This window comes from Microbacterium sp. BH-3-3-3 (genome assembly GCF_007679045.1).
Taxonomy (GTDB): domain Bacteria; phylum Actinomycetota; class Actinomycetes; order Actinomycetales; family Microbacteriaceae; genus Microbacterium; species Microbacterium algihabitans.
Genome location: NZ_VEFS01000001.1, coordinates 895,364 through 953,034 on the forward strand (window position 1 = coordinate 895,364; position 57,671 = coordinate 953,034).

The following is a 57,671-nucleotide window of genomic DNA, read 5'->3' on the forward strand; positions in this document are numbered from 1 at the left end:
GACTCGGCCATCTTGTGGGTGTCTTCGCGGCGCTTGACCGCGGCACCGAGGCCGTTCGAGGCGTCGAGGATCTCGTTCTGCAGACGCTCGGTCATCGTCTTCTCACGACGACCCTTCGCGTAGCTCACGAGCCAGCGCAGCGCGAGGGTGTTCGCGCGGTGCGGCTTGACCTCGACCGGAACCTGGTAGGTCGAGCCACCGACGCGGCGGCTCTTGACCTCGAGGGTGGGACGGACGTTGTCGAGCGCCTTCTTCAGCGTGGCGACGGCGTCCTGGCTGTTCTTCGCCTCGACGCCCTTGAGGGCGTCGTAGACGATCGACTCGGCGATGGACTTCTTGCCGTCGACGAGGATCTTGTTGACCAGCTGGGTGACGATGGGAGCGCCGTACACCGGGTCGTTGACGACGGGACGCTTCGGGGCGGGACCCTTACGAGGCATTGTTCTCAGCCCTTCTTCGCGCCGTAGCGGCTACGAGCCTGCTTACGGTTCTTGACAGCCTGGGTGTCGAGCGCACCGCGGACGATCTTGTAACGGACACCGGGGAGGTCCTTCACACGACCACCACGGACGAGCACGAGCGAGTGCTCCTGCAGGTTGTGGCCCTCACCGGGGATGTACGCGGTGACCTCGGTGCCGTTGCGCAGCTTCACGCGGGCGACCTTGCGCATCGCCGAGTTCGGCTTCTTGGGGGTCGTCGTGTACACGCGGGTGCACACGCCGGCCTGCTGGGGGTTCGACTTCAGCGCGGGAGCCTTGGTCTTCGAGACCTTCGGCGAGCGGCCCTTGCGAACCAACTGCTGAATGGTTGGCACGTTCTCTCCTTGATTGGCTGGGCGATCCTCTCGGGCGCCCAGGGTGCTGCACGGTGACAGCGTCGTGTCTCCCCCGCCATGTCGGTCATCTTGCGATTCGTGACGTGTCGGGCTCACGTGTGATCCACCCCGCGACAGAATGATCTGACGCGATTCGTGGTGGATATGCCGTGGGGGCGACCTGTTCGCAGGCCGATCCCTGAGATGGTGCGAGCGTTGATCCGTACGACCCGCCCGAGGGCATGACGCACGGCGCGCGTGAACGCACACCCGGTCAATGATACGCGTTCTCCGGGGGCGCGGCAAACGATCGCGGGCCCTCCGGCTGGGAGTGTGCCGGATGCCGCTCCTCAGCCGAGCAGCAGCGCCCCACCCACGACCGCTGCCGCCACGATCACGACGACGACCAGGGCCAGCACCACGAGGCGGCCTGTTCCGCGGCGCTCGGAGCGCGGGCGGACGACGGACGCGTCGGACGCGGACGCACGGGGGACGGGGAGCGCGCGTTCGACGCGCACGGGTCCGTCGGTACGGGGCGCGTAGACGTCGCTCCGGAGGGCGGTCGGCACGTGCGCTTCGCGCGAGACGACGGGCGGCAGGGGCGCCTCGGAGGGGCCCGGACGCGACGCCGCCTCGCGCCGGCTCCGACGGGACCCCGCGGCGGTGTCGTCGTCGCCGCGCGCGGGCGCGGCGCGCGGGCGGGTGTCCTCGTCGACGCCCGCCGACTCGAGGCCGGGGCGGCGCCGGGTCGCCTCGTCGAGGTCCGTGGCCGCCGCGGGGGCGCGGCGACGGATGGTCTGGTCATCGAGGTCCGAGAGCGCCGGGGGCGCGGGGCGACGGATCGTCTCGTCGTCGACGCGGTCGACCCCGGCCGGGGCACGGCGCACCGTCGCGTCATCGAGGTCCGGGACCGCCGGGGACGCGGGGCGACGGATCGTCTCGTCGTCGAGGTCGGGCGCAGCAGCGGAGGGCCGCGCTGCACGCCGCGGTGCGGTCGTGCCGATCCCGTCGTCGTCCCTCGTCGAGACGACCGTGTCATCGGCGGCTCGAGCGCCGCCGGACAGCACCGTGTCGGCATCCGGTTCGGTATCCGGTTCGACTTCCGGTCCGGCGGCGTGCACACGCACGGTGTCGTCGTCGACCTCCACCGCCGCGGCGTCGTCGTGCGCCGGAGGAGTCGGCCACGCGCGCAGACGCCCGGCCCAGAGGGTGACCTCGTCAGGATCGTCGGGGCGGTCGTGCGGGCCGCTCACGCGCTGCTCCGCGCGAGCCGCACCTCCGCGTCGCCGAGGAAGAAGCGCTCCCCCGCCTCGATCTCTTCGCCGGGAGGGGCTTCGACCTCGGTGCCCATCAGCGTGGCGAACAGGACGCCGTTGGTGGAGTCGAGATCGGTGACGAACCACGTCTCGCCGCGCAGGTGCAGGCGCGCGTGGGTCTTCGAGACCGTTCGGGTCTCATCGACGATCGACACGAGCTGCGCGTCGGGGAAGGCGGTGTCGGCGGCGGGGCGGCGCCCCAGGATGACGACGGTCGACGTCAGATCGATGGGCGCCCCGCTCGGAGGCACGAGGGCCCACGGGATCCGCTTGCGCTTGGTCACCACCGTGCGGTCGAGGGCGTCGAAATCGTCGTCGTCGGATGCCACGGCCGGCACCTCGGGTCGCGTGTACAGCGACGACACCGACGTGCGTGCGGAGCGCGGGGAGCCGGCATCCGGAGCATCGGGAACCGCGGAGACCGCCTCGGAGAGCTCGGGGAACTCGTCCGCCGGCGCAGGTGCCGAGGCGCGCGGCGCGGGCACGGGCTCGGGGGCGGGCCGGGTCAACGGCACCTCGGCGATCGGGGCCGCCGCGTCGGAGTGGGTCGTGCGGCGCGCGGGCGTCACCCACGGGGCGATCGGGTCGGACTGTTCGTCGACCGTCGGGGGCGCCGGGGCGGGCTCGGCCGGCGCGGGGGTCCACGCCGAGGGCTCGCCGGGGATCACCAGCGCACGGGTCGACGCGTCGTCGTCGGCCGCGGACGGCACGGCACGGGCGGCGCTGCGGGACGAGTCGTTGTCGTCGGCACCGTCGCGGAGGGCGTCGAGCACCTCGAAGACCGAGGATCCGGATGCCGCGGCGGCGGCCGGGCGCTCGGCGGGCGCGATCTGCTCGTCGGAGACGGCGGGCGTGGGGCGACGGCGGTCATCGAACTCCGCGGGACGCAGACCGGGCGGAGGACCCCATCCACCGGACGCGGGCACGGCATCGGCGAGCGAACCGGTCGGAGCGGCGAACGGCACGATCACGGGCTCGGACACCGGAGCGGGCTCGGCGGGCGCGTCAGCGGCATCCGGAACGTGGTCTTCGGCGTCGCGGCTGCCGTCGCCGGGACGGGACTCGGGCGCGGGGGTCCATCCGCCGACCAGCGGAACGTACGGCCCCTGGAAGTCCTGGCCGCGGCGAACGGGTGCCGACTGCTCGTCGGGACCGCGGGGCGCATCGCCCTCCCACCGCGCGGAGCCGAAACCGAGGATGCTCGCCCACACGACGGGGAAGATCGCGCCGACCACGGTCATGCCCGCACCGGCGCCGAAGCCCACCGTGATGCGGTGCACGGCGATGATGAAGAGGGTCACGAAGGTGAGCGTTCCGAACAGCGGAACCAGGTTGATGAGCACCAACCACGGCGAGAACCCGCCGAGCTTCAGCACGGTGGCCACGTTCACGATCGGGACCCACGCCTTCCAGACCGGCTCGCCGGTCTTGCGGAACACCGCGGCGAGGGCGAGGGCGAACCACACGTACACGACGACGACGAGAGCGAGAGAGCTCGCGCCGAGAACCACCATGGTCGAATCGGTCATGTCGTGTCGCGTCCTCCCGGGGCGGTGGGACGCTTCCCCCTCTCGTCGCGATGCGGGGATCTCGTGCGCGGGGAGCGCGGAGCGAGGAACCGCAGGAACGATCTCAACGATACGGCCGCGCGCACGCGCCGCCAGAAGCCTCGCTGACGCACCAGCACACGCCGCTCGGCGTCGACGATGCTCCAGAACTCCGCCACCTCGTCGGCCGTGACCGCGCCGCCCGCGAACACGGCGCGGTCGGCGTCGTCGGCGAGCCGTGCCCCCGACGGGGTCGCGAACGCGTCGGCGACCTCGCGTCGGGTGGGGGCGCGCGGCACGGTGCGACCGGCATCCACCCCGGCGTCGACGTATTCGTCCCATCCGCCCGCGATCGCGGAGCGGGGGTCGGGGTCGCGGCGCCGACCGCGGCGGCGCACGGCCTTGGCGATCACGACGGCGAGGAAGGGACCGAACACGATGAGAAGGGCGAGCAGCGCGAGACCCGTCACCCGCAGGATCGGCCAGAGCCACGCGAGATCGACGCCGTCGTCGGCGCGCTGATCGTCGTCGAGGGAGTTGTCCTCCTGCACGGGCTCGGGCGGAACGACCTCGTCCACCGTGTCGGGGCGCACCTCCGTCACGTTCTCGGGATCCTGCTGCTGGGTGACCTCGAGGCTCGGCGACTGCTCCCACTGCGGGGTCACGTCGATCGGCGTCCACCGGCCGTCGTCGCCCTCGACCTCGGTCCAGGCGACCAGATCGCGCGCACGGCACTCCCCCGCCTCGCACGTCGGAAGCGCGCTGTCCGGCGACGACAGACGCGTTCCCACCACGACGCGGGCCGGGAAGCCGAGTTCGTGCGCGATGAGCGCCGTCGCCACGGCGAACTGCTCGTCGTCGCCGACGGCGGCCACGTAATTTCCGGATGCCGCGGCCCGGGGGTCGTCCTCACGTTCGAGCAACCGCTCGAACATGCGGTCGATGCGCGCCAGCGAGTGACCGGAGGCGCTGGGCTGCAGCTGGTACCCGGGCAGGTCGGCGGTCCAGGCCGGGGGCGCGGCCCCCTCCGGCGCGAGACTGTGGCTGAGGTAGCCGCGCTCGCGGAGCAGCTGCACGAGCGCCTGCAGGGCCGCACCGTCGGATCCATCGGCGTGCTCATCGACCCAGCGGCGGAGGTTGTCGCCCCCGGCCGTCGCGCCGACGGCCCCGGGAGGCGTCAGGGAGGCGAGATCGTCGGGCGCGGCCTCGACCGCGTCGATCCGGTAGGAGTCGCCCGGTTCGAGTCCGCCGTCGGCCGTCTGCACGCCCGCCTCGGCGTCGGCGCTGTAGTAGAAGCGGTCGGCGAGCTGCCCGCGGCGCTCGCCCTCGAAGGTCGCCGCCACCAGGCTCCCCGCGGTGGGCATCCAGATGCCGCCCAGATCGGCGATGTCGACGTCGGCGGAGACGGAGCGGCCCGTGCCCGCGTCGCGGGTGGACGGCAGACGCACGAAGCCCGTCCCCTCGTCTCCCGAGGCGCGGAAGATCTCGCCGTCGTAGGCGTCGAGGGTGGCGATGCGGATGCGCTCGGGCAGGGCGCCGTCGTCGCTGCGGACGCGGAACAGCACGTCGTCGCTGCGGGCGTCGGAGAACATCGCCCGGTACTGCGCGAGCGGGCTGACCGCCTCGGCGATGAGACGCTGCGGACCGGCCGCCGATCGCAGCACCTGACGGTCGGCGTCGCGAGAGGCCCACGGCACCACCGCGATCGTCGCGACGATCGCGACGACGATCATCGCGACGCCGAGCGCTCCGCGCCGGGAGTCGGTGCGCGAGCGACCGCGCGACACCTGCACCGCTGTCACGTCGGCAGCCCTCCGCAGGGCGCGGGCGCGTTCGTCGCGCGCACGCCAGGCCAGCCAAAGCACGGCCGACAGCAGAGCGCCGAGTCCGACGGCGGTCTCGACCGGAGCCGGCAGCGACACCGCCCCGAGCGAGAGCGGAGCGCTGGTGGAAGTCCGGCCGAAGAACAGCCCGAACCCGGTCATCGCCAGGCCCGGCACCACTGCTGCGGGAGCGCGCCGGTCGGTGCGAGCCGCGAGGGCCAGTGTGAGGGCGGTACCCACCAGGAACACCACGAGCGCCGGGACGAGCAGATTGCGGTACGCGCCGACCGGCAGGTCGACGGTGACCAGGTCTTTCCACGCGACGACGACACCCGCGAAGGCCTCACCCAGCCCGCGCAGCACGTCGAGCGGCGAGGTCAGTCTCGAGGGGACGGCGAGCGGCACCGCGAGCAGGGCGAACGCGCCGACCAGCCCGGCGGCGAGCACCCACCCTCCGCCGCGCCGCCACGCGGCGAGCGCGACGACCGCCGTCGCCACCAACGAAGACACCAGCACGAGCAGCAGGAACGACCCCGAGGCGTAGACCGGCCACGCCGCGACGGCTGCGAGGGCGACCGACACCGCGGTGTACGCCGATGCGGCCACCCACCGGGGCACGGAGGACTCCCGCGTCCGCGTCGGGCGCTCGCGACGACCGGCGCTCACGAGGTGGCTCCGCGCACGAGCAGACCCGACAGGTCGTCGAGGGTTCCGATGGTGAGGACGGTGAGTCCCGCGATGCTCTGCATGCGCGGGTGTGCCCGCTCGTCGCAGATCACCGCGGCGACGGCGGTGTCGGCGGGGAACGCCAGGGCGGCCTGGCGCAGGCGGGCGAGGGGCACGGCGGACCCGACGACGACGAAGGCGATCGACAGACGCTCGTTGGCCTCGGCGGCGAATCGGCAGACGTCTTCGACCGGCATGGTGTTCTCGTGCCGCTGCACGGCGCTGAACCCGTCGAGCATCGCCCGAGGCGAGACGATCGGCACATGGCGGATGGCGCGCAGGCGCCCCTTGACCACACGCGGGATCTCGGAACCCGTGACGATGTCGATGTCACGGGCATCGCGCACGGCACGCAGGCCCAGCGAGGCCGCGGCCGACACGGCGAGCTCGTACTCGTCGGCATCCGCGTACTCCTGCGTCGCGGCGGCGAACACGACGGCCATGCGCGAGCGTCGCGACTCCTCGTACTGCCGCACCATCAGCCGGCCCGTCTTGGCCGTCGACTTCCAGTGCACCTGACGACGGGAGTCGCCCGGGACGTACTCGCGGATCGCGTGGAACGACATGTCGGCGTCGACGAGGCGGCGGGTCGCATTGCCCTCGAGGTCGCGGACGAGCCCCGCGCTGGTGGACGGCAGGCCCACCGTGCGGGGGTGGACGAACAGATCGTGCACGTCGTCGAAGGCGTGCTCGCGGCGGAGCAGCCCCACGGGGTCGCTGCGGACCGTCGTCACCGGTCCGACGCGGACCACGCCGCGGGGCAGGGGCGGGATCTCGAGCGGCTCGGTCGTGCTCTGATCCGGGCGCAGCAGGGGCACCCCGAACTCCACGAGCCCGCGACCGACGGGGATGTCGAGACGACCGGGCAGGGCGGGACGCGTGCTGACGTTGCGCACAACGATCTCGCCGGTCACCCCCGTGCCCGCCACGACCCGCTCGTGGGTGAGCGAGAGGTCGACCTCGTACGCGCGCGCACCGAAGAGGAAGGGCACGGCCATCGCCAGCAGCAGCAGCGCCGCGGTGCCCGCGACCATCCACTCCACCCATCCGAAGACGATCCCCAGCAGCAGACCGATCGTGGCGGCCGCGACGACCACGGCTCCGGCCGGGCGAACGGTGCGTCCCGCCCAGCGGACCGCGGCCCGCGCGGCATCCGTCGCCACCCGCCACCACTCGGCGATCCGCACCACCGTCCGCACGATGCGACGCTGACGGCGCGCGGCCGTGGAGGTGATCGAGGTGCGTGAGCCCGTGGCCATCGTGGACGCGGAGGCGCGCGTCAGACGGGACTCGGTGAGGTTCACATCGGGCACGGGTCACCTCCCCGGCTCGCGGATGCCACGGCGACGGTCACGTCAGGCGCTCTCGCGCTGCGAGGGCGGAACCGTGTCGAGCAGGACCTGGCCGATGACGGCCTCCTGCGTCACCCCGTCGAACTCCGCCTCGGGATGCAGGATGAGGCGGTGCGAGAGCACGGCCACCGCGAGCGCCTTGACGTCGTCGGGGGTGGCGAAGGTGCGCCCCTGGGCGGCCGCGCGGGCACGGGTGGCGCGGGTGAGCGCGAGGGCTCCGCGGATCGACACGCCCAGACGCACCTCGTCGGCCGTGCGCGTGGCGTCGACCAGGCGCGCGATGTAGTCGAGCACGAGGGCGTCGACGTACACGGATGCCGCGAGGTCGGCCATGCCGACGAGGGCCTGGGGCGTGATGATCGGGCGCAGATCGGCCGTGGCCGTGGCCGCGCCGTCGAGGATGCGGACCGTCGCCGCGTGATCGGGGTAGCCGAGCGAGGTGCGCAGCAGGAAGCGGTCGAGCTGCGCCTCGGGCAGGCGGTAGGTGCCGGCCTGCTCGACGGGGTTCTGCGTCGCGAGCACGAGGAAGGGCACGCCGACCTCGCGGGAGACGCCGTCGATGGTGACCTTGCCCTCCTCCATCACCTCGAGCAGGGCCGACTGCGTCTTGGGGCTCGCGCGGTTGATCTCGTCGGCGAGCACGATGTTGGCGAAGATCGGGCCGGAGTGGAACTCGAACGATCCGGTCTTCTGGTCGTACACGGTGATGCCGGTGATGTCACCGGGCAGCAGGTCGGGGGTGAACTGGATGCGGGTGTTGGTGCCCTGCACGGTCTGCCCGACGGCACGCGCGAGGGAGGTCTTGCCCGTGCCCGGCACGTCTTCGAGCAGCACGTGCCCGTCGCTGAGCATCGCCGTCAGCACGAGCTCCACGACGTGACGCTTGCCGAGGACGGCGCGCTCGACGTTGTCGGCGATCTGCGAGAAGGTCTGGGAGAACCAGGTGGCCTGCTCCTGGGTGATCGTCATGTCGGTGCGTTCTTCCTGTCGGGGGATGGACGGGGGCGGCGCTCAGCCGTTGCCCTTGGGCGGTTGGGAGGGCGAGGACTTGCCCGGGTCGCAGCCGCCGCCGGTGACGAGGGTGGCGGGGTCGAGGTCCCAGCCCTGGTCGCCCCAGTGCACGGCGATCTTGGCGTTCTCGACGCGGGTCGCCCCGTTGGGGACGATCGAGGGGTCGGTGGTCGCGATGGGTCGGTCGTTCTTGTCGAAGTAGCGGACCCCGCTGATGTCGACCGTGGTGCGGCCGGCGTCGTTGGTGGTGTCGCCGCGCACGGTCAGGGGGTTCCCCGCGACGCACGACCCGATGCGCGCCGATGCCCGCACCTGGTACGGGGCGCTGCCGGCCGCCGCCTCGACGACGCCGCGGTTTGACCTCGTCCCCCACAGGTTGTGCTGGAAGAAGACGCCGATGCCGGGGTCGCGTCCGAACACGTCGGTGCCGGGCCCCCACCCGTCGTAGACGACGCGGTTGTTGCGCGGGGGCTTGTCGCCCTCCTGGATGTCGCTGATCGTCCAGGTCGCCTTGTCGCCGTTCACGGCGGGGCGCGCGTCGACGCGGAACGTGTAGCCCTGGGGAGCCGCGGAGTCCTGGGTTGCGTCGATGCTCTTCTCGGTGGCATCCGACCCGAAGACCGTGCCGTCGTAGACGGAATCGACGCACATGCGCACGGTGTAGGTCTCGCCGTCGTCCTGGTTCGGGAACTCCGCGCGTGCCTGCGTTCCGCTCGTCTTGCACGATCCGTTGAGGGCGAAGCCGTAGCGCAGCTCGGAATCGTCGCCGTTCTTCGACGCCGACCCTTCGGCGACGATCGTGACCTTGCCGTTTCCGGTGGGCTTCGACGTCAGCGTCAGCGCGAGCTGCTGCGGCTTTCCGACGCCGTGGGCGGTGAAGGTGAGGGTCTGCCCGGTCTGCGAACCGCCGAGCCCGGGAGGCACGGTGAAGCGCGAGATCGGCGTCACCGAGATCTGCGTCGACGAGTTGTTGCCGACACCGAAGCCCTTCAGCGAGACGGTGTCCTGGTTGCGACCGATCGAGACGGTCTTGGTCTCGCCGGCCGCGCTCTTGACCTCGAGGGTGCCCGTCTCGTCCGAGTCGATGCCGCGGATCGTCAGATCGGCGACGCCGCCCTCTCCCCCGTTCGAGACGGGGACGAAGTCGCCGCCCGACGGGCGGCCGGGGGCGTCGTACGACCACGCCGTGGTGCGCACGGCGCCGCGCGATTCGCCCACGCTGTTGATCGCGGTGACGACGTACTCGCGCTGCTCGCCGTTGGGCGCCGAGATCGCCGGGCACGAGCCGTCGGGGGCGCACCGGGCGACGACGTCTCCCCCGTACCGCACCACGAAGCCGCTCAACGCGGGGTAGGCGCGACGCGCCTCGCCGGCGTCGGCGCGCAGCGTGAGGGAGCCGTCGGCGTACGCCGTTTGGCGGACGCTCGCGGGGGCGCGGGGGTAGCCGAGCAGGTCGAGCACGACCCGGGCGTCGCGGGTGGATGCCGTGGTGCGCCCCTGCGCGTCGCGCAGAGTGACGCTCGCGCTGCAGGTGCCGCCCGGGGCGTCGTCGCTCCACGAGGCGACGATGGCGGAGTCCGAGGCGACGGCGAAGCTCACTCCCGTGCACGCCGCCGCGGCACGCACGCCGACGACCTCGAGCGGGGTGCGCGGCAGGGGGTTCACCTCGCCGCTGGCACCGACCACGTCGATCGCACAACTCTTTCCGGACGCCTGGGAGCACTGCTCCGACGTCGTACCGCCCTGGGGAAGCGTCGAGGGGGCCGCGCCCACCCGGATGACGAGTCGGGCGGGGGCGACTGCGTTGTGGCTGGTGACCGAGATCACCGCGGCCTTCTCGGTGCCCGGAACCGCCCGGTCGTCGCCGACGACCGTCACCGTCGAGCCGTCGAGTCGGACGTCGAACGCGGAGCCCGAGTAGTCGACGGCGTAACGGATGCCGTCCCAGTCCTCGCGGCCCAGCTGCCAGGTGGTCATGTTGCGCAGATCGAACGTCTCGGTCTCACCGGGGCCGACGGTGAGGGCTCCCGGGCGCAGCTCGGGCTGGGGGTCGCGCGCGACGACGCCGATCGGCACCGACACGATGGTCCAGTCCTCGGTGCCGGCCACGCGCACCGGCACCTGGCACGAGTCGGTCCAGGGCGAGCCGGTGCCCGCGTCGTAGCGCACGACCGAGCCCGACACCGAGCACTTCCCCTCGGCCCGCGCGCCCGACGACGCCACGTCGGTGCCGACCTCGAGCGTCGCCCGTCGGGGCACCGCCACGAGCGAGGCCATGTCGAACTCGACCGAGGCGAGCTCGTCGACGCGCTGCGCCGAACCCGGACGCAGCGACAGGCTCACGTCGTCGTCGCCGGGCACGCGCAAGAAGGCGTAGGTCGTGACGTCGGTGTCGCCGGCGCGTCCGGTGACGGCGAAGGGGATGACCCGCCGGGTCGCCGGGAGCTCGCCCGAGATGCGGCGACCGTCGAGCTGCACGCCCTGCGGCGTGCCCCACAGCGACACGTCGAGGTCGCCGACCTCGCCGCCGGCCCAGGTCGCGCGACCGGCGAGCACGTCGACGCCGCCGGTGAAGTCGTCGCGGTTCTCCACCGTCAGCACGGTGTCGGTCACCACCGGGTAGTCGGGCACGCTCTCGCGGACCACCTTCACGACGATCAGGCCTCGACCGGTGTTGCCGGAGTCGCTGGCGACGTCGTAGAGGAACGACATCGTGCCGGGCTGCTCGCCCGCACGGAGCACGACGCCGGTGTCGGTCACGGTGTCGATGAAGCCCGCGATGCGCGCGTATTCGGGGTTGGCGCTGTCGTCGACGAGGGTCTCGGGCAGGTCGGGGCGCACGCCCGTGAGCGTCAGCCGCCCCTGCGTCGGGTCGATGTCGTTGGCCAGGGGGCTCACCCGGATCGTGCGGTCGGCCCCGGCCTGCACCTGCACGTAGTCGGTGAAGGTGACGGGGCTGGGGTTCGCCTCGGCGTTCAGGATGCCGATGCGCACGGTGCCTTCGCCGGTCGCGCCCGCCGAGTCGGACACCCGGTAGCGGAACGACACCTGCCCGCGATCGCCGGGGATCGAGGAGTAGACGATCGACGATCCGTCGGGCGCGACGGTGGCGGTGCCACGGTCGGGCTGGGCGACGATGCGGTCGAGGGTGACGCCGTCGCCGTCGGGATCGACGCCGAACGCCGAGAAGTCGATCGTGGTGGTGCCCCCGCTGAGCACGCGCCCCTCGAGGGTGTCGGGGAGCGGGGCGCGGTTGGCCTCGTCGCCGAGCACGGTGATGCGCACCGTCGCCTCGTCCCACAGCGCCGGGGTGCCGGTCGTGTAAACGCGGTAGGTCACCTCGTACGAGCCGGGTGCGGTCGGCGCGAGGTAGCGCAACACGCCGCCCGAGGCGAAGGCGAGCGCGTCGCTGGCGGGCTGGGCCTGGATGCTCGCGGGGTCGAGCGTCGGTCGACCGCCGGCGGGCGAGATGTCGTTGTCGAGCACGGGGATGTCGATCTGCGCCCCCGCGCGCACCGTCACGGTGTCGTCGACGGCGATCGGGGCGATCTCGGGGGCCGGAGGGAGCAGGTACACCGTCGCCTCGCCGACCACGCTCGAACCCTCGTCGTCGGTGCCGTCGCTGACGGTGTAGCCGACGGTGCCCAGGAGACCCGCGCTTCCGTCGGCGGTGCTGCCCGAGACGCGCAGGTCGTTCTGGGCGACCGTGTCGACGGTGAGCGACGCCCCGTCGGAGGCCGCAGGGGTCACGTCGCTGAGCAGCAGCACGCGACCGGTGGGATTGGACACCGCGCTGAAGACGTCGAGGGTCGCATCTTCTTGCGGGCGCACGAACGCCACGACCGGAGAGGTCGACAACTGCGCCGGCGCATCAGCGGGCAGAAGCGTGATGCGCGCGGTGCCGGTCGCATCGCGCCCCCCGCCGTTGACGGTGAAGTCGACGCGGTAGACCCCGGGGGCGGATGCCGTGAAGTCGAAGGTCGTGCTCCCCCCGACGACCGTCGCGGTGGCGGCGGCGTCGTCGAGCACGCGAACGGAGATGAGCGAGACGTCGCCGGCGGTCCCCGTGACGTGCGGGCCGACGTCGACCGCGAGCGAGGTGCCCACGGTGTCGATCCGCGCGAACGACTGCACGGCCAGCGCCGGGTCGGGCAGGACGCGGATCACGAGGGGCTTCGTCGTCACGGCGCCGTCGGTGTCGGCGACGGTCACGTCGAGCTGCACGTTCTGCTCCGCGCCCGAGCCGTCGTCGGCGTGCTGGTAGACCACGTCGCCGCCGGGGGTCGAGGCCACGGTGCCGACGTCACCCGGGTTGTCGACGGACAGCAGCAGCAGGGGGTCGCCGTCGGGGTCGACCCACCCGGGGAGCACGGGCACCGTGATGGTTCCGCCGCGCTGCACCTCGGGCGTGGGCCACTGCTGCAGGCACCCTTCGACGCCGCACCAGGCGGGCGCCGCGTTCGTCTCGGGGGGCGAGACGGTGAGGGTGACGGTGGTGGGCGCCGACGTGAGCCCGTCGACGGCGGTGCCGTCGGTGACGGTGTAGCTGAAGGTCGCGCTGCCGGTGGCGCCGGCGGCCACGCGGACTGCGAGGCGTTGGCCGGAGTCGGTGACGGTGAGCGTGCCGAAGCCGGGGTCGAGGCCGGTGACGCTCTCGGCGACGATGCTCAGGACGTCTTCGTTCGGATCATGGTCGTTCAGGAGCACGGGGAGAGTGGTGAGGCGTCCGGCGCGCACACCGAAGACGTCGGGCTCGGCGATCGGCGGCTTGGGATCGAGCACCACGCTCAGCTGTTCGTCGCTCTGCACGGCGGTCTGCTCGGTGCGGTCGTCGAGCGACCAGTTCTGGCTCGAGGCGACGAGCGCACCGTCGGGCACCGTCCACACCCAGCCCGTGCGGGTCTCGTTGAGGATGACCGCGTGATCGGTGGCGACGAACACCGGGCGACGCTGATCGGGCATGGTCTGGCCGGCGTAGTCGAGTTCGGTCTCGCCCTGATCCGAGCGCCACAGCGTGCCGCGCGCATCGCTGGGCAGGAGCCAGGCGGCGTACGCGACACCCTCGTGCGACAGCGGCCGCGCAGGCTGACCTAGCACGTTGCCGCCGCCGCCGACCTCGCGCCGCGGCTCCGAGCCGTCGGCGGGGATGCTCCACAGCGACTGGTCATCGGCGACGTAGACGGCCCGGGCATCGGCATCCGCATCGGAGACGACGAGCTGCTCGCCGGCGTCGATGTCGACGGGATCCGCGCCGCGTCTCCAGGTGCGGCCGGAGTCCGCGTCCACGAGCACCCAGGTGTCGCCCGCCGCCGAGAGCAGCGGCGTCGTCACCTGCGCGTCGAGCGCATCGCGGCCGCGGAGTTCGTCGGCCTCGATGTCGTAGCGGATGACGGAGCCGTCGGCGGACGAATAGGCGAACAGCATGCCCCGCGCATCGAGCGCCACGGCATCGGCCGTGTACGCCGGCGCGTCGTCGTCCGACGACGTGTCGAACGGGTCGAGCTCGGTGGCCGCCTGCCCCGCACGGCTGAGTCGGCTGGCGAACAGCGTCCCCGCATCGGTGCGGTAGACGACGTAGTCGCCCGCGGTGACGACCGAGGTCGTTCCCGGAGGGGTGTCGGGGGCGGCCTCGAGCTGGTCGTCCTGCAGGTCGACGGGCTGGGCCTCGTCGATGCGGGTGAGTTTGCTGAAGCTGTCGGTGAAGAGGAACGCGCCCTCGGGCGACTGCGCGACCTGACTCGGGTTGCCGGCGCTGCGCACGGTGTCGAGCTCGCCCACGGCGGTGTTCACCCGCGCGTAGCGCTGCCCGTCTCCGGTCTGCAGGGCCCACACCGAGGTGTCGACCTCGGGCGTCTGCTGCGCGTCGAGCCCGGGCCAGACGATGCTCGCCGTCACCACGAGCGCGGCGGCCGCGATGGTGGCCCCGAGGCCGGCGATTGTGCGGCGCTTCATCGCAGCACTCCCGTGGCGTACAGCGCGGCGACGACGACCGCTCCGGCGGTGACGAGGGTGGCGGATGCCAGGATCCACGGCAGCGCGCGCGAGGCGCCCGCGCTTCCCGAGGCGATGTCGGTGTCTTCGTCGCGGGCATAGCCGGTGATGCCGGACGAGCTGCGCAGCTTGCGCGAGCCCTCTCGCTCGATGCGCGAGCGGGCGGGGCCGCGCAGGGTGCCGTCGGCGAAATCGACGGCGCGCGCCGTGGCCGTCCATTCCGCGGCGGGCACCTCGAGCGGGGTCGCCGGCAGCCCCAGCTCGGTCTGCACGGCCTGGAGCGCCTCACCGAAGGCGCGGGCGCTCGCGTGGCGATCGGCTGGGTCGCGCGACATCGATCGGGCCAGCACCGCCTGCAGCGAAGCCGGGACGTCGCCGCGGCCGATGTCGGTGTACGAGGCGCGGGCGATGCGACGGCGCAACTGCTCGCGGGAGTTCTGACCCTTCTCGCGCCGCTCGAACGGGCTCTGGCCCGCGAGCAGCGAGTACACCGTCGCGCCGAGGCTCCACACCTCGCTGGCGACGGTGCCGGCGGTCTGCTCGGCGACGACCTCGGGGGCGCTCCACGGAACCGACATCGCGAGCATCTCGTCGGCCCCCTGGCGCACGAGCGACGACGAGATGCCGAAGTCCGCGAGAACAGGCGCCCCGAAGGTCGTGACGAGGATGTTGCTGGGCTTCACATCGCGGTGGATGAGGCCCGCGTGGTGCGCGGACTCGAGCGCACCCGCCATGCGCACCCCGATCGACAGCACCTCGGCCACCGGCATGCGCTCGACGCGATAGCGCTGCGAGAGCGAGCCGGGGCAGAACTCCATGACGATGTAGGGCCGACCGTCGGCGGAGATCCCCGCCTGATAGACGGTGACGATCGACGGGTGCGCCGACAGGTGGGCGAGCACGTCGGCCTCGGCGTTGAACATGCGCAGAAGATCGGGGTCGCGCACGTCGCTCGGCAGCACCTTCACCGCGACGTCGCGACGCGGCATGTCCTGGCCGTACAGGAACACATCGGCGAACCCGCCGGAGCCGAGGGGACGGATGTAGGCCAGCCCGGGCAGGATGGGCGGCGACGAGGGAAGGCGCTGCGGCATCGAGCCCCCTCCCCCGCACGACACGCCCGCACCGACGCGGCGGACAACCCGTCGATGCTAACAAAGCAGCCGATGAGACCCGCGCGCTCATCCACAGGGGTCAGGTGGCCGACGGCCCCGGTTCGCGCGGATCGAACGGAGCGTCGAGAGAGCGCGTCAGTTCGTCGAGGAGGGCAGCGATCTGCGGCTCGACGTACTCGGCGACCGCGGCCTGGATGCGGAGTCGGTGGTGCAGCAGAACCGTGCACACCTCTCGACCGATCATGTTGGCGTAGTCGTCGGCGAGACCCACCTCCTGCCGGAGCGCGGCCTTGGCGGCATCCGACAGGGGAGGAAGGGCGGGGAGCGCCGCGTCCTCCTCGGCGGCGAGACCCGACAGGGTGAACAGGAACGGCGAACCGGGCTCGGGGTCGGGGTCGAGCGGCATGCCCTCGAACTCCGGCTCGAGGTCTTCGGCGGGGCGATAGGTGCGGCGGCGATTGCGCTCGGCCTGCTGGTCGAGCTCGGCCTGCAGCATCGGCAGGTTGCGCGAGGTGTACTCGGCGACGGCGTGGTCGACGATGCTCTTCACCCGGGTCGACAGACCGTGCTGCACGCCGTGGGGCACGTCGGCTCCGAGCCCTGCCGCCGACAGCACCGGCGAGCCGAAGCACCGCCGGCACGGGGCGATGCGGCCGCGGTGGTTGGCGGGCTCCCAGCGCGGCAGCCAGCGCAGCCAGGCGTCGACCGCCTGGCTCACCTGCGACTCGAGGGAGCGCTCCACGGCCCTAAGGCTAGTGCGACACGCCCGGAAGCACGCGGATGCCGTGCTGCGCGCCGCGTCGGAGCCGCCGTCGCACGCGGAGATCAGGGCGCGTCGTCGTCGTCCTCCCAGCGCCAGCGCGGGCCGCTGGTGCGGGCGCGCACGAGGAAGACACCGAAGAACGCTGCCAGGAGCGCCGCGAGGGCGACGACGGGGCCGGCGAATCCGATGGCCACACTCCCCGCCGCCGAGAGCCCCCGCGCCGGATCGGCTCCGCTGACGAGCGCTCCGACGACGATGCCGAGGATCTCGCCCACATAGGCGCCGATGGCACACGGCACCGCCGTCAGGTACGACGGCGGGTCGGCCCGCACACCCCACAGCAGCACGCCCGCGAACGCGGCGAAGGCGAACACCTGCCCGATGACACCCGGGACGACCCCCAGGCCGCGCACCGGGATGACGTCGGCGTCGAGCACGAGACTCGCCACCCCGAGCCCGCCGATCGACAGCGCGACGCAGACGACGGTCGCGAAGACGACGGCGACCGGCGGGGTGACCCCCGCCGGTCGCGGCTCGTGCGTCATGGCATCCGGTCTCAGCGCTGAGAGAGCTGAGGGCCGGCCTCGAGGGTGCGCTCGTACTCGCGCTGCGCCTCGGCGTTGATCTCGGTGACGCGGCGACCGCGGGCCGACACCCACGCGCCGAACCAGATGGTGAGCTCACGGCCGAGGACGAAGGCCACGATTCCGAGCGGCGCGAGGAGGTTGTCCTGCAGCAGCTCGAACGACTGACGCGCGGTGATCATCCAGAACGGGGCGCCCAGGAGCACGCCCAGCAGGTGACCGGCCCAGGCGACGACGCCCACGAGCAGGCCCCAGACCACCCAGTGGCCCCACCGTCCGCGGTTGATCAGCGCGCCGAGGAACCAGAAGCCGAGGTAGAAGGCCACCGTCGGAACCCAGAGGCCCGCCGTGGCGAGGGTTGCGAGCGCCTCGCGACCGAGGTCGGCCGCGACGAAGTCTCCGGAGAGCAGGCCCAGACCGAGCGTGGCCGCGAGGTACAGCACGGCGAAGACGAGGGCGGCGAGCAGACCGATGGCGCCGGCCGCGCCGCGGTTGCCGCGCGGACGGGGCGCCTCGGGCGCCTGCACGAAGATGGGCTGCGCACCGCCGCCGACGCGGGCGGGCTCGTCGTAGACGGGCGCGGTGGATGCGGTGGCGGCACCGGTCCCGGCGGCCGCACCGGCCGCGGCTCCGGCGACCGCGGGAGCGGCGGTGGTCGCTGCCGTCCGGTCGACGTGGTCGGTCTGCGCCACGGGGGCGTCGTACGCGGTGGTGCGCGGCGCCGCGTTCTCGGACTCGGCGGAGGCGGCGTAGGCGGCCCAGCGAGCGTCTTCGTCGTCGAGATCCGTCTGCGAGGTGGACTGCGGCGGCACCGGCGAGGCGTCGTGCACGACGGGAGCCGTGTGCTCGCTGCGCGCGGCGAGCGGAGCCGCGGTCTCGCGCTCGTGGTCTTCGCGCTCGTCCCAGGCGGCCTGCGCCTCCTGCGGGTCGACCGCATCGCGGCGCGCCGCCTCGGCGTCGGCGAGTCCCTCGTGGGCTCGGCCGACGACGTCGTGCCCTTCGTCCTTGGGTTCAGCGACGGGGTCGCCGTACGACTGATGGTCGCTCATGGGGTCTCCTCACGCGATGCTTGCCGCGCAAGGCTATCCCGGGACCTGCGGGCCACCGCGCAGGCGTGCCGGGCATTGTCGTCTCGACCGTGTCGGCGGGGGCGCTTAGGGTATCAGCATGCCTCGTCGACCGCTCCGCCCGGCCCTGACCGCCGTCGCGCTCGGCGCGGCGATGCTCGCTCTCACCGCGTGCGCGCCCGCCGCCGACGAGTCCGCACCAGCGCCGTCGGCGACCGTCTCCTCGTCGCCGACCCCCATCCCGACGATCACCCAGACGGCGACGGCCGTGCGCATCCCCGCGGACTGCCGATCCATGCTCACGGCGGACGTGCTGGCGCAGCTGGGCGACACTCCCCTGAACGATCCCGCGATGGGCCCCTCGGGTGCACAGCCCGACGGCTCGCTGACCTGCATCTGGCGCGACCCGGCCGCCGACACCACCGGACTCGTCACCCACATCACGCGCATGGACCGCGGACCGGCCCTCGACATGCTCAACGACCTCGTCTCGACGCAGGGGTTCAGCTGCTACACCCCCGACGCGGGCACGCGCTGCGAGAAGACCTGGATCAACGACACCTACCCCGTCAACGACGGGCGCACGCTCTACTGGCGCGACGACGTGCTGATCGACACGCAGTACTCGAACCTGGCGCCCACGGGGTACACGGCCAGCATCATCTCGTCGATCTTCGGGTCGTAATCCCGCCGCGGGTCCGCGGGACTCCTCACTCGCCGAAGAAGGCGTGCGACGCCACGATCGCGGCGTAGTCCGGGGGCTGCCAGTCGACCAGGGTCGACGACACCCATCGGTCGGCGCGCAGGTCGTGGATCTCGACCACCCCGCCCGCCTCGCGTTCGCAGTGGACGGTGTCGGCTTCCGTCGTGCACGCGAAGCCCTGACCGGCCAGCGTCGCCTGCACGGCCGCGGACCCCTGCGCGGACACCGTGGAGACCGTCGTCTCGAGGGAGCGATCCCCCTCTCCGCGCCAGTGACACGTGACGACCACCGTGGCTCCGGCGGCCGCGACGGCCTCCGGCGTCGAGGCGGCGGCCGTGTGCCGCTGCGAGAGCAGGGCACCCGGCGACCACACGAGCGACGACCAGAGCGGCTGGGAGTAGAGGTGCCGGCAATCCGAGGCCGGGGTCGGGGGCGTCTCCGCCGTGTCGGACGAGACCGTCGATGCGGCGCGCAGGGTCTCACCGACGAAATCGACCGCGACCGGCACGCCGGGCATCGCGAGCACGACGAGGCCGCCGACGGCGGCTGCGCACAACAACCCCGCCGGCCAGGCCAGCCACAGGCTGCGTCCACCGATCCGGGCCATGCGTTCCTCCGCATCCACGGTAGGCGCACCACCCCGCGGGAGCGGGTCCCCGACACGCCGCGACCCCGCCCCGACACGCCGTCGACACCGCCCTGACACGACGAAGGCCCCCGGCGCGAGCCGGGGGCCTTCGGGGTGATCAGGATGCCGCGTCGAGGACGCGGCATCCCTGAATCAGTTGTCTTCGCGACTTCGTCGCTCGGCAACTTCAATCGGCTCGGTCGAGCGAGCGAGCTCGCTCTCCTCTCGCCTCGATCAGTTGTACGTGCCGGGCGTGAAGTCGTCCGTCGAGAAGCTGTCGAAGTCGACGTAGCTCAGGTCGGCGTCGCTGTACGCGCCGTCCGAGGCGAAGATGCGGTTGGGGTACCGCTCGCTCTTGGCCTCTTCCGTCGCCTCGACCGTGACGTTGCGGTACTTCGCAAGTCCGGTTCCGGCGGGGATGAGCTTTCCGATGATGACGTTCTCCTTGAGGCCGACCAGCGGGTCGCTCTTGCCCTCCATGGCCGCCTGCGTCAGGACGCGGGTGGTCTCCTGGAACGACGCGGCCGACAGCCACGACTCGGTCGCGAGCGACGCCTTGGTGATACCCATCAGCTCGGGACGACCCGACGCGGGGCGCTTGCCCTCGCCGACCGTCTCGCGGTTGATGGTCTGGTAGCGCTTGAAGTCCACCAGCTCACCGGGCAGCAGGTCGGTGTCGCCGTGGTCGACGACGGTGACCTTGCGGAGCATCTGTCGGACGATGACCTCGATGTGCTTGTCGTGGATCGGCACACCCTGCGAGCGGTACACGCCCTGGACGCCGTTGACGAGGTACTTCTGCACCTCGCGGGCACCCTGCACGCGCATGACCTCCTTGGGGTCGAGCGTTCCGACCAGGATCGGCTCGCCGACCGAGACGTGCTGGCCGTCCTCGACCAGGAGCGTCGCGCGCTTCAGGACGGGGTAGACCACGGGCTCGTCGCCGTTGTCGGGCGTGAGGATGACCTTCTTGGCCTTGTCGGTCTCGTCGATCGTGATGCGGCCGTCGGCCTCGGCGATCGGCGACGCACCCTTGGGGGTACGGGCCTCGAACAGCTCCTGCACACGGGGAAGACCCTGCGTGATGTCATCCGCCGACGCCGAACCACCGGTGTGGAAGGTACGCATCGTCAGCTGGGTACCGGGCTCACCGATCGACTGGGCGGCGATGATGCCGACGGCCTCGCCGATGTCGACGATCTTGCCGGTGGCCAGCGAACGGCCGTAGCACTTCGCGCAGACACCCACGGCCGAGTCGCAGGTCAGCACGGAGCGGACCTTGATCGACTCCACGCCACCCTCGACCAGCTTGTTGATGAGCACGTCACCCACGTCGTCGCCGGCCTCGGCCAGCACGGTGCCCTGCGCGTCGACGACCGCCGTGGCGAGCGTGCGAGCGAACACCGAGTTCTCGACGTTGGCGTCCTTGACCAGCGAACCGGTCGAGTCGGCGGCGGCGATCGGGAGCTCGAGGCCCTTCGACGTGCCGCAGTCCTCTTCGCGGATGATGACGTCCTGCGAGACGTCGACGAGACGACGCGTCAGGTACCCCGAGTCGGCCGTACGGAGGGCCGTGTCGGCCAGACCCTTACGGGCACCGTGCGTCGCGATGAAGTACTCGGCGACCGACAGACCCTCGCGGTACGAGGAGATGATCGGACGCGGGATGATCTCACCCTTGGGGTTGTTCACCAGGCCTCGCATACCCGCGATGTTGCGGATCTGCAGCCAGTTACCACGGGCGCCCGACGAGACCATGCGGTTGATGGTGTTGTCGGCGGGGAAGTTGTCCCGCATCGCCTTCTGGACCTCGTCGGTGGCCTCGGTCCAGATCTTGATGAGCTCCTGACGACGCTCGGCGTCGGTGGTGAGACCCTTCTCGTACTGGCCCTGGACCTTCGCGGCCTGCTTCTCGTAGCCCGCGACGATCTCTGCCTTGTTCGGCGGGGTGAGGATGTCGCTCAGCGCCACCGTGACACCCGAACGGGTGGCCCAGTAGAAGCCGGCGTCCTTGATGCGGTCGAGCGAAGCAGCGACCTCCACCTTCGGGTACTCCTCGGCGAGCTTGTTGACGATCTGCGACAGCTTGCCCTTGTCGGCCTGCTCGCGGACGAACGGGTAGCCCTTGGGGAGCGTGTCGTTGAAGATCGCCTGTCCGAGCGACGCGTCGACCAGACCGTGCTTCTCGTAGCCCTCGGGCGCCTGGCCCTCGAGGAACGTGAGGCCGGGGATGCGGATGCGCGCCTTGGCCTGCAGGTCGAGGGTGCCCTCGTCCTTGGCCAGGATCGCCTCGCCCACCGAACCGAACGCACGGCCTTCGCCCTTCGCACCCTCCTTGAGGGTGGTCAGGTGGTGCAGACCGATGATCATGTCCTGCGAGGGCAGGGTCACCGGACGACCGTCCGACGGCTTGAGGATGTTGTTCGAGGCGAGCATCAGCACGCGCGCCTCGGCCTGGGCCTCGACCGACAGCGGAAGGTGGACGGCCATCTGGTCACCGTCGAAGTCGGCGTTGAACGCCGCGCACACGAGCGGGTGCAGCTGGATCGCCTTGCCCTCGACGAGCTGGGGCTCGAACGCCTGGATGCCGAGACGGTGCAGGGTGGGTGCACGGTTCAGCAGCACGGGGCGCTCGCGGATGATCTCCTCGAGCACGTCCCAGACCTCGGGACGGTAGCGCTCGACGGCGCGCTTGGCGGCCTTGATGTTCTGCGAGTGACCGAGGTCGATCAGGCGCTTGATCACGAAGGGCTTGAACAGTTCGAGAGCCATCTGCTTGGGCAGACCGCACTGGTGGAGCTTGAGCTGGGGTCCGACGATGATGACGGAACGGCCCGAGTAGTCCACGCGCTTTCCGAGCAGGTTCTGGCGGAAGCGACCCTGCTTTCCCTTGAGCATGTCGCTCAGGGACTTCAAGGCGCGGTTGCCGGTACCGGTGACGGGGCGACCACGGCGACCGTTGTCGAACAGTGCGTCGACGGCCTCCTGCAGCATGCGCTTCTCGTTGTTGACGATGATCTCGGGGGCACCGAGGTCGATCAGGCGACGAAGGCGGTTGTTGCGGTTGATCACGCGACGGTAGAGGTCGTTCAGGTCGGAGGTGGCGAAACGGCCACCGTCGAGCTGGACCATCGGACGAAGCTCCGGCGGGATGACCGGGACGACGTCGAGCACCATCGAGGCCGGGCTCATGCCGGTCTGCAGGAACGAGTTGACGACCTTCAGGCGCTTGATCGCGCGGATCTTGCGCTGACCCTTGCCCTCGGAGATCTGCAGGTGCAGGTTGTCGGCCTCGGCCTGCAGGTCGAAGGCCTCGAGACGACGCTTGATCGACTCCGCGCCCATGTGGGCCTCGAAGTACTGACCGAAGCGGTCCTGGAGCTCGTGGAAGACGTCGTCTTCGGGCTTCAGGGCGCCCACCTCGAGCGTGCGGAAGTCCTCCCACACGCGCTCGAGCTTGGCGATCTGCTCGTCGGCGTTCTTGCGGGCCGCCGTCATGTCCTTCTCGGCGGCGTCCTTGACCTTCTTCTTCTGGTCGGCCTTGGCACCCTCGGCCTCGAGAGCCGCGAGCTCCTCCTCCAGCTTGGCCATGCGCGCCGCGATGCGGGCGTCACGACGGTCGCCGAGCGTCTTGAGCTCGAGACGGATGTTGTTCTCCTGCGTCGCCAGGTCGCGGTGACGAGCATCCTCGTCGACCGAGATGACCATGTAGGCGGCGAAGTAGATGACCTTCTCGAGGTCCTTCGGCGCCATGTCGAGCAGGTAGCCGAGGCGCGAGGGCACGCCCTTGAAGTACCAGATGTGCGTGACGGGCGCGGCGAGCTCGATGTGGCCCATACGCTCGCGACGGACCGAGCTCTTGGTGACCTCGACGCCGCAGCGCTCGCAGACGATGCCCTTGAAGCGGACGCGCTTGTACTTTCCGCAGGCACACTCCCAGTCGCGGGAGGGTCCGAAGATCTGCTCGCCGAAGAGGCCGTCCTTCTCGGGCTTCAGCGTGCGGTAGTTGATCGTCTCGGGCTTCTTGACCTCACCGAAGGACCAACGACGGATGTCGTCGGCGGTGGCCAGACCGATACGGATCTGATCGAAAGTGGTTGATTCGAGCACTGGTTCTCCTGTGTCGGAATTCTCTGAAATCTGAGCTGGGTCGCTGAGCTGGAAGCTCAGATCTCGTCGATCGACGAGGACTCGAAGCGGCTGGAGATGTTGATGCCGAGCTCTTCCGCAGCGCGGAAGGCGTCGTCATCCGTGTCGCGCAGGTTGACAGCCGTGCCGTCGGCCGAGAGGACCTCGACGTTCAGGCAGAGCGACTGCATCTCCTTCATGAGCACCTTGAAGGACTCGGGGATGCCGGGCTCCTGGATGTTCTCGCCCTTGACGATGGCCTCGTACACCTTGACGCGGCCGAGGATGTCGTCGGACTTGATCGTGAGGAGCTCCTGCAGCGCGTACGCGGCACCGTAGGCCTCGAGCGCCCACACTTCCATCTCACCGAAGCGCTGACCACCGAACTGCGCCTTACCACCGAGCGGCTGCTGGGTGATCATCGAGTACGGGCCCGTCGAACGCGCGTGGATCTTGTCGTCGACGAGGTGGTGCAGCTTCAGGATGTACATGTAGCCGACCGAGATGGGCGCCGGGAACGGCTCGCCGGAGCGACCGTCGAACAGCAGCGTCTTACCCGTGGAGTCGACCAGGCGGTCGCCGTCGCGGTTCGGGATCGTCGAGTCGAGCAGACCCGCGATCTCGGCCTCGAACGCACCGTCGAACACCGGGGTGGCGACCTTCGTGCCGGGAGCCGCCTCGCGGGCGACCTCGGGCAGCTGGGCGGCCCACTCGGGCGTGCCCTCGACCTTCCAACCCTGCTGGGCGATCCAGCCGAGGTGGAGCTCGAGGACCTGGCCGAAGTTCATTCGACCCGGGATGCCGAGCGGGTTGAGGATGATGTCGACCGGCGTGCCGTCGGACAGGAAGGGCATGTCCTCGATCGGGAGGATCTTGGCGATGACACCCTTGTTGCCGTGGCGGCCGGCGAGCTTGTCGCCCTCGGTGATCTTGCGCTTCTGGGCGATGTAGACCACGACGCGGCGGTTGACGCCCGAGCCGAGCTCGTCGTCACCGTCTTCGGCGTTGAACTCCTTGACGGCGATGATCGTGCCCTGCTCGCCGTGGGGCACCTTCAGCGAGGTGTCACGGACTTCGCGGCTCTTCTCGTTGAAGATCGCGCGGAGCAGGCGCTCCTCGGCGCTCAGCTCGGTCTCGCCCTTGGGCGTGACCTTGCCGACGAGGATGTCGCCGGGACGCACCTCGGCACCGATGCGGATGATGCCGCGGTCGTCGAGGTCCTTCAGCAGGTCGGGGCTGACGTTGGGGAGGTCACGGGTGATCTCCTCCTTGCCGAGCTTGGTGTCGCGCGCGTCGACCTCGTACTCCTCGATGTGGATCGACGACAGCGTGTCGTCCTTCACGAGGTCCTGGCTGAGGATGATCGCGTCCTCGAAGTTGTGGCCTTCCCAGGTCATGAACGCCACGAGGAGGTTCTTGCCGAGGGCGAGCTCGCCGTTCTCGGTCGCAGGACCGTCGGCGATGACCTCGCCGGCCTCGATGCGCTCGCCGGCCGAGACGACCACGCGCTGGTTGTACGACGTGCCCTGGTTGGAACGGTCGAACTTGCGCAGGAAGTAGTCCTGCGTGCCGCCCTCGTCGAGCTGGATGGTCACGACGTCGGCCGAGACCTCCAGGACCACACCGGCCTTGTCGGCGGTGACCACGTCACCGGCGTCGATGGCTGCGAAGCCCTCCATACCGGTACCCACGACGGGCGACTCGCTGCGCACGAGCGGCACGGCCTGGCGCTGCATGTTCGCACCCATGAGGGCGCGGTTGGCGTCGTCGTGCTCGAGGAACGGGATGAGCGAGGTCGCCACCGACACCATCTGGCGCGGCGAGACGTCCATGTAGCCGATCTCGTCGTTCGGGAAGAGGTCGACCTCGCCACCCTGGCCACGACGGGCGAGGATGCGGTCCTCGACGAAGTGTCCGTCGGCCTGGAGGGCGACACCGGCCTGGGCGACGATGTGGTCGCTCTCTTCGCTGGCGGTGAGGTAGTCGATCTGGTCGGTCACCCGGCCGTCGACGACGCGACGGTACGGGGTCTCGATGAAACCGAAGGCGTTGATGCGGGCGAACGAGGCCAGCGAGCCGATCAGACCGATGTTCGGGCCTTCAGGGGTCTCGATGGGGCACATGCGGCCGTAGTGCGACGGGTGGACGTCGCGGACCTCGACGCCGGCGCGCTCACGCGACAGACCGCCGGGGCCCAGGGCCGACAGGCGGCGCTTGTGGGTCAGACCCGCGAGCGGGTTGTTCTGGTCCATGAACTGCGACAGCTGCGAGGTTCCGAAGAACTCCTTGATCGCGGCGACGACGGGGCGCACGTTGATCAGGGTCTGCGGCGTGATCGCCTCGATGTCCTGCGTGGTCATGCGCTCGCGGACGACGCGCTCCATGCGCGACAGACCGGTGCGGACCTGGTTCTGGATGAGCTCGCCGACGGCGCGGATGCGACGGTTGCCGAAGTTGTCGATGTCGTCGGTGTCGAGACGGATCTCGGCGGCCTGGCCACCGCGGACGCCGTCGAACGTGACGTCACCGCGGTGCAGGCGCACGAGGTACTTGATCGTGGCGACGATGTCGTCGACGGTCAGCACCGAGTCGCTCAGCGGCTTGTCGAGACCGAGCTTCTGGTTGATCTTGTAGCGACCCACCTTGGCCAGGTCGTAGCGCTTGGAGTTGAAGTAGAAGTTGTCCAGCAGCGCACGGGCGGCCTCGGCGGCGACCTGCTCGCCCGGACGGAGCTTGCGGTAGATGTCGCGGAGGGCGTCTTCCTTCGTGAGGATCGTGTCCTTGGACAGCGTCTCTTCGATGGAGTCGAAGCCGGCGAACTCGGCGAGGATGTCTTCGCTGGTCAGGCCGAGGGCCTTGAGGAAGACGGTGACCGACTGCTTGCGCTTGCGGTCGATGCGCACGCCGACCTGGTCGCGCTTGTCGATCTCGAACTCGAGCCAGGCTCCGCGCGAGGGGATGACGCGCGCCGACACGATGTCCTTGTCGGAGGTCTTGTCGGGCGTCTTGTCGAAGTAGACACCGGGCGACCGCACGAGCTGCGACACGACGACACGCTCGGTGCCGTTGATGATGAACGTTCCCTTGTCGGTCTGGAGCGGGAAGTCGCCCATGAAGACCGTCTGGGTCTTGATCTCACCGGTCTGGTGGTTCATGAACTCGGCCTCGACGTACAGCGGGGCGGCGTAGGTCTTGCCGCGCTCCTTGCACTCTTCGATCGAGTACTTCTCGGGCTCGAGGTACGGGTTCGTGAACGAGAGCTGCATCGTCTCGCTCAGGTCTTCGATGGGAGAGATCTCCTCGAAGATCTCCTCGAGTCCGCTGATCTCGGGGACGTCGGTGCGTCCCTGTTCCTGGGCCTCGGCGACGCGCGCCTTCCAGGCTTCGTTACCGACGAGCCAGTCGAACGACTCGGTCTGCAGTGCGAGCAGATCGGGAACGGTCAGCTTGTCGGAGATCTTCGCGAACGAGAGGCGGGATGCTCCGCGTCCGCTCTTGGGGGTGGTGGTGGTGGATGCGTTGCTCGCAGCAGCCAAGGGAATAACCTCCAGAAGCCCGGGCGAGGGGCTCGTGATTCCTTGTCGTCAGGTGGAGTGCGTTCCTGCCCCGATAACCTGCTCGCCGCACACCGCGATGAAGCGGGGACGGGCAGGCTCAGCCGACCACCATATGAGGGCAGGGGGAATCGAGGAGCGCAAAGTCCAAGCATACGCGGGAGGACTCGCCGTGTCCAGTCCAATTCTTGACGCGTCTGCGGACCTGCGGTATAACCGCGTGCGCCCGTCCGGCATTCCCCTCGCGGGCACCATTCAGCCGCGCCGGAATCGCACCCGATCGCCCGGCCGCACCTGCGCGAGCGCGTCGAGCGCGGCATCCGGAACCACCCCGATCACGGGGTAGCCGCCGGTCACGGGACCGTCGGCCAGCAGGATCACCGGGCGCCCGTGCGGGGGGACCTGGATCGCCCCGGGGCGCATGCCCTCGCTGGGCAGCTCCTCGTGGCGCACGCGCGCGAGGGCGGGGCCGTCGAGGCGGATGCCGATGCGGTCGAGGTCGGGCGAGACGGTCCAGGTCGTCTCGATCACGGCGTCGACGGCGGCGGGGGCGAACCACTCCGCCCGGGGTCCGCGCCCGAGCCCCACCTCGAGCACCGACGGCGGCACCGACCAGGGGAACCCGTCGATCGCGGGGATCTCGCCGACCGCGGCTCCGCTGTGCACGACGGCGTCCGCCTGCAGCGGCGCGGGGCCGAGACCGGCGAGCACATCGGTCGCACGGGAGCCGAGGGCGGTGGGCGCGTCGACTCCCCCGCGGATCGCGAGGTACAGCCGCAGGCCCGCGCGGGCGGGCGCGATCGACAGCTCGGCGCCGGCGGGCAGCAGCAGGGGCGCGTAGGCGTCGGCGGCGCGGCCGTCGACGGAGACGTCGGCGAGCGCACCCGTCACGGCGACCCAGGTGTCGACCTCGGCCCGTGCGCGGAAGCCGCCGAGGGTGATCTCGATGCCCGCGGCCGACTCGGCGTTGCCGACGAGGCGGTTCGCGATGCGCAGCGCTGCCCGGTCGAGGGCGCCGGAGCGTGCCACCCCGAGGGACGCGCGGCCGGGGCGCCCGAGGTCCTGCACGGTGGCGAGCGGGCCGGGCGCGAGGATGCGCAGGGCGGGGGTCGCCTGCCGGGCGGACACCGGGGGTGGCGCAAGGACCCGGCCGGTGTCTCCCTTGACCCGCACCCGCACCCGCGCGGGCACGAATCGCACGCGGGCTCGGGGCGGCAGCAACACGGGCTCGGCGGCATCCGGATCGAACAGCACCGCGTCGGTCGAGGCGATCAGCCGCCACCCTCCCGGGGTGTCGCGCGGATACGCACCGGTGAAGGAGCCCGCGAGGCCGACGGCTCCCGCGGGGACCCGCGTGCGCGGCCGGGCGAGACGCGGCACGTCGAAGGGCCAGTCCGGGCTCACGAGGTAGGCGAAGCCGGGTGCGAAGCCGGTGAACGCCACCGTCCACTCCGCGGCGCGGTGGCGGGCGACGAGGTCGTCGGGGCGGATGCCGAGGAGCTCGGCGGTGTCCGCCAGGTCGACGCCGTCGTAGCGCACGGGCACCTCGACACGGGGCCCGGGGGGCGCGGCATCCGGAACCGCCGTCTCGGCCGCGCGCACCCAGGCGCCCACGACCGCCGCGGAGGTGCGGCGCGGGTCGAAGGACACCAGCACCGTGCGGGCGGCCGGCACGAGATCGTCGACGCCGGGGAGAGGATCCGCGGCGAGCGCCGCGTGCAGACGCGTGACGGCCGCGAGGTCGGCCACCTCGGCGAGCACGGCGCGCTCCCCCATCGGCCGCAGGATCACCACGGGGCGCGCACCTCGACACCGGCGTCGTCGAGGGCCGAGCGCACGGCCCGCGCCATCGCCACCGCGGCGGGGGTGTCGCCGTGCAGGCAGAGCGACGCGGCGCGCACCTCGAGCGTCGTCCCCTCCACCGTCTCGACGAGGCCGTCGCGCACGAGGCTCACAGCGCGTTCCGCCACGACCGCGGGATCGTCGACCAACGCCCCCGGTTCGTCGCGCGGGACGAGGCCCCCGACACGGGTGTAGCCGCGGTCGAGGAAGCCCTCGTGCACGAAGGGAAGGTCCGCGGATGCCGCGGCCCCGGCGATCGCACCGGGCATGCCCAGCACGGGCAGGGCGCGGCCGAGCCGCGCGGAGAGGTCGGCGACGGCGGCGACGACGGCCTCCGCCTGCCGGTGGTCGACGGTGACCGCGTGATAGAGGGCGCCGTGCGGCTTGACGTAGCGGAGGTCCGCCCCGGCGGCGGCGAGAGCGGAGAGCTGGCGGGAGACCCCCGCGCGCAGATCCGCGGGGTCGGGGTCGCGGCGGATCCGACCGAAGTTCGCGCGATCGTCGTACGACGGGTGGGCCCCCACGGCGACGCCGAAGCGCGCGGCCCGCTCGACCGACGCCCGCATCGACGCGGCATCTCCCGCGTGCCCGCCGCACGCGACGTTCGCGCTCGAGATGACGGCGAACATCGCCTCGTCGTCGGCCGTGGGCACGCCGTCGACGGTCTCGCCGAGGTCGGCGTTCAGGTCCACCCGCATGCCGCCACGGTACCGGCGGGCGGCCCGACGCGGGCGGGCGCGGGGCGGGCCGCGGGTTAGCGTTGACGCATGGCACGGATGCGCGTGGAACCCGACGATGCTCCGACGGCGCGCCTGTCGGACGGATCCCTCGCACGCGTCACGCCCTCGGGCTTCGTCTCGGGCTTCGAACTGGTGGTCGACGGCACGCCGCAGTCGCACGTCGACCTCGACGATCCCACGCACCTGCACTTCGAGTACGTGGCGCGCATGGGTGCCGTCATCGACAGACTCCGGATGCCGGGGCAACCCCTCACCGCCGTGCACCTGGGTGCGGGGGCGCTGACCCTGCCGCGGTACGTCGAGGCCACGCGGCCCGGATCGCGCCAGCAGGTCATCGAGCTCGAGCCGGCGCTCTGGGACCTCGTGCGGGAGAACCTCCCCCTCCCCCGCGGCGCCGCCGTGCGCGTGCGCATCGGCGACGCCCGCGCGGGCGTCTCGCGGTTGCCCGCCGGGCTCACCGGCGCGGTCGACCTCCTCGTGAGCGACGTCTACTCCGGCGCGCAGACGCCGGCCCACCTGACGACCGTGGAGTTCTACCGCGACGCCGCGCGACTGCTCGCCCCCGACGGGGTGCTGCTGGTCAACGTGTCGGACGGGCCCGGCCTCGCCTTCGCCCGTCGACAGGTCGCGACGGTGCGCGCCGTCCTGCCCGAGGTGATCGTGCTCGCCGAGGTGCAGGTGCTCAAGGGGCGCCGCTTCGGCAACCTCGTGGTGGCCGCCTCCGCCGCGGCGCTCCCCGTCGAGTGGCTCCCCCGGCTCATGGCCGCCGGCCCCCACCCCGCGAAGGTCGCACAGGGCGCCGAGATCGACGAGTTCATCCGCGACGCCCGACCGGCCACCGACGCCGACGCGACGCCGTCGCCCAAGCCCTCGGCATCCATCTTCGAGAGGTGACCGCGTGGCGCGCCCGCCCGCGGGGCGCGGGCATCGCAGACTGGAACCCTGCCTGACCGAGAGGAGCGACGGTGAGCTTTATCCACGGGTACGACCCCGACACGTTGCGTGAGATCACCGACTCTCGTGAGTGCGCGGACCGTCTCGAGGAGATCGGTTCGCAGCGCAGTCTGCACGCGCTGCTCGAGCGCGTGTGGTTGCTGAAAGTGCTGGACCGCTTCGACGAGGCCCTCGACATCTCCGAGCAGTCCGTGCGCGTCGCCCGCATGGCCGGCACCCGTCGCGACCTGCTGCGCGCGCGCATCCTGCACGCCACGATCATGCAGTGCCGCGGCGCCTACGCCGCCGCCGAGCAGGAGCTCACCATGTGCGCCGAAGAGGCCGAGGGCCAGGGCTGGGCGAGCATCGCCGCCTTCGCGCTGCAGCACCGCGGCAAGGTGCACTACGACGAGGGCGATTACGAAGGCGCCCGCCGCGACTTCAAGCAGGCACTCTTCCTGCGCCAGAACTCCGGCGCGACCGACAAGCAGCTCGAATCGACCCTGCTCGCGATCGACGCCGCCGACCGTCGCCGCGCTCGCGAGGTCGTCGCGAGTTGAGTGTCGGAGCTTCGGCTTAGTCTTCCGGTCATGTCCGACCTGCAGCGTGTGCGCATCTGGGCCGAGGCGCTGATCGCCCTCCACCTCGATGCGTCGTGGACGTTCGCCTTCGACAACGCCAAGCGCCGCGCGGGGCTGTGCGACTACACCCGCAAGCGCATCAGCGTGTCGCGCTACCTCACCGCCCGCTACGACGACGACACCAACCACCAGACGCTGCTGCACGAGGTGGCGCACGCCCTGGCGGGTCCGGCCGCGGGCCACGGCCCGGGCTGGAAGCGGGTCGCTCTCGACCTCGGTTACGTCGGCGGCACGACGCACGCGGGCGAGACCGCCAACGAGCTCGCCCCGTGGGTGGGCACCTGCCCGGCCGGTCACGTCGCCTATCGGCACCGCCGGGCCACCCGGCCGACCTCGTGCGCGCGCTGCGCCCCGTCGTTCGACCCGCGCTTCGCGCTGACGTGGGAGCACCGCGAGATCAGCACCGCGACGCGTCTGGCGGCGGCGACGCCGCGCTGAGCCGGGTTCTGCGCGGCGTACCTGCTCAGGCGGGGCCGAACACCCCGTCGCGCAGCACGGGGACGACGGATGCCGCGTCGCGGGCCGCCGCGTGCAGCACGCCGTCGCGACCGCCGTCGGCCGCCAGCGCCCGCCCCGTGCCGCTCGCGGTGAGCAGATGCCGCACGGCGCCCCCGAGGGCGCGGAACCCTTCTCCCGCGACCGCGGCATCGGGCGACGCGTGGTCGATGCCGAGGTCGCCGAGCGCCGCGATCACCGCTCCCGCCCCGAGCAGGTCGTCGACCGCGAAGCGGACAGCCTCGTCGCCGTCGGGGTACCCGGCCGCGACGATCGAGATGCTCGTACGCTCTCCGCGCGCTCGCTGCACCGCGAGCACGTGGTCGGCGACCGCGGCGGCATTGCGCAGACCGCCGACGACGACGTGGGCTCCCGCGGCCTCTGCGGCGAGCGCGAGAGCCGCCGCGGGGTCGTCGTCGCCCGCCAGGTCGAGGGCAGCGCCGTGCTCCACCGCCGAGAGGGCGTGGGCGGTCAGGCCGAGGGTCTGCACGACCACGACGACGTGCGCCGGAGCGAGGCGGTCGAAGCTCCGCCGCCCCCAGTCGAAGCGGACCTGGTAGTCGGACTGCGCGTGGGGATCACTGCTCGGCATCCTTCGAGCCTAGAACGCCAGGCTCCGGCTCCGCCGCGTCAAGCCGGGGTCGATACCGACGGTCGTCGTGCAGCATGGGCCGCATGCGCATTCTGCTGAAGTTCGTCGTCGACTGCGACCCGGATGCCGCCTGGCGCGCCCTGCACTCGCCGCGCGCCGTGGCGGAGCTCTACGGTCCCCTGCTCGATGTGGAGGCGCTCGGCACGATGCCCACGTCGTTCGAATCAGGCGACGACGTGCCCGTGCAGATGAGCGTGGCAGGACTCGTGCCGGTCGGACGCCAGCTCATCTCGGTGGCCGATCGGGAGACGCGCGACGGAAACGGCCGGGTGCGCGTGTTCCGCGACTGGGGCGTGCCGCTGACCGGTCCGCTCGCGGCGCTCGACGTGTGGGACCACCAGATGGCGGTGTCTGCGGCTCCGGGCGATCCGTCGAAGACCCTCTGGCGCGAACGGCTGACCATCGGCGGCGCCGCGGCGCCCGCGCTGTGGCCGGGACTGTGGGCGACCTGGCAGTGGCGCGCGACGCGCATCAAGGCCCTCGCCCCGACCTGGGCGCACGACCCGGAGTCCGAGCCCGAGCCCGAGAGCCCCGCCTCGTCATGACCGTGCTGTCGGTGCGCTCCGCGAGGCCCGCCGACGGTCGGCGCATCGCTCAGGTGCACGTGCGGAGCTGGACGGAGGCGCACGCCGGGACCATGCCGCGTTCGCTTTCGGACGCTCTCGATGAGGACCTGTCGGCCTGGCGCTGGGAAGTGCGCCTGGCCGGAGGCACCCCTGCCGGCGCCGAACGACTGGGTGACGCCTGGGTCGCCGACGTCGACGGGCGCGTCGTCGGATTCGCCTCGGCCGGCCCCACCCGCGATCCCGACCTCCCCGCGGACCAGCGCGAGCTCTACGCGCTCTATGTGCTCGCGCAGCACCACGGCACGGGGGTCGGGCCCGTGCTGCTCGAGGCCGCGCTGGGAGGCGAACCCGCAAGCCTGTGGGTGCTCGACGGCAACGACCGTGCCGTCGCGTTCTACCTCAAGCACGGCTTCCGCCCCGACGGTGCCCGTCGCGACGACGACCGCTGGGGAGACCCCCTTCACCAGGTACGCCTCTCGCGCTCCTGACAGGCGGTGCGGCTCAGGCCAACCCGTGCCGATAGGCGAAGACCACGAGCTGCACGCGGTCGCGCAGAGCGAGCTTGGTGAGGATCCGGCTGATGTGGGTCTTCACCGTCGCCTCCGACAAGAACTCGCGCTCCGCGATCTCGGCGTTGCTCAACCCCGCAGCGGCGAGGGCGAAGATCTCGCGCTCGCGCTCGGTGAGCGCGCCGAACGACGCGGGCACGGGCTCGGTCGACCCGGCGTCGGCGATATGGGCGAAGAGCTCCCGCGTGGCCTGGGCCGCGATCACCGCGGACCCGGCGTGCACGGTGCGCACCGCCGACAGGAGGAATTCCGGTTCGGAGTCCTTCAAGAGGAAGCCGCTGGCACCACCCTGGATCGCGCGCGCCGCCGCCTCGTCGAGGTCGAAGGTGGTCAGCACGATCACGCGCGGCGGCTCGGGCTCGCGCAGGATCTCGGCAGTGGCGGTCAGGCCGTCCATCACCGGCATCCGCACGTCCATGAGCACGATGTCGGGCCGCACCTGGCGCACCACCTCGATCGCCTCGCGCCCGTCGGAGGCCTCGCCGACGACCTCGAGGTCGCTCTGCGAGTCGATCACCATGCGGATACCCGCGCGGAACAGGGACTGATCGTCGACGAGGACGATGCGGACGGGGGCGGTCATGACGGCGCCACCTCTCTGGAATCGCGAAGGGGTCGGCATCCACTCTGCCCCGCCGACGCTCGCCGCGTCGACGCCGCGCTCACGCCCGCGCGCCGATCGGCAGGCTCGCCCGCACGGCGAACTCGCCGTACTCCGGCCCGGCCGTGAGCCACCCGCCCACGAGTTGCGCGCGCTCGCGCATGCCGATGAGTCCATGTCCACCCGACGCGACCGGGGCCGTGGAGGGGGTGGATGCCGTGCCCCGGGCGTTGCGCACCGAGACGTCGACGCGGTCGGGCCACCAGCCCAGGTGCACGCGCACCTCTCCCCCGGCACCGTGTCGGAGGGCGTTGGTCAGGGCCTCCTGCATGATCCGGTAGACCGCCAGCTGGATGGCCGCGGGCGGCTCTCCGGGCGGCTGCGGGTCGACGTGCACGTCGAGGGCGAGTCCCGCGGCGCGCATGCGATCGAACAGCGCGTGCAGGTCGGCGAGCGTCGGTTGGGGACCCTCGCCCTGACTGTGGCGGAGCTGAGTGAGCAGGAGACGCACGTCGGTGAGCGCCGCGCGCGCGGTCGACGAGATCGTCGTGAGCGCCTCCGCCGTCGCGGCCGGATCCGACGCCGCGGCGTAGCGCGCCCCGTCGGCCTGCGCGATGACCACCGCGAGCGAGTGAGCCACGACGTCGTGCATGTCGCGGGCGATGCGCACGCGCTCCTGCTCGGCGATGGTCTGCGCCTCGGCCGCGCGCTGGGCCCGACTGGTGTCGGCCGCGCGCATCGCCGTGCGCACGAGCGCGCCCGACACCCACGACAGCATCAGGGCGAATCCGGATGCCAGCAGCAGAGCGACCAGCGCGAACCACTCGTTCGGCGAGGGAAGCGCGGTCATCCCGCGACCCACGAGATACAGCGGCACGATGACCGCTCCCGCGATGCCGGACGCGAAGCCGCTCCAGAACACGCGCCGGGAGCCGTAGGCGGCGGTGGTGTACAGCACCGCGAAGATCGCCACGTCGGTGGGCGAGGGTTCGCGACCGAAGCCCATCTGCAGCAGTGCGCCCGCCCACGCGAGGGAAAGACCCAGCGCCGGGTGGAGGCGTCGGAAGGCGACCGCGCCGGTGAAGGCGAGCGTGACGAACACGGCGCCGGCGATTCCACCGAAGCTCGTGGCGCCCGAGGTCTCGATCGCCAGCGCGATGAGGAAGAACGCCGCGGCGACCGAGAGATCGGTGATCAGCTGCGCGCGGGTGAGAGAGCGGAGGACGAACATCACCGCAACGCTACGCGGGGGCCTCCGACACGGCATCCGCCGCAGGATGTATCCGCGTGTACCTCGCGGGGATCAGGCGGGGAACTCGGCGGGCTCGATGGGCCGCGCCTCGAAGAAGGTCTGCAGCACGACGGTGGTGCGCGTGTTCACCTGGGCGGCGGCGCGGATGTCGCGGATGAGCGCCTCGAGGTCGCGCGGGGTGGGCACGCGGACGAAGAGCATGTACGCCGCCTCACCGGCGATCGAGTGGCACGCCTCGATCGCGCTCAGGTGCGCGAGCAGTTCGGGGGCGTTGTCGGGTTGAGCGGGATCGAGCGGGGTGATCTCGACGAACGCGGCGAGGGGGCGCCCGAGGGCCTCGGCGTCGAGGATCGGCCGGTAACCCTGCACGATCCCCCGGGCCTCGAGGCGCCGCAGCCGCGACTGCACGGCCGAGACCGACAGGCCGACGCGATCGGAGAGATGCGACAGGGTGGCGCGCGCGTCGATCGAGATCTCGCGCACGATCGCGGCATCGACGGAATCCTCCAGTCGCTGTGCGCGGGAGGGTGCCTCGGTCATGCGCTCGACAGTAGCAGTGCGGGAAAACGGCGCTCTGGCGCGTGCCGTAAGTTTTCCGTTAGCATGGCGTTTTGACAGGAATATTTCCACCCTCGATCGGAGGATGCCATGACCATCGCGACGCCCACCCGTGCCGGCCACGAGCTGCTCGACGGACACACCGTCGACACGGTCGAACGGACCCCCGCATGGACGCGGCTGAAGACCGCCGCCACCGCCCTGCAGGCGCTGCAGGCGAAGGACGGCTCGATCGAGGACACCGCTGCCGCCTCCCCCCTCATCGACGAGGTCATCCAGTCCCTCGACGCGCTCGCGCCGCTCTTCCCACACGATGAGGCGTACCTCGCCGCGTCGGTCGTCGACTTCCGCCGCTGGCGCGACGAGGGGCTCGGCGTGCCCGACTTCCTCGACTCCCTCGTGGCGTTCCAGCCCCAGGAGCACCGGGTCGACGGCATCCGCCACCTCGTCGTCTTCCCGATGTACACCCAGAACGGCTCGAGCGACCGCCACGTCGAAGCCCTCATCGTCGAGGCGATCTGGCCCGAGTTCATCGCGCGGCTCGAGACCGAGTACACCAACCGCCTGTTCGTCTCGCTGCGTCTGATCGACTTCACCTCGGGCTACGACACGAACTCGGCCGTGCTCTTCCCCGAGACCGTGGCGATGCGCGAGATCCCGACCTTCACGTGGGGCGCGATCTTCCAGGACCGCGAGGCCGCGCGGTACCGCCGGGTGACCCGCGCCGCCGCCGACATCACCAAGCTCGAGCTGCCCGCCGCCGCCGCCCGCATGCTCGACGACCAGGCGCTCACCGAGCAGACGTTCGTGATGTGGGACCTCATCCACGACCGCACGCACATGCGCGGCGACCTGCCGTTCGACCCGTTCATGATCAAGCAGCGGATGCCGTTCTTCCTCTACTCGCTCGAGGAGCTGCGTTGCGACCTCACCGCGTTCCGCGAGTGCGTCTCGCTGCAGGCGCGCCTGTCCCTTCGACAGGCTGAGGGAGCGGAGCTGGACGCCACCGAGAAGACGATGCTCGAGCACGCCGAGCTCGTGCAGTACGCCGTGATCTTCGATCGCATCTTCCGCTTCGCCATCACCGGCTCGCGCGTGCGCAACTACGACGGCCTCGGCGGACAGCTGCTGTTCGCGTGGCTGCACCAGCACCGCGTGCTGCACTGGACCGACACCTCGCTCGCGTTCGACTGGGACGAGGTGCCCGCCGCGGTCATTGCCCTCGCCGACGCGATCGACGAGCTGTACTGGCGCTCGATCGACCGCCCGAAGGTCGCCCACTGGCTCGCGGCCTACGACCTCGTGCGCGGGGTCGTCACGCCCCACCCCGCCTCGGTGTGGGCGCGCGGACTGTCCGACGAGGTGCTCGCGGGACTGCCGAAGGGGTACACCGACGCGGTGCTCGACGACGAGTTCCCGCTGTCGATGTTCTTCGAAGCGCTCGAGAAGAAGATGCGCCCCGTGATCGCCTCGACCGAGGGCATCCGCGGCACGGACTGACGAAGGGGCCGACATGACCGATCGCACCGACGAAGGAGTGAACGGGCGGCTGGTGCTGCTCGCCGGCGGAACGAGCGCGGTGGGTCGCGCGAGCGCCCGCGCGCTCGTCGACGCCGGGGCGCGGGTGATGATCGTCGGCTCCGATGCCGAACGGGTGGCCGCTGCGGCGGCCGAGGCGCCGGGGGCGTTCACCGAGGTGTGCGATCTGACGGATCCGGATGCCGTGACCGCCCTGCGTGATCGCGTGCACGCCGCGCACGGCAGTGTCGACGGCCTGTTCCCCCTCGTCGGCGGCTGGCGCGGCGGGGGCGGACTGGCCGGTCAGAACGACGACGACCTCGCCTTCCTGATGCGTTCGTTCACGGCGTTGCGGCTGGTCACCCGCGCGTTCGACGCCGACCTGCGCTCCTCCCCCGCGGGCCGCCTCGCGATCGTCTCGTCGACCGCGGTCGCCCGCCCCCTCGCGGGCGGAGCGAACTACGCGGCGGTCAAGGCGGCCAGCGAAGCGTGGGTGCGCGCTGTCGCGCAGGGGTACGCGAAGGCCGCGCGGGACGACGCACGTGAGGTGTCGTCAGCCGCGGTGATCCTGCGGGTGCGGAGTCTCGAAGGACTCGAGTCCGCCGTGGCCTCGGCCTTCGTCGCGTTGTGGGACGACGCGGCCGATGCCTGGAACGACGTCGTGATCGAGATCGGCGCCGGCGGCTAGGACGCGGACCGGTCGGGGTCGGACGGCTGGGCTGCGGCCTGGCGTTCGGCGGGGGCCTGGCGTTCGGCGGATCGCTCGGCCCCGGCGGCATCCGTCTCGCCCGGGTCGGCCACCTCGGCGTTGACCGTCGCCTCGCTGTACTGGCGCGAAAGGATCCGGTACGAGCGGGTCAGGAACGCGAGTGCGCCGATCACCACCATGACGAGGCCCGCGATGAGGAAGACGAGGGCGATCCCCCGCGACTGCCCCTCGCCGAGCAGCCAGCCCCACGTGGCCCGGCCGCTGTCGTCGTTCATATAGGGGATGATCAGGAACTGCGCGATCGGGGCGATGAGGAACGACGTCACCGGCGCGGCCGCCGACTCGAACGCCGCCGCGAAGCCGAAGACGCGCCCCTGCGTCGCGAAGGGCACGACCTTCTGGATGACCGTCTGCTCGGCCGCCTCGACGGGCGGGATGAGCGCCATGTAGACCCAGATGCCGAGGGCGTAGAGCCACCACCAGTCGCGCAGCGTGAACACCGCGCCGAGCGCGCCCATGCCGATGACGATCCACAGCATCGTGCGGATGGGGTTCTTGCCGAGGCCGAACTTCGCCACCAGCCCGCCGCCGATGATGAACCCGGTCGCCGTGACACCGAGCACGATGCCCCAGATCTTCACGTCGAACAGCTCGAGTCCGTAGGGGTCCATCAGCGCCATGTAGACGCCGCCGATGAGGTTGTTGAACGTCGAGAAGATGATCAGTGCGAACAGGCCCGGCGCGGAGCGGACCGCGCGGGTGGCCCCGCGCAGATCGACCAGGGGCCCGGGCTCGTCGGCGGCTGCGGGGCGGTCTTCGGGGATGCGGATGGCCAGAAGGTGCACGAGCGCCAAGGCCGTGCACACCAGGGCGATCGCGAGCGTCCACCCCATGCCGAGGAAACCGACCGACAGGCCGCTGAAGACGCTGGTGACGACGAAGGCGAGGCCCTGCACCGTGCCCACCAGCCCGTTGGCGTTGGCGTGCCGTTCGACGGGGACGAGGAGCGTCACGGTGGTCGAGAGCGCGATGTTGCGCATGTTCTCGACGACCGATCCGGCGAGGATGATGCCGGAGAACAGCCAGAACCACGGTTCGCCCAGATCGAGCAGCACGGCCTCAGGGAACGCGAGCCAGAGCGCGCCCGCCAAGAGGAACGCCGTGAGCGTGATTACGCCCGAGAACACCATGACGCGATGCTTGCGGTGCCGGTCGACGAGCGAGCCGAACACCATCGCGAACACGGCGAGCAGCAGCATATAGGCACCGCCGACGATGCCCGTGGCCAGCACCGACCGCGTCTCGAGGTAGACCCAGAAGGTCAGGGCGAACCACAGGAAGCTGGTGGTCACGTTGGCCGCGGCCGTGTTGATGAGCCCGGCGAGAAAGGTGCGGTTGCCTCCCGCCGGGGCGGCGATCGCACCGGCGCCGACGGCGGCGGACGGCTGCGGTTCGGACATGGGGGTCACGTTAGACCGAACCTCCGACATCGACCAGGGCACCACCGTCACCGCTCGCGCGCTCGTGCTCGGGTGGCCCCGCGCGCACGGGCGGCACCATCACCGGGCGTCGCGTGTGCTCGGGCGGCCCGGGGCGCTGCGGCGGCCCGGCGCGCTCGGGCAACCCTGCGCACTCCCACATCCCGGCGCGCTCGTCCAACCGCGTGCGCTCAGTCGATGAGGCGGCGGATGTCGGCGGCGGTGAGGCGCGGCCCACCCGCGATCGACTCGCCCGCGAAGGTCTCGCCCTCGCTTCCGTCGAGCACCTTGGCGAACAGCTCGGCCTTCGCCTCGCGCAGGGCCACGACCTTCTCTTCGACCGTGTCGGATGCCACGAGTCGATAGACGATCACGGGGCGCGTCTGACCGATGCGGTGAGCGCGGTCGATCGCCTGCTCTTCGACGGCGGGGTTCCACCACGGGTCGAGCAGCACGACGTAGTCGGCCTCGACCAGGTTCAGACCCACGCCTCCCGCCTTGAGCGAGATGAAGAATGCGGGGTCGTCGCCGTCGCGGAAGCGATCGATCTCGGCCTGCCGGTGCGTCGTCGCTCCGTCGAGGTAGGCCGAGCCGAGTCCCGCATCGGCACACCGCTGCCGCGCCGTCCGGAGGAACCGCGTGAACTGGCTCAGGACGAGCACGCGATGCCCCTCGGCGGCGGCCTCGGTGACGAGGTCGACGAGGGCGTCGAGCTTGGCCGACGGCGCCTCGCCCTCGTCGGTCAGCGCGGGATCGAGCGCGAGTTGCCGCAGCAGGGTGAGCGACCGGAAGATCGCGAAACGATTGCCGTCGACGTCGTCGAGCAGGCCGAGCAGGCGCTGGCGCTCGCGATGGAAACGCCGATCGTAGATTTTGCGGTGCGCCGGGTGGAGGGTCACCTCGATCACCTGCTCCTGCTTGGGGGGCAGCTCGGAAGCGACGAGCTCCTTCGTGCGCCGCAGGAGGAACGGACGGATCCGGCTGCGCAGCAGCTCGAGGCGTGAGGGGTCGGAGTTCTTCTCGATCGGCGCGCGGTACCGGGCGGAGAAGGATTCGCGCGTCCCGAGGAGACCAGGGGCCACGAGCGACACCAGCGCCCAAAGCTCCTGCAGGTTGTTCTCCATCGGGGTGCCGGTGACCACGAGCGTGAACGGCACCGCCAGCGCACGCGCCGCGCGGTAGCCGCGCGAGGCGGGGTTCTTAATCTGTTGGGCCTCGTCGAGCACGACGCCCGACCACGAGACGGCGGCGTACTGCTCCTGCTCGAGTCGCATGAGGGCGTAGCTCGTCACCACGACATGCGCCCCCTCGGCCACCTCGGCGATGGGTGCGCCTCGACGAGCCTGCGTCGAGGTGACGACGGCGACGCGGAGTCCGGGCGCGAAGGTCGCGCACTCGCGAGCCCAGTTGCCCACCACGCTGGTGGGCGCGACGATCAGGAACGGCGGCGCGTCCGCGTCGGCGGTGCGCACGGTCTCCATCAGCGCGATCGTCTGCACCGTCTTGCCGAGTCCCATGTCGTCGGCGAGGACCCCGCCGAGGCCGTTCGACCACAGGAAGGACAGCCAGTCGAGCCCTGCGCGCTGGTAATCGCGGAGCGTCGCGCGCAGCCCCGGCGGCGGTTCGACCGGCACGATCGCCGCCTCGTCGGTCAGCCCGCGCACGCGCAACCACCAATCGGCCTCTTGCGCCGCGATCATGCCGAGCTCGGCGAGGTCGTCCCACAACCCGACGTTGTAGCGGTTGATCGACAGATCGGCCCCGGGCCGATCGGCGAGGGCGCGCGCTTCGTCGATCACCTCCCGCAACCGGTCGAATGCCTCCGAGTCGAGTCGCACGTACGAGCCGTCGCCGAGGAACAACGCGCGATCGCCGTTCGCGAGGGCCATGTAGAGATCGGCGAAGTCGACCTCGATCTCGCCCACGCTGACCCGCGCATGCAGGTCGAACCAGTCGCTGCCGTCGTCATCACCCGTCGAGAGGTGGACGGACGGTTCGGCGTCGGCCGGCCGATAGCGGACGGTCTCGCCGGAGACCGTGACCCGGACGTCGTCGAGACCGCGAAGTCGCGGCAGCGCCTCTCCCTCGAGGATCGCCGCGACCGGGGCGGGCAGGATCGCGGGGGACGACTCCCCCACCGCCCGCGGATCGGGGAGCTCGAGGCCGAACTCCTCCGCCGTGGCGCGAACGGCGGCGCCGACGCGGGCCTCGTGATCCTCGTCGCGTCGCCCTCGCGTGGGGGTGCGATCCCAGCGCAGCCGGACCGACGTCCGACCGACCCCGTGCTCGACGAGCACCTCGAGCAGGTTGCGCGGGGCCGGCGGGAGGTCGACGGAGCCGCTCGGCGAGACGACGGGGCCCTCGAGCTGCAGGCGGGGCAGGTACTCGCTCACGAAGGTGTCGGTGGCGGCGTCGATCGAGAGGGCGTCGGGCTGCGCCAGGAGGGCACGGACGGGGCCTGCGACCGGGGACGCGAACCGCGCGAGCGTGATGCGTTCGTCGACGCCGTCGCGATCGTCGACGACGGCGACGGCGACCGCCGGGTCGCCGATCACCCACGACGGCAGGCCCGCAGCATCGTCGGCGAGGCCCTGCACCACTCCGCGCACCTCCAGCGCGTCGCCGATGCGCTCGACGGACACCGCGGCGGTGACGGTTCCGTCCGGGATGCGCACGGGGTGGTGGGCTGCGCCGCCCGAGACGAGCGGCACCCCCGCCGCGATGACGGCCTCAAGCTGCAGCCAGAGCGAGTGCGGAGGGACCGCCGACAACGGCATCCATTCGTCGGAGAGGAAGACGCCGTTCGCGGAGCGGCCCAGGCGGCCGAGGCTGTCGAGGGCCGCGCGGGCACGCGGTTCGGCCGGGAGCGCGGGCAAGCTCGACCACCCGGCCCGGCCCTTGATCCACGTGCCGCGGGTGCCCCGCATTCCGGGGCGCACGGCCGGGGTGAGAGCCGCCCCGCGCCCGAAGCCGCCCGTGCGGCGCATCGAGAGGAACAGGCAGAGGTCGGCGGAGGGCTCTTCGAGAGCCGGAGGGACGACCTCGAAGAGCTCGTCGAGCGACCGCTGCCACGCGGGCCGGCGTGGGCGGCCGACCGCGAGCATGCGATCGAAGAGCACCAGGGCCGCGGCGCAGGAGTGCTCGCACTCGGGCCCGCGCCCGCACGAGCACCAGCCCGAGACACGCGAGAAGTCGGTCGGCACACGCAGTTCGAGGTGCTCGTATCCCGTCGGCCCGAACGACTGCGCCGTCGCCACCACCACGCCGTCGTACGCCTTGGCGTCGCCCACCTCGACCGAGCCGTAGATGAGCAGCCGGTCGGCCCGGGTCATCGCGCCCGACGAGAACATCTCGCCGGCGATGCTGATCGCCTCGGGGTCCATGTGCATCCCGTCATTCTCTCCGGGGCGGACGACATCGGGCCGCCGCACCGGCGGAGAAGTGGATAGTCCGACCACATCTCCCGATGGGGAGGAGGGGTGGGCTCGGCGGTCGTTACGCTGGAGAAGTGACCACCCTCCACGACTCCTCGGTGCGCGGTTTCGCCTCCGACAACTACTCCGGCATCCACCCCGATGTCCTCGCCGCGATCTCTGCCGCCAACGAAGGCCATCAGGTCGCCTACGGCGAAGACGTCTACACCGCCCGCCTCCAGGAGCTGTTCGTCTCGCTCCTCGGCGACGGCGTCGAGGCCTACCCGGTCTTCAACGGCACGGGCGCCAACGTCGTCGGCCTGCAGTCGATGCTCCCCCGCTGGGGCGCCGTGATCTCGGCATCCACCGCGCACATCAACGTCGACGAGGGCGGCGCCCCCGAGCGCGTCGGCGGCATCAAGCTGCTGACCGTTCCGACCGACGACGGCAAGCTGACCCCCGAACTCGTCGACCGCGAAGCCTGGGGCTGGGGCGACGAGCACCGCGCGCAGCCGCTGGTCGTCTCGATCACGCAGTCGACCGAACTCGGCACGCTCTACACGGTCGACGAGATCCGCGAGCTCGCGGCCCACGCCCACGGCCACGGCATGCGCCTGCACATGGACGGTGCGCGCATCTCGAACGCCGCCGCGGCCCTCGACGTTCCGCTGCGGGCCTTCACGCGCGACGCCGGCGTCGACGTGCTGAGCTTCGGAGGAACGAAGAACGGCGCGATGATCGGCGAGGCCATCGTCGTGCTCGACCCCGAGGCCTCCACCGGCCTCACCTACCTGCGCAAGCTCGACATGCAGCTGTCGAGCAAGATGCGGTTCGTGTCGGCGCAGCTGGTCGCCCTGCTCGAGAACGACCTGTGGCTGACGAACGCGCGACACTCCAACGCGATGGCGCAGCGGCTGCGCCAGGGCATCGAGGCCGGTCTCGCCGACGGCTCGATCCAGGGCGTGGAGTTCACCCAGCCGACGCAGGCCAATGGCGTGTTCGCGATCCTCCCGGCCGGCGTCGCCGACCGCCTGCGCCAGAGCTTCCGCTTCTACGACTGGGACGAGCTGCGCCGCGAAGTGCGCTGGATGTGCTCGTTCGACACGACCGAGGCCGACATCGACGCCTTCATCGCGGCGATCGCGCGCGAGACGACGGCCTGAGCTCGCGCCACCACGCACTCACGTCGCGCCCAGGGCCGCGGCATCCGGAAAGGGATGCCGCGGCCCTCGTCGTTCACGCTCCGGCGAGCCAGGCCCGGTAGGCGTCGAAGGTCGACTCGCGACCGAGGAACGACTGCACGAGGTCGCGGGCGTCGCGGGTGCCGCCGGGCTCGAGGATCTCGCGCCGGTACCGTGCGGCCGTGTCGACGTCGAACAGGTCGTCGCCGAAGGCCGACAGCAGGTCGCGGGCGATCACGAGGCTCCACTGGTACGTGTAGTAGCAGGCGCCGTAGCCGGTCAGGTGCCCGAAGCCCGCGTACGAGTGGGAGCCGTCGAGCGGGGTGACGGGGCTCGCGGCGCGGTAGTAGCCGTCGACGGCCTCGGCGAGGTCGGCGGGGCGGTCGACGTGCAGGCGGTACGAGGTGGTGGCGTGCCCGAGCTGACGCGTGACCTCCAGGGCCCGGCCGAAGGCGTCGGCCGTGCGCATGCGCGCGACCAGATCGGCCGGGATCGGCTCGCCCTCGTCGTTCACCGCGAAAGCGGCGAGCGCCTCGGCGTCCCACGCCCACTCCTCGAGCAGCTGACTGGGGGCCTCGACGAAGTCCCACTCGGTCGCCACGCCCGTCCACCGCGCCCACTTCTGGTGGCCGCCGAGGATGTCGTGCACGAGGTGACCGAACTCGTGGAAGAACGTCACCACCTCGTCGTGCTCGAGCAGGCCGCGCGAGAAGTTGCACAGCAGCACCGACTCGGGCAGCGACCGGTCGGTGATGCCCGGCGCCAGGCCGAAGCACGCCGCGTGGTTGTACTTGCCGTCACGCGGGTGCAGGTCGAGATGGATGCGCCCCAAGCGCTCCGCTCCGCGCACGACGTCGTAGGTGCGCACGTCGTCGTGCCACGAGGGTGCGTCGACGGGGACGTACTCCACATCGAGCAGGCGAGCGGTGGTCGCGAGGACTCCCTCGAGCACACGGTCGAAGCGGAAGTACGAGCGAACGAGCTGCGAGTCGACGTCGTACTCCTCGCGCTTGAGGGCGCTGAGGACGTACCAGAAGTCGGCGATCGTGACGGCGTCGGCGGTGGGCTCGTCGCGGCGGAGACGCTCGAGCACGCGGTCGTACTCGACGGCGGCGGCGGGAGCCACGGCATCCGCCACCTTCTCGAGGAACGCCTTCACCGCGGCCGACGACCCGATCATGCGGGTCTCGGTCTCGTAGTCGGCCCAGTCGCCGTACCCGAGCAGCGCCGCGCGCTCGGCGCGCACCGCGAGCAGCTCGGCGAGCACGGGCTCGTTCACCGGCCACGCGAGGTCGTTGTAGGCCCCCATGAGCTCGTGCCGCACCGCGCGGTCGCGCGCGTACTCGCGCACCGGCATGAGGTCGGTGTACTCGGTCGTGAGCGTGACCATCCCGTCGGCGTCGACCGGGTGCTCGGAGATGAAGTCGGCGGGGAGCCCGTGGAGCGACGACGCGGGCACCCGGATCTCGCGACGGCCTTCGCGGATGTTGCGCGAGAAGGTCAGCGAGAGCTCGGTGTCGCGGTCGGTGAGCTCGCGCACGCGCTCGCGGTCGGCGTCGTCGAGGTCGACCCCGCCGCGACGGAAGTCGCGCTGGATCTGGGCGAGCAGGCGCTGCTCGTCGGCGTCGAGTCCGTCGGCGGCGGCATCGCCGAAGACGCCCCACAGCGCGCGGTCGAGCAACCGGCGCGACTGCACGGCGTCGACCGCCTGCGCCTGCTTCTCGGCGGCGTCTCGCACCTCGGCGTCGGGGTGCGACTCGCTCACCAGGTGCGAGGGCGCGGCGGCCTCGCTCAGGGCGATCTCGGCCTCGTTCCACAGCGCGAGACGCTCGCGCAGCGGGAGGTCGGACTCGGCGGTGAGTCGGGCGTCGATCTCGGCCACGCGCGCGAGGCGCTCGGTCGGACGGTCTTCGGCGAAGGCTCGCCAGCCTTCGAGATCGCGCGGGAGGGTCAGGGGTTCCAGGGGAGGATGCGGCATGCTTCGACCCTAGGCAGGGCCTCCGACACAGGCAATGATCCGGGCGCGCGAGCCCGGCCCGGGGTCAGCGCAGGGCGCCGACCGAGGCGAGCGCCTGACGGATGAGGGTGCCGCGGCCGCCCTCCATCTCATCGGACAGGGCGTCGGATGCCGCTTCCTCGGGCGAGAGCCAGGTGACCTCGAGCGCGTCCTGGCGCGGTTCGCACGTGCCCGTGACGGGGACGACGAAGGCGAGCGCCACGGCGTGCTGGCGGTCGTCGTGGAACGCGCTGACCCCGGGGAGGGGGAAGTACTCGGCGACCGTGAAGGGGGTCGGCGAAGGCGGGAGCAGCGGGAACGCCATCGGTCCGAGGTCGTTCTCGAGGTGGCGGAAGAGTGCGTCGCGGACCGTCTCGCCGTAGCGGACGCGGCCCGAGACGAGGGTGCGGGTCATCTCGCCGAGGGGCGTCGCCCGCAGCAGGATGCCGACCTGGGTGACGGCGCCCATGCCGTCGGTGCGCACAGGCAGCGCCTCGACGTAGAGCATCGGCAGGCGTCGCCGCGCCTCGGCGAGTTCGACCTCGCTCAGCCACCCCGGATTGGAGTTGGGCGCCGCGGGGGCACCCGAGAAGGAGGCTCCGAGCGACTCGCGCTCATCGCCGTTGTCACCGGGTTCGGGATCGGGAGTGCGCACGGGCATGCTCCCTGTATATCAACCGACCGGCCCGGGTGCCGCGTGTCCGGCCCACGGAGACCGGAACGGTACCGTCCGCGGGCCGCGCGCCGGAGCAGATCTTCGACCGCGATGCGGTCGAAGTCGGAGGCCCTTGCCACAATGGCCGCATGAGCGTTGAGTCCCCCCTCGACCCGTCCGTCGTGCGGTGGTCGGTGCCGCCCGAAGAGCGCGGCGGCCGGCCGGTCCTGCTGTTGCTGCACGGTTACGGGTCCGACGAACACGACCTGTTCGGTCTGGTGCCGTATCTGCCCGAGGCCTTCGTGATCGCGAGCCTGCGCGCACCGCTCTCGCCACCCTGGCCCATGCCGGGCGCGTCGTGGTACCCGATCGAGGGTCTCGACGGTCGTGATCCCGACGCGGTCACCCGCGCCGCCGAGGCGGTGCTCGCCTGGATCCACGACGCCGTGGGTGACGCCCCCGTCGGACTCCTCGGTTTCTCGCAGGGCGGTGCCGTCGCCCTGCAGACCCTCCGGGCGGATCCGGATGCCGTGCAGTTCGCGGTCGTGCTGGCGGGGTACGCCGCGGGCGGAGAGCTGCCCGGCGACGCCGTGCTCGGCGAACGACGCCCACCGGTGTTCTGGGGCCGCGGGGCCGCCGACGACGTCATCCCGACGCCTCTGGTCGACGCGACATCGCAGTGGCTGCCCGCTCACAGCGACCTCCGCGGCCGGGTGTACCCGGGTCTCACGCATTCGATCTCGCAGGACGAGCTCGACGACGTGCGCGCTTTCCTCGACGAACGGCTGGCCGACCGCGCCGGTACCGACGCGAGCTGATCCCAGGGGTGACGCGCAGCACGAGTGTGGGCTATCGTGAATGCTCCTGTCCCCGAGAACGAGGTCTCCTCCGGTGAAGAACGTCGACGCTTCCGCGCCCCTGTCCGCGCGCTGATCCGTCGACCCGCCGTCTTCTCGGCATCCCTCCGCTGATGCGGACGGGTCCGGTGTCCGCGCACCCCGCGTCATCGGAGTTCCGTCTTGTCATCTCTTCCTTCTTCCCTCGTTTTCGACCGCGTGCGCCTCGTGTGGCCCGACGGAACCGTCGCCCTCGACGACATCTCGGGGGTGATCGGGGTCGGCCGTACCGGACTCGTCGGTCGCAATGGCGCCGGCAAATCCACACTCCTCCGGGTGGCTGCGGGGCAGCTCGCCCCCACGTCCGGCACGGTCTCGGCGTCCGGTGAGGTCGCGATGCTCCCTCAACGCCTCGCCGCCGACCCGCATCGCCCCGTCGCCGCCCTTCTCGGCGTCGAAACGGCTCTCACCGCACTCCGCGCGATCGAGTCGGGCGATGTCGCACCGCACCGCTTCGACGCCGTCGGCGACGACTGGGACGTGGAGGCGCGCGCTCATGCCCTGCTCGCCGAGGCGGGTCTGCCGCCCGAAGCCCTCGATCGAACGGTCGGCGAGCTCTCGGGCGGCGAGACGATGATGGCCGCCCTCGTCGGGCTCCGCGCCCGCTCGGCCGACATCACACTCCTCGACGAGCCGACGAACGATCTCGACCGCGATGCGCGGGCGCGCGTGAGCGGCCTCGTACGGGGGTGGTCCGGCACGCTGATCGTCGTCAGTCACGACATCGGCCTGCTGGAGCTGATGGATGCCACCGCCGAGCTGTACGACCACACTCTCGATGTGGTCGGCGGTCCGTACAGCGCCTGGCGCGCCCACCGCGACGCGGAGCAGGAGGCCGCCGTCCGCGCCGAGCGCGACGCGGCCCAGTCCCTGCGGCGTGAGCGCCGGCAGCGCATCGAGTCGTACGACAAGCTCGCCACGCGATCGCGCGTCGCGCACAAGGCGCAGGTCGAGAAGCGGGTCCCCAAGATCCTCGCGGGAGCCCGAGCCGACGCGGCCCAGGTGAGCGCGGGCCGGTTGAGCACCGAGATGAAGGGGAAGGAGGATGCCGCGCGCGCGGCGCTGAGCGAGGCGTCCGCCCGTGTGCGCGATGACGACGTGGTGCGCATCGACCTGCCCGATCCGGGCAACGCGGCCGGGCGGCGGGTCATGTCGCTCGGCGACGGGGAGCGGGAGTGGATCGTCACGGGCCGCGAGCGCGTCGCCGTCGTGGGGCGCAACGGCGCGGGGAAGACGACCCTTCTCGAGAACCTCGTCCACACCGTGGCCGCGGAGGGACCGATCCACGCCCGTGCGAGCGTCGCGCACGTCGGCTACCTGCCGCAGCGCCTCGACGGCCTCGACGACACGGCATCCGTCCTCGATACGGTGTGCGCGGCGGCGCCGAGCGTTCCCGTTCCGCTCGTGCGCGATCGACTGGCGCGGTTCCTCGTGCGCGGCGACGCGGTCAGCCGACCGCTCGGGTCGCTGTCGGGCGGCGAGCGCTTCCGCGTCGCTCTCGCCCGCGTGCTGCTGGCGGATCCGCCCCCGCAGCTGCTCGTGCTCGACGAACCGACGAACAACCTCGACCTCGACACCGTCGACCAGCTCGTCGCCGCGCTCCAGGCGTATCGCGGGGCCGTGCTCGTCGTGAGTCACGACGACGCCTTCCTCGCGCGGCTCGGACTCGACCTGCGGCTCGAGCTGCGGGAGGGGAGGCTCCGCGAGGAGCCGGTCTAAGCGGGCGTTTCCGCGGCGGGCGAACGTCAACCCCGACCCGATGTCGGAGGTCCGGGAGAGGATGTCGGCATGGCCGACGTGTTGGAGAGATTCGGTCCTGCGACGCAGGACTGGTTCCGTGGCGCCTTCTCGGCGCCGACCAATGCGCAGAAGGGCGCGTGGGAATCCGTGTCGTCCGGCCGCAACGCGCTCGTGGTCGCACCCACGGGTTCCGGCAAGACGCTGTCGGCCTTCCTCTTCGCGATCGACCGGGTGTTCCGCGAGAAGGGCCCCGAGGTTCCGGATGCCGCTCCCGCACGCCGCGGCAAGAGCGCTGCCCCGAAAGCGCCGCCGACCACCACGCGCATCCTCTACATCTCACCGCTGAAGGCCCTGGGCGTCGACGTCGAGCGCAACCTCCGCTCACCGCTCGTCGGGATCGGGCAGTCGGCACGCCGTCTCGGCATCGAGGTGCCCTCGGTGACGGTGGGCGTACGCTCGGGCGACACGAGTTCGAGCGACCGCCGCAAGCTCGTGACCGCGCCTCCCGACATCCTCATCACCACGCCCGAGTCGCTCTACCTGATGCTCACGAGCCAGGCGGCCGAGACGCTGCGCGGCGTGCACACGGTGATCATCGACGAGGTGCACGCGGTCGCGGCCACCAAGCGCGGCGCGCACCTGGCGGTGAGCCTCGAGCGCCTCGACGCCCTGCTCGACAAGCCCGCCCAGCGCATCGGCCTCTCGGCCACCGTGCGTCCCATCGACGAGGTAGCGCGTTTCCTGGGTGGAGCGCAGCCGGTCGACATCGTCGCCCCGCGGGCGACCAAGGCCTACGACCTCTCGGTCGTGGTGCCGATCGACGACATGCTCAACCCGCCGCCACCCCCGGGCTCGCCGGCCCCCGACGAGGCCGTCGACGGCGAGTGGTTCTCGGAGCGCCCCGAGAGCACCGAGATGGCCGGGTCGGTCTGGCCGCACGTCGAAGAAGCGATCGTCGACCGTATCCTCCAACGACGCTCGACGATCGTGTTCGCCAACTCGCGTCGCCTGGCCGAGCGCCTGACGGGTCGACTGAACGAGATCTACGCCGAACGGCAGGGCATCGACGTGCCCGACCCGACCGTTCCCGCGGCGATGATGGCGCAGGCGGGCTCGTCGGCCGGCGTCGCCGCGATCCTCGCCAAGGCGCACCACGGCTCGGTGTCGAAAGAACAGCGCGCCCAGGTCGAAGACGAATTGAAGTCGGGCGTGCTGCGGTGCGTCGTCGCGACCAGCAGCCTCGAGCTCGGCATCGACATGGGCGCGGTCGACCTCGTGATCCAGGTCGAGTCGCCGCCGAGCGCTGCCTCCGGCCTGCAGCGCATCGGACGTGCCGGCCACCAGGTCGGCGAGGTCAGCCGGGCGGCGCTCTTCCCCAAGCACCGCAGCGACGTGCTGCACACCGCCGTGGTCACCGAGCGCATGCTCGCCGGGCAGATCGAGGCGATCTCGGTGCCCCAGAACCCGCTCGACATCCTCGCCCAGCAGACCGTCGCCGCCTCGGCGCTCGGTGCGATCGACGTCGAGGAGTGGTTCGACACGGTCAAGCGCAGCGCGCCGTTCCGCTCGCTCCCCCGCTCGGCGTACGAGGCCACCCTCGATCTCCTGGCCGGCCGCTACCCCTCCGACGAGTTCGCCGAGCTGCGCCCCCGCCTGGTCTGGGACCGCGACGCCGGCACCCTCACGGGTCGACCCGGAGCGCAGCGCGTCGCTGTCACCAGCGGCGGCACCATCCCCGACCGCGGCCTGTTCGGCGTCTTCGTCGCGGGAGAGTCGCAGAACGCGCGCGTCGGCGAGCTCGACGAAGAGATGGTCTACGAATCGCGCGTCAACGACGTCTTCACCCTCGGCACCACGAGCTGGCGCATCGTCGAGATCACCCACGACCGCGTCAACGTGCTGCCCGCCTTCGGCCAGCCCGGCAAGCTCCCGTTCTGGCACGGTGACGGCATCGGCCGGCCGGCCGAACTCGGCGAGGCTCTCGGAAAGTTCTCGCGCGACGTCGCGGGCCTCGACCGAGGCAAAGCCGAAGAGCGCCTGCGCGAGTCGGGCCTCGACGACAACGCCATCACCAACCTGCTGGCGTATCTGGCCGAGCAGCGCGAGGCCACAGGGAGCCTCCCCACCGACAAGACGCTGACCGTCGAGCGCAGCCGCGACGAGGTCGGCGACTGGCGCATCATCCTGCATTCCCCGTACGGCATGCAGGTGCACGCCCCGTGGGCTCTCGCCGTCAACGCGCGTATCCGCGAGCGTCTCGGCGTCGAGGGCGCAGCCGTCGCGAGCGACGACGGCATCATCGCCCGGGTGCCCGATGCCGCGGCCGAGCCACCCGGCGCCGACCTGTTCGTCTTCGAGGCCGACGAGCTCGAGCAGATCGTCACCGACGAGGTGGGCGGTTCCGCGCTGTTCGCTTCGCGGTTCCGCGAGTGCGCCGCGCGCGCCCTTCTGCTGCCGCGACTCAACCCCAACCGGCGGTCGCCGCTCTGGCAGCAGCGGCAGCGCTCCGCCCAGCTGCTCGAGGTGGCGAAGCGGCACCCCGCGTTCCCGATCATCCTCGAGACGCTGCGCGAGGTCCTGCAAGACGTCTACGATCTGCCCTCCCTGCTGCGGCTGACCCGGCAGATCGGCGAACGCCGCATCCGCCTCGTCGAGATCACCACGTCGCAGCCCTCGCCCTACGCCCGAGATCTGCTCTTCGGCTACGTCGGGGCCTTCATGTACGAGGGCGACTCCCCGCTCGCCGAGCGTCGCGCCGCGGCGCTGTCGGTCGACCCGGCGCTGCTGAGCGAACTGCTCGGCAAGGTCGAGATGCGCGAGCTGCTCGATCCCGACGTCATCGCGCAGTTCGAGCGCGAGGCCCAGCGCCTCGACCCCGACCGCAAGGCCCGGGGCGTCGAGGGCGTCGCCGACCTGCTCCGTATCCTCGGCCCGCTCGATGCGAGCGAGGTCGCGCAACGCCTCGACACCGAGGGCGACGCCCTCGCCGAGGCTGAGAGCCATCTCGCGGCCTTGGTCGACGACCGTCGCGCGATCCGCGTGACCATCGCAGGCATCCCCCGGGTCGCGGGGATCGAAGACGCCGGTCGACTGCGCGACGCGCTCGGTGCCGCCCTTCCCGTCGGCATCCCGAACGCCTTCCTCGAGCCGCTCGCCGATCCGCTCGGCGACCTGGTCGCCCGCTTCGCGCGCACGCACGCCCCCTTCACGACGGATGCCGTCGCGCAGCGCCTGGGCGTCGGCATCGCGGTCGCGCGACTCACTCTGCAGCGCCTCGAATCGCAGGGACGCCTCTCGAGCGGGTTCTTCCTTCCCGCCTCCTCGGCGGGCTCGGGGGCCGGTGATTCCGGACGCGGCGACGAGATGGAGTGGTGCGACGCCGAGGTGCTGCGTCGGTTGCGCATGCGCTCCCTCGCGGCGATCCGCGGCAGCGTCGAGCCCGTCTCACCGGCGGCGTACGCCCGCTTCCTCCCGGTGTGGCAGCACCTGGGCCGCCCTCTCGAAGGAGTGGACGGGGTGCTCGCCGTGGTCGAGCAACTGGCCGGCGTTCCCATCCCCGCCAGCGCGTGGGAGTCGCTCGTCCTGCCGTCACGCGTGGCCGACTACACCCCCGCGATGCTCGACGAACTGACCGCGACGGGTGAGGTCGTGTGGTCGGGGCACGGCACCCTTCCCGGCCGCGACGGGTGGATCGCGCTGCATCCCGCCGAAGCGGCGCCCTTCACTCTGCAAGACCCCGAAGACGCCGACGACCCGGCGCCCGACTCGCTCGAGACGCGCGTGCTCGCGGCGCTCGCGGGCGGAGGCGCGTACTTCTCGGCACAGCTGCGGCAGCTGGCGGGAGCCGAGAACGAGCAGTCGGTCAACGACGCGCTGTGGGCGCTCACGTGGGCCGGACGCGTCACCAACGACACCTTCGCCCCCGTCCGCACCCTGCTCAGCGGTGGAGGGCAGTCGCACCGGGTGGCCCGCCGTGCCCCGCGCGCCCGCATGTACCGCGGCGCGTCCATCCCGCGCGCGACCTCCGCTCCCCGTCCTCCCTCGCTCGGCGGGCGCTGGTCGCTCCTCCCGGAGCGGGAGGCGGATGCCGCAGCCCGCGCGACCGCGACGGCGAGCCTGCTGCTCGACCGCTACGGCGTCGTCACGCGCGGGGCCGTGCAGTCGGAGGGCGTGCCCGGCGGGTTCGCGCAGGTGTACCGCATCCTCGCCGGGTTCGAAGAGGCCGGTCACTGCCGCCGCGGCTACGTCATCGAGAAGCTCGGCGCCGCGCAGTTCGCCGCGTCGGCGACCGTCGATCGTCTGCGCGAGTTCGCGGCCGTCGCCGATCCGCCCCCGCTCCGGGCGGTCACGCTCGCCGCCACCGATCCGGCCAACCCCTACGGTGCCGCCCTCGGATGGCCCGCGATCGAAGGTGTCACTCATCGACCCGGGCGCAAGGCCGGAGGCCTCGTGGTGCTCGTCGACGGCGAGTTGACGCTGTACCTCGAACGCGGAGGCCGCAGCGCCCTCGCCTTCACCGATGACGAAGCGCGACTCCAGGCGGCCGGGCGCCACCTCGCCGAGACGGCGAAGAAGCGGCGCCTCGACACCCTGACCGTCGAGCAGGTCAACGGCGAGTTCGTCTACGGCACCGCCGTCGGCCGAGCCCTGCGCGAGGCGGGCTTCGTCGAGTCGCCCAAGGGCCTGACGCTGCGTAAGGTCACCGCGGGAGACACCCTGCGAGAGGCCGCGCGTGCCTGAGCAGTCGCCTGCGGCCCCCGCCCACCGAAACGACGGAGTCACTTGTGCCCGAGGGTGACACCGTCTACCGCGCCGCGGCCAAACTGTCGGCCGCGCTCACCGGCAAGGTGGTGACCCGCTTCGACATCCGCGTTCCGGGGAGTGCGACGGCCGACCTCCGCGGCGAGACGGTGCACGAGGTCGCCGCGCGCGGCAAGCATCTGCTGCACCGCATCGGCGGATACACCCTTCACTCGCACCTGAAGATGGAGGGCCGGTGGGACGTCTACCGCCCGGGCGAACGCTGGCGTCGCCCGGCGTTCAAGGCCCGCGCGATCGTCGGCGTCACCGGCGCCGACGCCGTCGGGTTCGACCTCGCCATGGTCGAGGTGCTGCGCACCAGCGACGAGCACACCGTCATCGGACACCTGGGCCCCGACCTCCTGGCCGACGATTGGGATGAGGCGGAAGCCGTGCGGCGCGTCGCCGCCGACACCCGCGCCGCGCACGTCGCTCTGCTCGACCAGCGCAACGTCGCCGGGTTCGGAAACGTCTACGCGAACGAGCTGCTGTTCGTCCGAGGGATCGCACCGACGACCCCCGCGACCGAGATCGACGCGCAGGCGACGATCGCCCTCGGCGAGCGCATGATCCGCGCGAACCTGCCGCGACCCGAACGCACCTTCACCGGCGACAGCCGGCCGGGGCGCCGCTTCTGGGTCTACGGGCGCGAGGGGGCGCCATGCCGTCGGTGCGGCACACCGATCCGCGCCACGACGCTCGGGGCCTCGGCCACCAGCGAACGCAACGTCTTCTGGTGTCCCACCTGCCAGCCCGGTTGAGCACCGCCCCTCTCCCCCGCGCCGACGACCCGTGCCGACGAGTCTTCCGCCTCTCCGTGTCAACCCGTCCATCGCGCTCGGCGCGACGTGCGAGAACGTAGGGACAACGACACGAACGGGCCACGCCGACGTTCTCTCGACATCGAGGAAACCGATCGGCGAGGGGGCGACGAACAACCATCAGAGGGAATGAAGGGCATTCCCGACCCGTTGTCATACATGTCGGCGGACCCGAGAGCCGACCGGAGGGGATCGTGGGAAAGAACTACATCGACATCGAAAACGACCACGGCGAGATGCTGCGTTACCGCAAGCACGTCAATGGTCGCGGACTCGTCGCGCACGGCGCGAAGGTCCACCCGTCGGCGCTGGTCGAGAACGGCGCCTACGTCGAACCCGGCGTGCAGATCGCCGCGGGTGTTCGTGTCGGTCGCGGCGCGTGGATCGAATCCGACGCCGTCATCGGCCCGGAAGCGCGCATCGAGCCTCACGCCCACATCTGCGCGGGTGCCGTGATCGGCGCAGGCGCGCACATCGGCGTCCGCACCCAGGTGGGTCACAACGCTCGCATCGCGGTGGGTTCGCTCATCGGCGACGACGAGATCATCAACGACGGGGAAGCCGTCGCCACCGACCGACGGGGCCTGCGCCTGGCGGCGTGAGCACCGCCCGTCGGGCACAAACGACCCGCACGACTCTTCGGAGCGTGCGGGTTTTCGTTTGTTCGGGGTCGCCGCCTGCCCGGATCCCGCGAGAGGCGATCCCACCGTGCCCACGCGATTCTGCGAGCGCAGGCGGTACCCCGCAGCGTCAGGCGAAGATCGCCAGCACGAGTCCGATCAGCGGCAGCGTGCCCTGGATCGAGGCGGGGCGCAGGTACTTGCGGCCCGAGGTCACGAGCACGAGCGCGGCGGCCACCATCGAGCCCAGCGAGAAGATCAGCAGCGTGCGTCCGGCCACGTCGCCGATGCCGTTCACGAGCCAGAACACGATTCCGACGAACGCGCCGATGGCGAGGAACAGGTTGTAGAAGCCCTGGTTGTAGGCCATCGGCTTGGTGATGTCGGCCGCCTGCTGGTCGGCGATCCCGAAGGTGCGCCACGTCTTGGGCTGAGTCCATCGAACGCTCTCGAGCACGAAGATGTACACGTGGAGCAAGGCCGCGAGGCCGGCGAAGACGAGTGCCAGGGTGCCGATCATGCCCCCACGTTAGCGTCGCGGATAGCCTGGGGACATGGCGAACGGCAGCGGGTCACGAGGTCGCGGCGGAACCCCCCGTCGGGCACCGGGTTCGAAAGCCGCACCCGCGAAGCGGGTTTCCGCCCCGAAGGCGAAGCCGAAGCCCGCCCCGAGGCCTCCGCGCGAAGCACTGCGCACCTTCGTGCTCGGCGCGATCCCGGGCGCCACTCCCGGCAAGTGGATTGGTCTGTGGCGCGAGCGGATGCCGCGGGTCGCCCTCGAACTGCGCGAGATCGCGGTCGAGACGCAGGTGGCCGCCCTCGACGAGGTCGACGCCGCTCTGGTTCGTCTGCCGCTGGCGGCATCCGACGATCTTCACGTCATCGCGCTCTACGAGGAGCAGCCGGTGGTCGTCATGTCGACGGAATCGCACCTGACCGCGGCCGACGAGGTGGATCTGGCCGACCTGGCCGGTGAGATCCAGATCACTCCGGCCGACGATGTGCTGCATCTCGAGATTCCAGATGCCGTGGCCCCGAGCTTCGCGCCACCTTCCGACACCGCCGAGGCGATCGCGACCGTCGCCGCGGGGGTCGGAATCGCGGTGGTGCCGATGTCGCTCGCCCGGGCTCACCAGCGGCGCGACGTGGAGTACCGCGTGCTCCGCGACGGACCGGTCTCGACCGTCGCCCTCGCCTGGCTGCGCGAGCGGACGACGCCCGACGTCGAGGAGTTCGTGGGCATCGTGCGCGGGCGCACCGCGCGCTCGTCGCGCTGACGCTTCGCCTGCGCGCAGAAAAACGCCCCGGGGCGGGATTCGTTCGCCCGCAGGACGAATCGAATTCACCCGTCGCGTCCCCGCCGGTCACGCCGCGCTCGTAGCTTTCCTCCGTCTCACGTCGGCCGTTCCGGTCGCCCCTCCCGAGAGACCCGAGAGGAAACCATGTCATTCCCGAGCCTTTCCGCCGGCCGCACCGTCGCCGGACTCGCCCTCGTCACGGCCGCGGCGCTCACGCTCGCCGGCTGTGCGGGCGGCAGCGCCGACTCCTCCGCCGACGGCGGCGTCGACGCGAAGACCGCGACCAGCGTCGCCGCCTTCGGCACCCTCGCCGACCTCGAGACCGCGGCCAAGGCCGAGGGCCAGCTCAACGTGATCGCGCTGCCGCGCACGTGGGCCAACTACGGCGAGATCCTCGACCTGTTCGCCCAGCGCTACCCCGAGATCACGATCAACGAGCAGTCGCCCGACGTCTCGAGCGCCGAGGAGATCCAGGCCGCGACCGCCAACGAGGGTCTCGACACCGCGCCCGACGTGTTCGACCTCGGCCTCGCCGTCGCCCTGCAGAACACCGACACATTCGCCGCGTACAAGGT

General features: G+C 71.5%; 42 protein-coding genes (2 of these 42 running past the window's edge). 16 read left to right on the plus strand and 26 right to left on the minus strand.

The window, feature by feature from the left end; genetic code table 11:
* The 12 genes from rpsG to FS769_RS04305 all read right to left on the minus strand — a co-directional run.
* Positions 1-440, minus strand: partial view of a 30S ribosomal protein S7 gene (gene rpsG, locus FS769_RS04250; RefSeq protein ID WP_144829781.1) — the 5' portion only. Its footprint begins 31 nt before the window's first position; only the first 440 of its 471 coding nucleotides appear in the window; it begins with the start codon at positions 438-440; its stop codon lies off the left edge, out of view.
* Between the two features lie 5 nt (positions 441-445).
* Complete coding sequence (rpsL, locus tag FS769_RS04255) at positions 446-814, minus strand: 30S ribosomal protein S12 (protein ID WP_013584051.1); 369 nt, start codon at positions 812-814, stop codon at positions 446-448.
* Between the two features lie 350 nt (positions 815-1,164).
* Positions 1,165-2,067 (minus strand): hypothetical protein, encoded by a 903-nt coding sequence (locus tag FS769_RS04260; RefSeq protein ID WP_144829783.1) that lies wholly within the window; start codon positions 2,065-2,067, stop codon positions 1,165-1,167.
* Positions 2,064-3,659, minus strand: a complete 1,596-nt coding sequence (locus tag FS769_RS04265) for a DUF5684 domain-containing protein (RefSeq protein ID WP_144829787.1) — start codon at positions 3,657-3,659, stop codon at positions 2,064-2,066. Before FS769_RS04265 ends, FS769_RS04260 begins: the two co-directional genes overlap by 4 nt.
* Positions 3,656-6,118 carry a transglutaminase domain-containing protein gene (locus FS769_RS04270; protein WP_186325416.1) on the minus strand — a complete coding sequence of 821 codons (2,463 nt, stop codon included), beginning with the start codon at positions 6,116-6,118 and terminating at the stop codon, positions 3,656-3,658. Before FS769_RS04270 ends, FS769_RS04265 begins: the two co-directional genes overlap by 4 nt.
* A gap of 44 nt (positions 6,119-6,162) precedes the next feature.
* Positions 6,163-7,539: a DUF58 domain-containing protein gene (locus FS769_RS04275; protein WP_260979690.1), complete on the minus strand. Its 1,377-nt coding sequence runs from the start codon at positions 7,537-7,539 to the stop codon at positions 6,163-6,165.
* Positions 7,540-7,581: 42 nt separating this feature from the next.
* Positions 7,582-8,547: a MoxR family ATPase gene (locus FS769_RS04280; RefSeq protein WP_144829790.1), complete on the minus strand. Its 966-nt coding sequence runs from the start codon at positions 8,545-8,547 to the stop codon at positions 7,582-7,584.
* 42 nt (positions 8,548-8,589) lie between these two features.
* Positions 8,590-14,541: an Ig-like domain-containing protein gene (locus tag FS769_RS04285; RefSeq protein ID WP_144829793.1), complete on the minus strand. Its 5,952-nt coding sequence runs from the start codon at positions 14,539-14,541 to the stop codon at positions 8,590-8,592.
* The gene (locus FS769_RS04290; RefSeq protein WP_144829796.1) at positions 14,538-15,674 is read right to left on the minus strand and encodes a serine/threonine-protein kinase; all 1,137 of its coding nucleotides are present in this window, start codon (positions 15,672-15,674) and stop codon (positions 14,538-14,540) included. Before FS769_RS04290 ends, FS769_RS04285 begins: the two co-directional genes overlap by 4 nt.
* Before the next feature lie 100 nt (positions 15,675-15,774).
* Positions 15,775-16,437: a spermidine/putrescine ABC transporter substrate-binding protein gene (locus FS769_RS04295; protein WP_144829799.1), complete on the minus strand. Its 663-nt coding sequence runs from the start codon at positions 16,435-16,437 to the stop codon at positions 15,775-15,777.
* A gap of 83 nt (positions 16,438-16,520) precedes the next feature.
* On the minus strand, positions 16,521-17,003 hold the full coding sequence (locus tag FS769_RS04300; protein WP_144829802.1) for a hypothetical protein: 483 nt from the start codon (positions 17,001-17,003) through the stop codon (positions 16,521-16,523).
* A gap of 11 nt (positions 17,004-17,014) precedes the next feature.
* Complete coding sequence (locus tag FS769_RS04305) at positions 17,015-18,091, minus strand: ABC transporter (protein ID WP_144829805.1); 1,077 nt, start codon at positions 18,089-18,091, stop codon at positions 17,015-17,017.
* A gap of 118 nt (positions 18,092-18,209) precedes the next feature.
* On the opposite strand from FS769_RS04305, the gene FS769_RS04310 reads away from it, so the two are divergent.
* A complete protein-coding gene (locus FS769_RS04310) occupies positions 18,210-18,794 on the plus strand; it encodes a hypothetical protein (RefSeq protein ID WP_144829808.1) in 585 nt (194 codons plus the stop codon).
* 25 nt (positions 18,795-18,819) lie between these two features.
* On the opposite strand, the gene FS769_RS04315 is transcribed toward FS769_RS04310, so the two are convergent.
* The 5 genes from FS769_RS04315 to pxpA form a co-directional block, all read right to left on the minus strand.
* The gene (locus FS769_RS04315; protein WP_144829811.1) at positions 18,820-19,419 is read right to left on the minus strand and encodes a hypothetical protein; all 600 of its coding nucleotides are present in this window, start codon (positions 19,417-19,419) and stop codon (positions 18,820-18,822) included.
* Positions 19,420-19,674: 255 nt separating this feature from the next.
* Complete coding sequence (rpoC, locus tag FS769_RS04320) at positions 19,675-23,550, minus strand: DNA-directed RNA polymerase subunit beta' (protein WP_144829814.1); 3,876 nt, start codon at positions 23,548-23,550, stop codon at positions 19,675-19,677.
* Positions 23,551-23,606: 56 nt separating this feature from the next.
* Entirely contained in the window at positions 23,607-27,104 is a 3,498-nt protein-coding gene (locus FS769_RS04325) for a DNA-directed RNA polymerase subunit beta (RefSeq protein WP_144829817.1), read from the minus strand.
* A 273-nt stretch (positions 27,105-27,377) separates the two neighbouring features.
* Entirely contained in the window at positions 27,378-28,916 is a 1,539-nt protein-coding gene (locus tag FS769_RS04330; RefSeq protein WP_260979691.1) for an urea amidolyase family protein, read from the minus strand.
* On the minus strand, positions 28,910-29,662 hold the full coding sequence (pxpA, locus tag FS769_RS04335; RefSeq protein WP_144829820.1) for a 5-oxoprolinase subunit PxpA: 753 nt from the start codon (positions 29,660-29,662) through the stop codon (positions 28,910-28,912). The genes FS769_RS04330 and pxpA overlap by 7 nt, the downstream gene beginning before the upstream one ends.
* A 69-nt stretch (positions 29,663-29,731) precedes the next feature.
* Between pxpA and FS769_RS04340 the strand changes: the two genes are divergently transcribed.
* From FS769_RS04340 to FS769_RS04350, 3 genes are all read left to right on the plus strand, one after another.
* On the plus strand, positions 29,732-30,598 hold the full coding sequence (locus FS769_RS04340; RefSeq protein WP_144829823.1) for a spermidine synthase: 867 nt from the start codon (positions 29,732-29,734) through the stop codon (positions 30,596-30,598).
* 71 nt (positions 30,599-30,669) lie between these two features.
* Positions 30,670-31,197, plus strand: a complete 528-nt coding sequence (locus FS769_RS04345) for a tetratricopeptide repeat protein (protein WP_144829826.1) — start codon at positions 30,670-30,672, stop codon at positions 31,195-31,197.
* Positions 31,198-31,227: 30 nt separating this feature from the next.
* Positions 31,228-31,716 (plus strand): SprT-like domain-containing protein, encoded by a 489-nt coding sequence (locus FS769_RS04350; RefSeq protein WP_144829829.1) that lies wholly within the window; start codon positions 31,228-31,230, stop codon positions 31,714-31,716.
* Positions 31,717-31,741: 25 nt separating this feature from the next.
* Here FS769_RS04350 and FS769_RS04355 read toward each other — a convergent pair whose 3' ends face one another.
* The gene (locus FS769_RS04355) at positions 31,742-32,365 is read right to left on the minus strand and encodes a 2-phosphosulfolactate phosphatase (RefSeq protein WP_144829832.1); all 624 of its coding nucleotides are present in this window, start codon (positions 32,363-32,365) and stop codon (positions 31,742-31,744) included.
* An 83-nt stretch (positions 32,366-32,448) separates the two neighbouring features.
* On the opposite strand from FS769_RS04355, the gene FS769_RS04360 reads away from it, so the two are divergent.
* Entirely contained in the window at positions 32,449-32,970 is a 522-nt protein-coding gene (locus FS769_RS04360; protein WP_144829835.1) for a hypothetical protein, read from the plus strand.
* Between the two features lie 92 nt (positions 32,971-33,062).
* Complete coding sequence (locus FS769_RS04365) at positions 33,063-33,479, plus strand: GNAT family N-acetyltransferase (protein WP_260979692.1); 417 nt, start codon at positions 33,063-33,065, stop codon at positions 33,477-33,479.
* A gap of 13 nt (positions 33,480-33,492) precedes the next feature.
* Here FS769_RS04365 and FS769_RS04370 read toward each other — a convergent pair whose 3' ends face one another.
* From FS769_RS04370 to FS769_RS04380, 3 genes are all read right to left on the minus strand, one after another.
* Entirely contained in the window at positions 33,493-34,143 is a 651-nt protein-coding gene (locus FS769_RS04370; protein ID WP_144829840.1) for a response regulator transcription factor, read from the minus strand.
* Between the two features lie 79 nt (positions 34,144-34,222).
* Positions 34,223-35,392: a sensor histidine kinase gene (locus FS769_RS04375; protein WP_144829843.1), complete on the minus strand. Its 1,170-nt coding sequence runs from the start codon at positions 35,390-35,392 to the stop codon at positions 34,223-34,225.
* A gap of 72 nt (positions 35,393-35,464) precedes the next feature.
* A complete protein-coding gene (locus tag FS769_RS04380) occupies positions 35,465-35,953 on the minus strand; it encodes an Lrp/AsnC family transcriptional regulator (RefSeq protein ID WP_186325417.1) in 489 nt (162 codons plus the stop codon).
* A 108-nt stretch (positions 35,954-36,061) separates the two neighbouring features.
* On the opposite strand from FS769_RS04380, the gene FS769_RS04385 reads away from it, so the two are divergent.
* Both FS769_RS04385 and FS769_RS04390 read left to right on the plus strand, forming a co-directional pair.
* Positions 36,062-37,471: a DUF6421 family protein gene (locus FS769_RS04385; protein ID WP_144829846.1), complete on the plus strand. Its 1,410-nt coding sequence runs from the start codon at positions 36,062-36,064 to the stop codon at positions 37,469-37,471.
* Positions 37,472-37,484: 13 nt separating this feature from the next.
* Positions 37,485-38,177 (plus strand): SDR family oxidoreductase, encoded by a 693-nt coding sequence (locus tag FS769_RS04390; protein ID WP_144829849.1) that lies wholly within the window; start codon positions 37,485-37,487, stop codon positions 38,175-38,177.
* On the opposite strand, the gene FS769_RS04395 is transcribed toward FS769_RS04390, so the two are convergent.
* Together FS769_RS04395 and FS769_RS04400 are read right to left on the minus strand one after the other, a co-directional pair.
* The gene (locus FS769_RS04395) at positions 38,174-39,658 is read right to left on the minus strand and encodes an MFS transporter (RefSeq protein ID WP_144829852.1); all 1,485 of its coding nucleotides are present in this window, start codon (positions 39,656-39,658) and stop codon (positions 38,174-38,176) included. The two genes, FS769_RS04390 and FS769_RS04395, sit on opposite strands and share 4 nt — an antisense overlap.
* Before the next feature lie 209 nt (positions 39,659-39,867).
* Entirely contained in the window at positions 39,868-43,065 is a 3,198-nt protein-coding gene (locus FS769_RS04400; protein ID WP_144829855.1) for a DEAD/DEAH box helicase, read from the minus strand.
* A gap of 119 nt (positions 43,066-43,184) precedes the next feature.
* Here FS769_RS04400 and FS769_RS04405 point away from each other — a divergent pair, with 119 nt between their 5' ends.
* Complete coding sequence (locus tag FS769_RS04405; RefSeq protein ID WP_144829857.1) at positions 43,185-44,252, plus strand: low specificity L-threonine aldolase; 1,068 nt, start codon at positions 43,185-43,187, stop codon at positions 44,250-44,252.
* A 73-nt stretch (positions 44,253-44,325) separates the two neighbouring features.
* Here the strand turns inward: FS769_RS04405 and FS769_RS04410 are convergent, their stop codons facing one another.
* Both FS769_RS04410 and FS769_RS04415 read right to left on the minus strand, forming a co-directional pair.
* On the minus strand, positions 44,326-46,248 hold the full coding sequence (locus FS769_RS04410) for a M3 family metallopeptidase (protein ID WP_144829860.1): 1,923 nt from the start codon (positions 46,246-46,248) through the stop codon (positions 44,326-44,328).
* A 64-nt stretch (positions 46,249-46,312) separates the two neighbouring features.
* Positions 46,313-46,927, minus strand: a complete 615-nt coding sequence (locus FS769_RS04415; protein ID WP_144829862.1) for an NUDIX hydrolase family protein — start codon at positions 46,925-46,927, stop codon at positions 46,313-46,315.
* A gap of 143 nt (positions 46,928-47,070) precedes the next feature.
* Between FS769_RS04415 and FS769_RS04420 the strand changes: the two genes are divergently transcribed.
* The 5 genes from FS769_RS04420 (at position 47,071) to FS769_RS04440 (ending at position 55,780) form a co-directional block, all read left to right on the plus strand.
* On the plus strand, positions 47,071-47,739 hold the full coding sequence (locus FS769_RS04420; RefSeq protein ID WP_144829865.1) for an alpha/beta hydrolase: 669 nt from the start codon (positions 47,071-47,073) through the stop codon (positions 47,737-47,739).
* A 201-nt stretch (positions 47,740-47,940) separates the two neighbouring features.
* Positions 47,941-49,536, plus strand: coding sequence for an ABC-F family ATP-binding cassette domain-containing protein (locus FS769_RS04425; protein ID WP_144829868.1), 1,596 nt, complete (start codon positions 47,941-47,943; stop codon positions 49,534-49,536).
* 69 nt (positions 49,537-49,605) lie between these two features.
* Positions 49,606-54,297, plus strand: a complete 4,692-nt coding sequence (locus tag FS769_RS04430) for an ATP-dependent helicase (protein WP_144829871.1) — start codon at positions 49,606-49,608, stop codon at positions 54,295-54,297.
* A gap of 44 nt (positions 54,298-54,341) precedes the next feature.
* Complete coding sequence (locus FS769_RS04435; protein ID WP_144829875.1) at positions 54,342-55,118, plus strand: DNA-formamidopyrimidine glycosylase family protein; 777 nt, start codon at positions 54,342-54,344, stop codon at positions 55,116-55,118.
* A gap of 254 nt (positions 55,119-55,372) precedes the next feature.
* Complete coding sequence (locus FS769_RS04440; protein ID WP_144829878.1) at positions 55,373-55,780, plus strand: transferase; 408 nt, start codon at positions 55,373-55,375, stop codon at positions 55,778-55,780.
* A gap of 148 nt (positions 55,781-55,928) precedes the next feature.
* Here the strand turns inward: FS769_RS04440 and FS769_RS04445 are convergent, their stop codons facing one another.
* Positions 55,929-56,318, minus strand: coding sequence for a DUF1304 domain-containing protein (locus tag FS769_RS04445; RefSeq protein WP_144829881.1), 390 nt, complete (start codon positions 56,316-56,318; stop codon positions 55,929-55,931).
* A 34-nt stretch (positions 56,319-56,352) separates the two neighbouring features.
* Between FS769_RS04445 and FS769_RS04450 the strand changes: the two genes are divergently transcribed.
* Entirely contained in the window at positions 56,353-57,075 is a 723-nt protein-coding gene (locus FS769_RS04450; RefSeq protein WP_144829884.1) for a LysR family substrate-binding domain-containing protein, read from the plus strand.
* 165 nt (positions 57,076-57,240) lie between these two features.
* A protein-coding gene (locus FS769_RS04455; protein ID WP_144829887.1) for an ABC transporter substrate-binding protein crosses the window boundary here: on the plus strand, positions 57,241-57,671 show its 5' portion. Its footprint extends 709 nt past the window's final position; 431 of the gene's 1,140 nt are visible here — the first part of the coding sequence; its start codon is at positions 57,241-57,243; the stop codon falls past the right edge of the window.

What these genes read in the sequence shown, in the direction of transcription:
- FS769_RS04385 (WP_144829846.1), top strand. Translation starts at nt 36,062, where the DNA reads ATGACCATCGCGACGCCCACCCGTGCCGGCCACGAGCTGCTCGACGGA.
- FS769_RS04390 (WP_144829849.1), top strand. Translation starts at nt 37,485, where the DNA reads ATGACCGATCGCACCGACGAAGGAGTGAACGGGCGGCTGGTGCTGCTC.
- FS769_RS04305 (WP_144829805.1), bottom strand. Translation starts at nt 18,091, where the DNA reads ATGAGCGACCATCAGTCGTACGGCGACCCCGTCGCTGAACCCAAGGAC.
- FS769_RS04280 (WP_144829790.1), bottom strand. Translation starts at nt 8,547, where the DNA reads ATGACGATCACCCAGGAGCAGGCCACCTGGTTCTCCCAGACCTTCTCG.
- FS769_RS04365 (WP_260979692.1), top strand. Translation starts at nt 33,063, where the DNA reads ATGCCGCGTTCGCTTTCGGACGCTCTCGATGAGGACCTGTCGGCCTGG.
- FS769_RS04315 (WP_144829811.1), bottom strand. Translation starts at nt 19,419, where the DNA reads ATGGCCCGGATCGGTGGACGCAGCCTGTGGCTGGCCTGGCCGGCGGGG.
- FS769_RS04415 (WP_144829862.1), bottom strand. Translation starts at nt 46,927, where the DNA reads ATGCCCGTGCGCACTCCCGATCCCGAACCCGGTGACAACGGCGATGAG.
- FS769_RS04380 (WP_186325417.1), bottom strand. Translation starts at nt 35,953, where the DNA reads ATGACCGAGGCACCCTCCCGCGCACAGCGACTGGAGGATTCCGTCGAT.
- FS769_RS04395 (WP_144829852.1), bottom strand. Translation starts at nt 39,658, where the DNA reads ATGTCCGAACCGCAGCCGTCCGCCGCCGTCGGCGCCGGTGCGATCGCC.
- FS769_RS04265 (WP_144829787.1), bottom strand. Translation starts at nt 3,659, where the DNA reads ATGACCGATTCGACCATGGTGGTTCTCGGCGCGAGCTCTCTCGCTCTC.
- FS769_RS04285 (WP_144829793.1), bottom strand. Translation starts at nt 14,541, where the DNA reads ATGAAGCGCCGCACAATCGCCGGCCTCGGGGCCACCATCGCGGCCGCC.
- FS769_RS04375 (WP_144829843.1), bottom strand. Translation starts at nt 35,392, where the DNA reads ATGTTCGTCCTCCGCTCTCTCACCCGCGCGCAGCTGATCACCGATCTC.
- FS769_RS04410 (WP_144829860.1), bottom strand. Translation starts at nt 46,248, where the DNA reads ATGCCGCATCCTCCCCTGGAACCCCTGACCCTCCCGCGCGATCTCGAA.
- FS769_RS04400 (WP_144829855.1), bottom strand. Translation starts at nt 43,065, where the DNA reads ATGCACATGGACCCCGAGGCGATCAGCATCGCCGGCGAGATGTTCTCG.
- FS769_RS04350 (WP_144829829.1), top strand. Translation starts at nt 31,228, where the DNA reads ATGTCCGACCTGCAGCGTGTGCGCATCTGGGCCGAGGCGCTGATCGCC.
- FS769_RS04300 (WP_144829802.1), bottom strand. Translation starts at nt 17,003, where the DNA reads ATGACGCACGAGCCGCGACCGGCGGGGGTCACCCCGCCGGTCGCCGTC.
- FS769_RS04420 (WP_144829865.1), top strand. Translation starts at nt 47,071, where the DNA reads ATGAGCGTTGAGTCCCCCCTCGACCCGTCCGTCGTGCGGTGGTCGGTG.
- FS769_RS04445 (WP_144829881.1), bottom strand. Translation starts at nt 56,318, where the DNA reads ATGATCGGCACCCTGGCACTCGTCTTCGCCGGCCTCGCGGCCTTGCTC.
- FS769_RS04355 (WP_144829832.1), bottom strand. Translation starts at nt 32,365, where the DNA reads ATGCCGAGCAGTGATCCCCACGCGCAGTCCGACTACCAGGTCCGCTTC.
- pxpA (WP_144829820.1), bottom strand. Translation starts at nt 29,662, where the DNA reads ATGCGGGTGGACCTGAACGCCGACCTCGGCGAGACCGTCGACGGCGTG.
- FS769_RS04370 (WP_144829840.1), bottom strand. Translation starts at nt 34,143, where the DNA reads ATGACCGCCCCCGTCCGCATCGTCCTCGTCGACGATCAGTCCCTGTTC.
- FS769_RS04310 (WP_144829808.1), top strand. Translation starts at nt 18,210, where the DNA reads ATGCCTCGTCGACCGCTCCGCCCGGCCCTGACCGCCGTCGCGCTCGGC.
- FS769_RS04430 (WP_144829871.1), top strand. Translation starts at nt 49,606, where the DNA reads ATGGCCGACGTGTTGGAGAGATTCGGTCCTGCGACGCAGGACTGGTTC.
- FS769_RS04290 (WP_144829796.1), bottom strand. Translation starts at nt 15,674, where the DNA reads ATGCCGCAGCGCCTTCCCTCGTCGCCGCCCATCCTGCCCGGGCTGGCC.
- FS769_RS04450 (WP_144829884.1), top strand. Translation starts at nt 56,353, where the DNA reads ATGGCGAACGGCAGCGGGTCACGAGGTCGCGGCGGAACCCCCCGTCGG.
- FS769_RS04360 (WP_144829835.1), top strand. Translation starts at nt 32,449, where the DNA reads ATGCGCATTCTGCTGAAGTTCGTCGTCGACTGCGACCCGGATGCCGCC.
- FS769_RS04340 (WP_144829823.1), top strand. Translation starts at nt 29,732, where the DNA reads ATGGCACGGATGCGCGTGGAACCCGACGATGCTCCGACGGCGCGCCTG.